The sequence below is a fragment of the Aeromonas veronii bv. veronii genome (assembly GCF_000820225.1).
Lineage (GTDB): Bacteria > Pseudomonadota > Gammaproteobacteria > Enterobacterales > Aeromonadaceae > Aeromonas > Aeromonas veronii.
This window is the reverse complement of sequence record NZ_CDDK01000023.1, coordinates 1-57079: the sequence shown is the minus strand read 5'-3', so window position 1 is coordinate 57079 and position 57079 is coordinate 1. Positions and strand designations below refer to the sequence as shown.

Genomic DNA, 57079 nt, shown 5'->3' with positions numbered 1-57079 from the left:
GATGGCGCAGACCCTGCAGCAGGATCTGGATCGTCTGGAAGCGCTCAAGGCGGTCAACCCGAACGTGCGCGACAGCGAACTGGATTATCTGCGCAATCTGCAGGCAGAATTGCACCACCTGATCGATCAGACCCAACTCAAGCTGGATGCCATCCGCTTTATCGTGGTCACCCATAACTGACAAGGTACCGACCGACAGCGGCCAGACCCAGCTCAAACTGGATACCCAAGGCCGCTTTGTCGTGGTTACCCATAACTGATGGGGGCTTGCCCCCACCTTCTGATGCGAGACATTTATGTTTGAATACTCACCGCCTCTGGAACCCTGGCTCGATATCCTGTTCAAGGACAAGGACATCATGGTGGTCAACAAGCCCACTGGCCTGCTAAGCGTCCCCGGGCGCGGCCCCGAGAATGAAGACAGCGTCCTGCATCGGGTGAAACAGCAGCACCCCAAGGCGGCGGCAGCTCATCGCCTCGACATGTCCACCACTGGCGTCATTGTCATTCCCCTCAATCCCAACTCTCATCGGGAGCTGAGCCGACAATTTCGCGAGCGGGAGACCGAGAAGCACTACCTCGCCTGGGTGTGGGGTGAACCGGAGCTGGATGCGGGCGAAGTAGATCTGCCGCTCTGCGTCGACTGGCCCAACCGGCCGAAACAGAAAGTTGACCACGAAGAGGGGCGTCACGCCCTGACCCTGTGGCAGAAACTGAAGGTGGAGAACGGCAACAGCCTGATCAAGCTGACTCCCATCACAGGTCGCTCGCACCAGCTGCGCGTCCATATGCTGGAGCTGGGGCACCCGATCCTGGGTGACAACCTCTACGCCCATCCGGATGCGCTGGCAGCGGCGCCCCATCTCTACCTGCATGCGGCCATGCTGACCATCAGCCACCCCCGCAGCGGGGAACGTATGACCTTCGAGGCGCCGGCTCCTTTCCCGGTCTGATCCCGCAAATCGCAGAGATAAAAAAGCCCCCATCGTGAGATGGGGGCTTTTTCATTAGGGTCAGACGCGAATATCGATCTTGCTTCCCAAAGAAGCGCTGGCCGATGTCGGTGCAACCGGCGCTGATTGCGCTGCGGTTTGCAGCAATTTCAGTGCGGATTCGCCCTCTTGGGTCTGCTGTTTTTTGGCCAGACTGGCCGCCATCAACGCAGAACCGAACGACGCATTTGCAGAGCTGGATATGTCCATAGGTTACCTCCTGCATCAAAGAGTATCGGCCGCCCTCAGCCAGACATGAGCAATCAATGGACAATAATCAGAACCGGAGCCTGTTTTCATGTCGATCGGACGAACGCTGCGGAAGGGGTAAATCGCCCCTAAACCGCACCAGCTGGGCGCTGTGAGGGGTTATCAGCCATTCGATAAGCAAATGATGGAAGCTATATAATTTGAAAAATAAATGATAAAAAGCGCCACCAAGCCCCTCGAAAATGCCTATTCGAGGCCCGCAAGCTCCTCCGCCGTCATCGCCCGCAATACCCGACAGGGGTTGCCAACCGCCACCACATTGGCGGGCACATCTTTGGTCACCACCGAACCGGCGCCGATGACGCTGTTGTCACCGATAGTAACGCCGGGGCAGATGACGACGCAGCCGCCGATCCAGACGTTGTGACCGATCCGCACCGGCTTGCCGAACTCGACACCCTTGATACGTGGCGCCACCGCCACCGGGTGAGCGGCGGTGTAGATCTGCACCCCGGGCGCCAGCAGCACGTTGTCGCCGATGTGTACCTCGCAGACGTCGAGGATGGTGCAATTGACGTTGGCGTAGAAGTTCTCGCCGACAAAGATATTGGCGCCATAGTCGCAGAAGAACGGCGGGTTGATGGCGCACTCATGGCCGCGGCCACCGAGCAGCTCGTGAAGCAAAGCATCCCGCGCCGGTTTCTCCTGCCAGCAGGTGTTGAAGGTGTGATAGAGCCTGCGGCAGCGCTCACGTGCCGCTTTCAGCTCAGGATCGCCCGCATCATAGGGCTCCCCCGCCACCATCTTCTGCCACTCGGTACCGCACACCACCTTCTCCATTACCTACTCCATCAGCCAGATCAGGGATTCATAAGGGCGCAGCATACCCGATTGCGGTTGGGCCGGGCTATCGGGGTAGTTGCCGAGCAGCAGCCGACCTTGTCCGCTTTGCAGCTCGGCAGGCAAGGCAAACTCAGCCGGCTCGCCGTAGAAGTTGCTCACCACCAGCAGGGTCTGACCGTTGGCGCGACGGGCATAGGCCCAGATCTGCGGGTGCCCCGTCAGCAGATCCTGATAATCCCCCTGAGTGAAGATGGGGTAATCCTTACGCAGGCGAATCAAATCCCGATAGTGCCAGAACACCGAGTGCTGGTCAGCCAGCGCCGCCTCGGCATTGATCTCGGAATAGTTGGCGGCAGGCTTGAGCCAGGGCGTTCCTTGGGTGAAACCTGCATTGGCCGCAGCGCTCCACTGCATCGGGGTACGCGAGTTGTCACGGGACTTGGCACCCAGAATCGCGAGGATCTCGGCCTCGCTCATCCCTTCCGCCTGCTTGATGGCGAAGATGTTGCGGCTCTCTACATCCTGATAGTCATCGATGCGCTGATAACCGGGGTTGGTCATGCCGATCTCCTCCCCCTGATAGATGTAAGGGGTGCCTTGCAGACCGTGCAGCGTGCTGGCCAGCATCTTGGCGGCCACTACCCTATGCTCACCCTCGTCACCGAAACGGGAGACGATGCGCGGCTGATCGTGGTTGCACCAGAACAGCGCCGACCACCCCTTGCCGTGCATGCCGCTCTGCCAGTGGTTGAAGATGCGCTTGAGTTCGAGGAAATCGAACGGTGCTTTCGTCCACTTGTCGCCGTTGGGGTAATCCACCTTGAGGTGGTGGAAGTTGAACACCATGGAGAGCTCTGAGCCGTCCAGCGCGCCGTAGCGCTGGCAGTGCTCCAGCGAAGTAGAGGACATCTCCCCCACCGTCATGGCACCCACCGGGGCAAACACGTCGCGGCTCACATCCTGCAGGAATTCGTGGATACGCGGCCCGTCGGTGTAGAAGCGGCGGCCATCGCCAATCTCGTCGTTCGGGAACGCCTGATCCTTGGAGATAAGGTTGATGACATCGAGACGGAAACCATCCACCCCCTTGTTCGCCCAGAAGTGGATGATCTTTTTCACCTCAGCGCGCACTGCAGGATTTTCCCAGTTGAGATCCGCCTGCTCGCGGGCAAACAGGTGCAGGTAGTACTGACCGGTTGCTGAGTCCAGCTCCCAGGCGCTGCCGCCAAACTTGGATTGCCAGTTGTTGGGCACACATCCATCCACCGGATCGCGCCAGATGTAGTAGTCGCGGTAGGGGCTGTTTTTATCCCCCAGCGCCGACTTGAACCAGGCGTGCTCGGTGGAGGTGTGGTTGACCACGATATCCATCACGATGCGGATGTCGCGCGCGTGGGCGGCGGCCAGCAGCGCCTCGAAATCGGCCATAGTGCCGTAGGCGGGATCGATGGCAAGGTAGTCGGCGATGTCGTAACCGTTGTCCACCTGCGGCGAGACGTAGACCGGGGTCAGCCAGAGGGCATCGACCCCCAGCGTCTTGAGGTAATCGAGGCGGGCCATGATCCCCTTAAGATCACCGGTGCCACGGGCGCCGGAATCCTGAAAGCTCTTGGGATAGATCTGGTAAATCACGGCGCTCTGCCACCAGGGTGTTTGGCTCATGGCTCTTTCTCTTGTCACAAATTGAAAAGGGAGAGGGCGACCCGCAAGGTCGCCCTGACAATCAGATTCAGGCACTGGCTTGGGTCAACTTGCCAGCGGCTTGCTGGCGCTTGTAGACCAGCAGGGTCAGCACCACCGGCACCACGATGGCGACCAGCATGGCGATGGCAAACACCGCCCAGTATTGCGGCTGGATGGAGAGGATGCCGGGCAGGCCGCCTACCCCGATGCCGTTGGCCATCACCCCGGCGAAACCGCAGATGAGGGCGGCAAGGCTGGAACCCACCATGGCACACAGCATGGGGAACTTGTACTTGAGGTTGATACCGTACATGGCCGGCTCGGTCACCCCGAGGTAGGCGGAAATGGCGGCAGGCACGGAAATCTCCCGCTCGTTCTCCTTGCGGCTAATCAGAATGATGCCGACGACCGCAGACGCCTGGGCGATGTTGGAGAGGGCGATCAGCGGCCAAATCGGGGTGCCCCCCATGCTCTGCATCAGTTGCAGATCCACGGCGTTGGTGGTGTGGTGGATACCGGTGATGACCAGCGGTGCGTAGAGGAAACCGAACAGGGCTGCGCCGATGGGAGCAAAGGAGCCGGTCATGGCGGCCTTGGCAGCGAAACCAACGCCATCACCAATCCAGCGACCGAACGGGCCGATAAAGGCGTGAGCCACGATCACTGCCAGCAGCAGCGAGACAAACGGCACAATCACCAGATAGAGATAGGCCGGAATGATCCGCTTGAGGTTGGTCTCCACCCAGGCGAGGAACACACCCGCCAGCAGCGCCGGAATGACCTGGGCCTGATAACCCACCTTCTGGATCACGAACAGACCGAAGTCCCACACCTCGGGGGTCTGCTGACCAATGCCATAGGCGTTCATCAACTGCGGTGACACCAGCGTCACCCCCAGCACGATACCCAGGATCTCGGAGCCGCCCATCTTCTTCACCGCAGACCAGCAGACACCGACCGGCAGGAAGTGGAAGATCGCCTCGCCCAGCAGCCAGAGGAAGGCGTGTACCTGAGCCCAGAACTGGCTGATCTCGGTGAGGGTGTGAGTACCATCGTCGAACATCTTGATGTCGCCGATGACGTTGCGAAAGCCCAGGATCAGACCGCCGGTGATAATGGCGGGCAGCAGCGGCACGAAGATCTCCGCCAGATGGGAGATGCCCCGCTCCAGCGGGTTCATGTTCTGGCGCGCCGCCTGCTTGGCGGTCTCCTTGCTGCCGCCGCTGACGCCGAGCTGCTCGGTCAGCGCCTTGTACCACTGCTCTACCTCGTTGCCAATCACCACCTGGAACTGACCGCCCTGGGTGAAGCTTCCCTTCACCGCCGGGATGGTTTCGATGGCCTTGCTGTCGGCCTTGGCCGGATCGTTCAGGACGAAGCGCAACCGGGTCAGGCAGTGGCTGACGGTGGCGATGTTCTCCTTGCCGCCGATCTTGTCGATCAGGGTGGCAAGCTGCTGTGCGTTGATCTTGGACATGGGTCTTCCCTCTGTGACGCCATTGAATAGTGGTCTGTATCGCCCTTTTGAGCCAGTCTGTCGGCCGGAGCGTTTTTGGTATCGTTCCCATTTAGCATGCCGACAATCTGGCCAGATCGAAATGGGAACGTTCCCAATTCGTGGCCAACGTCACAAAAAGCACACTTTTCGTTCAGTCGGAAGTGATGGGGCTCACAGGGTTCGACAGGGGGCGATAGTCACCAGCGGAGGCTGATCCTGCTCAATCTGACCGAGCAGCTGACGTGCCGCCTGCTCCCCTGCCCCCTTGTAGCCCAGATCGAGACTGAGGGCGTTGGGGAAGAGGAAACTGAGCATGGGATTGTTGCCAAGTCCGGTCACCAGCACCTCGCTACGCCCTTGTTCTTGCAGGTATTTTGCCGCACCGATGGCGAGGGTGTCGCTGGCGCAGACCAGTGCCTGGGTGGAGGGGGTAAGCAGCTCGGCCGCCAGCCGGTAGCCGCTCTGCAGGCTGAGGTCACCGAGGGCGCTGCGCGGGTGCACCCCTTGCTCTGCGCAGTAAGCGAGATAGGCGTCGAGGCGGCGTTGGCCGGTGGTGAGATCCGAGGCATCCACCCCCAGATAGGCGATATCGCGGGCGCCACGGCTTGCCAGCTGCGCCAGCATGGTGCGCACCGCACCGGCGTCGTCGAAGCAGACCGAGGAGAAACCGGGATATTCACGAGCGACCAGCACCAGCTTCTCTTTCAGCGGCGCCATAGCGGCATAGTCCAAGTTATTGAAGGCGAACAGGATAATGCCATCCACCCCGCGCCGCTCCAGCACCGCCAGATGCTCCTGTACCTTGGCGGGGGAGAACTTGCTCTCCATCAGCACGGCATCGTAGCCACGCTGGTAGAGGGTCTCCAGCATGCCGCGCACCGCCTGGTTTTCCGAGCTGGAGTCGAGCCGCGAGACGATGATCCCCACCACCTGCTGGCTCTGGCTGCGCATGGCCCGCGCCGACTTGCTCGGCACGAAGCCATGCTCGGCGATGACCTGCTCCACCCGCTCGCGGGTCTCCTGCTTCACCTTGGGATCCTGATTGAGCACCCGGGAGACGGTCGACTTGCCGACGCCACTCAGTCTGGCGATATCGAGGATGGTCAGTTTCTTGTCCATGAATTGGCTCACAGGAGGCTAGGCGGTGGAATTGCCCACATTGTTGTGATTAACCCCTGTGAATACAAGCCCATGGCGTTAGAATGCCCTTTTTGCCCCGCCGTCAGGGTGTGTGGGCACAGCACAGGATGCCCATCATGGATCTGCTGGCCAGTCTGCTCTTCTCCCTCTCCATCACAGGCCCCATCTGCGTGGTGCTGCTGCTCGGCATCTTGCTCAAGCGGTTGGGGCTGCTGCCGGATCCCTTTACCGAATCCGCCTCGCGACTGGTGTTTCAGGTCACCCTGCCCGCTCTGCTCTTTCTCAGTATTCTGGGTACCAACTTCGCCACCATGCCGAGCCTCTGGTTTATCGGCTATGGCCTGCTCGCCACCGTTATCAGCTATCTGGTTCTGGAGCTGCTGGCCGGGCGTTTTATCGAGGAGCAGCGGCTGCGCGGCATCTTCGTGCAGGGGAGCTTTCGCGGCAACAGCGCCATTATCGGGCTCGCCTATGTGCAGAACGCCTACGGCCACGAGGGGTTGGGGGCGGCGGCCTTCTATGTCGGTGCGGTGACCGTGCTCTACAACATTCTCGCGGTGATCACCCTCACCCGCAGTCTCGGCGGCGCCACCGGTATCCGCCCCATTCTGCTCGGCATCATCAAGAATCCGCTGATCATCGCCATTGTGGCGGCGCTGCCCTTTACCCTGCTCGGTATCAAGATGCCGCAACTGCTGCTCACCACCGGCAGCTACTTCGCCAACATGACGTTGCCGCTGGCGCTGCTCTGCACCGGTGCCTCTCTCAGCCTCGATGCTCTGCGCGGTGGTGCAGCCATTGCGGGCTGGGCCAGCATCATGCGGCTCTGTCTCATTCCGGCTGCGTTCACTCTTGGGGCTGCCCTGCTCGGCTTCAGCCATCTGGAGCTGGGTATTCTGTTTCTCATCAGCGCTACCCCGACTGCCGCCGCCAGCTATGTGATGACCCGCGCCATGGGGGGCGACAGCGTGCTGGCCGCAAACATCATCGCTACCACCACCCTCGGCTCACTGCTCACCACTAGTCTGGGAGCAACTCTGATGAACTATCTGGGTCTTATGTACTGACGGCTTGACCTTGCCGGAGGCGGCAGCTTTAGGCTGGCGCTCATCAACAAAGGAGATATCCCATGACCATCGAACTCACAGTGTCCGGCATGTCCTGTGGTGGCTGCGCCGCCAGTCTGCAAAAAGCGCTGCTGGCCCAGCCTGCGGTCACCACCGCAACCGTCGATTTCGCCAGCAGCAAGGCCGTCATTGAGAGCGAGCTGAGCAAGGCCGAGCTGATCGCCCTGATCGAAGCCAAGGGTTTCTCTGCGAGTTAAATTATCTCCATAGAGGTATAAAACAGGTTAAAAATCTGTACTCACCTGTCTTTTGGTGAGTTTTATCACAGACCCGGGTTATTAAACGGGCAAACTTGCTGCGATTATTCCAACCACAAGGATTTGCAGCATGACCCTACCGATCCGCAAGACCCTGCTCGCCGCCGTCGTCGGCCTGACCCTCTCCCCCATGGCAATGGCCCTGCCCAACGTCCATATTCTGGCAACCGGCGGCACCATTGCCGGAGCTGGCCAGTCCGCTACCCAGTCCAACTACGAGGCTGGCAAGGTGGCCATCGAAACCCTGATCGCCGCCGTGCCCGAGATGAAGAACGTGGCCGATGTGCAGGGTGAGCAGGTGGTGAAGATCGGCTCCCAGGACATGAACGACGAGGTGTGGCTCAAGCTGGCCAAACGGGTCAACGAGCTGCTGGCCAAGGATGACGTGGATGGCATCGTCATCACCCACGGCACCGACACCATGGAAGAGACCGCCTACTTCCTCAATCTGACCGTCAAGAGCGACAAGCCGGTGGTACTGGTCGGCGCCATGCGCCCCTCCACCGCCATGAGTGCCGATGGCCCGCTCAACCTCTACAACGCCGTGGTGACCGCCTCCGACCCCGCCTCCAAGGGCCGTGGCGTCATGGTGGCGATGAACGACACAGTGCTGGATGCCCGCGACGTCACCAAGACCAACACCACCGGGGTGCAGACCTTCGCTTCCCCCAACTTTGGCCCGCTGGGTTACATCCACAACGGCAAGATCGACTATCAGCGCAGCCCGGCCCGTCTGCACACCAGCAAGACGCCGTTTGACGTGAGCAAGCTCGACAAGCTGCCGCAAGTGGGCATCGTCTACAGCTACGCCAACGCCACCGACTTGCCGGCCAAAGCGATGGTGGATGCCAAGTTCGACGGCATCGTCAGCGCCGGGGTGGGTAACGGCAACCTCTACCACACCCTGTTCGATACCCTGGCCAAGGCGAGCAAAGACGGCATCCGGGTAGTGCGCTCCGCCCGCGTGCCGACCGGCGCCACCACCCTGGATGCCGAGATCGATGATGCCAAGTACGGCTTCGTGGCCTCCGGCACTCTCAACCCGCAGAAGGCGCGGGTGCTGCTGATGCTCTCCCTGACCCAGAGCAAGGACCCGGCCCAGATCCAGCGCTGGTTCCAGCAGTTCTGATAACGGTTGTCTGACAAGTGACAAGCAAGGGCGGGACTTCCCGCCCTTTTCCATCCTGCATGCAATGCCACTTCGCCAAGCACCCGCCTCACCCATTACGTAGTTTGGCGAGGTCATCCTTCCCTTTTCCGGCCATCTTTTTCGGTCACCGCAGAGCGCTGTCATCAAATTAGCGAGCCGGATCACCCGCTTTCACAAGCGCATCGCCGCCAAATTCATTACACTGCCAGCGATCTTATCCACTCAAGGAGTGCTGTTGCTGTATGGAAATATTGATCCTGCTGGGATTGATTTTGCTTAATGGCGTCTTCGCCATGTCAGAAATCGCCATCGTCACCGCACGCAAGGCTCGCCTCGGCAAGCTTGCTTCTGAAGGCAACCGCTCCGCCGCCATTGCCCTCAAACTGGGCGAAGACTCGACCCATTTTCTCTCTGCCGTCCAGATCGGCATTACCAGCATAGGTCTGCTCAACGGTATCTACGGGGAATCCCTGCTGGCCCAGCCCTTCTCCCTCTGGTTGCAGGAGTGGGGACTCCCGGCCAAAAGCAGCAGCCTGATCGCCACAATCATAGTGGTGGTGGTGGTTACTTACCTCTCCATCGTGGTAGGGGAGCTGGTGCCCAAGCGCCTCGGCCAGCTCAATGCCGAGCGTATCGCCTGTCTGGTGGCCCGCCCCATGCACTGGCTCGCCACCCTGACCCGCCCCTTCGTCTGGCTGCTGTCGGCCTCCACCAATGCCAGCCTGCGGCTGCTGCGGGTCAACCAGAACGGCAGCGCCAACGTCACCGAGGAGGAGATCCACGCCATGCTGGTGGAAGGATCGGAAGCCGGGGTGATCGAGGATCATGAACACACCATGCTGCGCAACGTCTTCCGTCTCGACGAGCGCAGCCTCTCCTCCCTGATGGTGCCGCGCAGCGATATCCGCTATCTGGATCTGGCGCTGCCGCTGGAGACCAACCTGCAGCGACTGGTGGAGTATCGCCACAGCTATTTTCCGGTCTGCGACGGCAACCTGTCAGAATTGGTGGGTATCATCAATGTCAGCAAGGTGCTGCACGCCTATATCAAGGGGGAGCCCATCGATCTGGCTGCCCTGACCCAGGAGGGCAGCCTGCTGCCCGAGACCCTCAACGGCGTCGAGCTGCTCAACCACTTCCGCACCCACAGCGAACAGATGGCGCTGGTGGTGGACGAATATGGCGAGTTGCAGGGACTGGTCACCCAGCAGGATCTGCTGGAGGCGCTGGCGGGGGATTTCCAGCAGGAGGATGGCGAGGACAACTGGGCATTCCGGCGCGCCGACGGCAGCTGGCTGCTCGATGGCCTGATCCCGCTGCCGGAGTTGAAGGACTGTCTGGAGTTGGTTCGTCTGCCAGAAGAAGAAAAACATCACTATCACACCCTCGGAGGGCTTATCATGCTGCTCCTTGGTCGTGTTCCACAAACCGGAGACCTGGTGACACTGGAACAGTGGCAACTGGAAATTGTTGACATGGATGGCCTGCGCATCGACAAGGTGCTCGCCATGCCCTTGACCGATCAACCCAGCTAACCTGCGGAGTTTGCAAGTATGGAGCAGTTTTACCAACTGGCTCACGCCTTTATGAACCACGATCTGAACACACTTTCCGATCCCAAGATGGCCTTCATGATCTGTGGTGTGATTCTGACGTTTCTGGTACTGGAAAACGGATTCATCCCTACCGCCTTTCTACCCGGTGACAGCCTGCTGATCCTCACCGGCGTACTCATCTATCAGGATGTGTTGTCTCTCGGGGTGATCCCGCTGTTGATCATGGCCACCTTTGTCGGCACCTGGCTCGGTTACATGCAGGGGCGCTTCCTTGGCCACACCCAGCTCTACCATCGGCTGATGTCCCATGTGGAAGAGCGACACCAGCAGAAGGTCTACCACCTGCTGGACAAGTACGGGATCATCACCCTGATCACCGCGCGCTATATCGCCTTCGTGCGCACCGCCTACCCCTACATCGTCGGTGCCACCGAACTGCCCCAGGGGCGCTTTCTCATCGTCAATCTGATCAGCTCCATCATGTGGATCTGCCCGCTGGTCGGGTTTGGCTACTACCTGAGCCACACCAAGCTGGCCGCCGAATACCAGACCCAGTTCTTCAACATCATCATCTATCTGCCGGTGGCCCTGCTGGTGGGTGGCATGGTGGCGCTGGTCTGGCGCTGGATCAGCAAACGCAGGGCCGCGCAGCCGCGGGATTGACCCCTCGCCCAACGCCCGACCCAAAAGCCCTCGCCAGAGGGCTTTTTTGATCGCCAATTTTGCGCAAATAGCAGAAATAGTCCCGCTCGGCCCTTGTAAAGCCGGGGTAAAAATGAGTGAATCTAGCGCCTTTTTTTGGATGGGAATGGAGTCGGTTGTATGTGGTGTCGGATTCGCGCAGCAGCGCTGGTTGTCGGGTTGATGGGAATGCTGGGATTGCCTGCGGTCAGCGCGGCACCCAACCCTGCCAAACTGGAAGTACGCTCAAGCAGCGCCCTGGTCGTGGATGTAAAAACGGGCAAGACGCTCTACCAGAAGAATGCCACCAAGGTACGTCCTATCGCCTCCCTCACCAAGCTGATGACAGCGCTGGTGGTGCTGGATGCCAAACAGAATCTCAACCAGACCATTACGGTCGACAAGAACGATCTGGATCGGGTCAAACACACTCATTCCCGCATCCGCATGGGCACCAAGGTGACCCGCCGCGACGCCCTGCATCTGGCGCTGATGTCCTCCGAAAACCGGATGGCCTCGGCACTGGCGCGTCACTATCCGGGCGGTCGCAGCGCCTTCGTGCGAGCCATGAACAACAAGGCCAGACAGCTGGGTATGCGTAATACCCACTTCTACGACTCCACCGGCCTCTCCACCCGCAACGTTTCCACCGCCCAGGATCTGGGCAAGCTGGCCGCCGCCGCCTATCGCCAGCCGCTGATCCGTCAGTTCACTCAGGATGAGAACCGGGAGATGCGCTTCAGCGCCCCCGCCTACAGCCTGATGTTCAACAACACCAACCCGCTGGTAAAAAACCCGGATTGGGACGTGCGCCTCTCCAAGACCGGCTTCACTGACGAAGCGGGTCGCTGTCTGGTGATGCGCGCCAAACCGGACAGCCGCGAGCTCGCAATCGTGCTGCTCAACTCGGTGGGCAAACGCACCCCCATCGGCGATGCCAACCGCATTCGCAAATGGCTGAAAAGCTGAGTAAATCTCTCAACACAAAAGGATGCTGCGGCATCCTTTTTTATTGCCTGCAGAACGCCTCAGCAGGCCTTGCAGGATGTTGATGAGCGAACCTTGAGTGATGATCTGCGCGGCATCTGCCGTTGCAACAGCTGGCATACAGCGCGCCTATAGATGAGGCAAAGGGTGGTGAGGCGGTGCAACGATGAGAAGAACTGTGTGCAATCACAGAAAGGGGAAGAAATGAGGACAAGAACAGCCAGGTAAACGGGCGATCTACCCGCAACAGCGCACGTGGATCCGCACCAAAAAGCTAAATATCGCCCATATAAAAACAGCCCCGACCGAAGTCGAGGCTGTCTGTATGGTGCGCCCGAGAGGATTCGAACCTCTGACCACCTGGTTCGTAGCCAGGTACTCTATCCAGCTGAGCTACGGGCGCTCATAAACTTTTGGTACTGCTTGAAATATGGTGCGCCCGAGAGGATTCGAACCTCTGACCACCTGGTTCGTAGCCAGGTACTCTATCCAGCTGAGCTACGGGCGCTCACAAACTTTTGTGTACTGCTTGAAAAATGGTGCGCCCGAGAGGATTCGAACCTCTGACCACCTGGTTCGTAGCCAGGTACTCTATCCAGCTGAGCTACGGGCGCTCATAAATAGCTGTGTCGTTTTAAATGGTGCGCCCGAGAGGATTCGAACCTCTGACCACCTGGTTCGTAGCCAGGTACTCTATCCAGCTGAGCTACGGGCGCCCTGTTTTAAAACGATAAAAAAAGCTTACTTATCAGTAAGCCTTTTCCAAAGTGTCGACTTGCTGATGGCCAACACATGACTCTTGCTTGAGTCGTAATATGGTGCGCCCGAGAGGATTCGAACCTCTGACCACCTGGTTCGTAGCCAGGTACTCTATCCAGCTGAGCTACGGGCGCAAATGGCGGAGAAGGGGGGATTCGAACCCCCGATGCGGGTATAAGCCGCATACTCCCTTAGCAGGGGAGCGCCTTCAGCCTCTCGGCCACCTCTCCGTTTGCGGGGCTGATAATACTTCACAGGGATTTTTAGTCAAACACTTTTTTGGAGAAAAAAGTGCGTTCGCTCAGCATTTGGTCAAAGCGTGGAATATTCAAACAATATCGGCACTTATCCCGCAGTTTCGCGCCCTGCAGGGCGATTTCAGGGGGCCGGAAAAACAAAAGGCGACACATGAGGTGTCGCCTTGTCACAGCCATGAAAGTGGCTTAGAAGCCCGGTTGGCCCGGAACTTTCTCGGCCTGGATGCGCTGGTAGATCTCTTCGCGGTGTACGGAGACCTCTTTCGGCGCGTTAACACCGATACGAACCTGGTTGCCTTTAACGCCCAGTACGGTGACAGTCACTTCATCACCAATCATCAGGGTTTCCCCAACACGACGAGTCAAAATAAGCATTCGCTTGCTCCTGTATCCTGTTTTGTTTTTATATCGATATGCGACATTATCTAACAAAGATACCGATATGGTAAATGGTTGAAACTAAATCAATCAGAGATTGTTAGCCCAAGGGCTGCTCTTGCGGTGCCTGATCCAACCCGAAAGCCGCGTGCAGGGCTCGCACCGCCAGCTCCAGATACTTCTCGTCAATCACCACAGAGATTTTGATTTCAGAGGTCGAGATCAACTGCATGTTGATCCCCTCCTCGCCCAATACCTTGAACATGGTGCGCGCAACACCGGGATGGTTCCACATGCCGACACCGACAATGGAGACCTTGGCAATCTCGCCATTTCCCTGCACGCAAGAGGCGCCAAGTTCGGTGGCGGTCTCCTCCAACAGAGCCCGGGCACGGCGATAGTCGTCACGATTCACCGTGAAGGTGAAGTCGGCGGTGCCATCTCCCAGGGTGTTCTGCACAATCATGTCGACATCAATGTTGGCGTCGCTGATCGGATTCAGGATCTGCGCGGCAACGGTTGGTCTGTCTGGCACGCCCAGAATGGTCAGGCTGGCCTCGTTGCGGTTAAAAGCGATCCCGGATACCAGGGGAGCTTCCATCCTATCACCTCCATATGTGATTAAGGTTCCCTCTCCATCGATAAAGCTCGACAGCACCCGCAGCGGGACGCGGTACTTGCCCGCAAACTCCACCGAGCGGATCTGCAGCACCTTGGCGCCGAGACTGGCCATCTCCAGCATCTCCTCGAAGGTGATGGTGTCGAGACGACGCGCCTTGGGCTCGATGCGCGGATCCGTGGTGTATACCCCATCCACATCGGTAAAGATCTGGCACTCATCGGCCTTGATGGCCGCCGCCACGGCAACCGCCGTGGTATCCGAACCGCCGCGGCCCAGCGTCGTGATCGCGTTATGCTCGTCACGGCCCTGGAAACCGGCGATCACCACCACCTTGCCCGCAGCCAGTTCGGCATGAACCAGCTCGGTGTCGATGTGGGTGATGCGCGCCTTGCCATAGGCGGAATCGGTGTGAATCCGTACCTGATCACCGGTCATTGAGACCGCAGGACAACCGCGTTTGTTCAACGCGATCGCCAGCAGCGCTATGGTGACCTGCTCACCGGTGGAGACCAGTACATCCATCTCCCGCCGGTTGGCATCAGGATCCAGCTGCTGGGCCATGCCCAGCAGCCGGTTGGTTTCGCCCGACATGGCGGAGACAACCACCACCACGTCGTGTCCCTGGGCGCGGGTCTGCTCGACCCGCTCAGCTACCGCCTCGATCCGCTCCAGTGTGCCGACCGAGGTGCCGCCGTACTTCTGTACATAGAGTGCCACAGATCACCTCGCCCGATTACAGGCGCTCTTCCAGCCAGGAGTGAACGGATTGCAGCGCTGCCGGCACCGCCTCAGGCTGGGTACCACCCGCCTGTGCCATGTCCGGACGGCCACCGCCCTTGCCACCCACCTGCTGGGCAACCAGATTGACCAGTTCACCGGCCTTGACCTTGCCGGTCAGGTCGTTGGTGACGCCGGCGATCAGGTTGACCTTGCCATCGGCACAGGTGGCCAGCAGCACGACACCGGACTTCATCTGGTTCTTCAGCTCGTCCAGCATGCCGCGCAGGGATTTCGGATCGGCCCCTTCCAGCGCTGCAACCAGCACCTTCTGACCGTTGATCTCGATTACCTGGCCCAGCAGGTCGTTACCGGCCTGAGCGGCCAGCTTGGCCTTGAGCTGCTCCAGCTCGCGCTCCATCATCTTGGCCTTGTCCAGCATCTGGCGAACCTTGTCGGCGATGCAGAACTGGTCACCTTTCACCAGTGCAGCAGCCTCTTCGATCTGCTCGCCAACCTGATGCATGAAGTCGATGGCCGCTTTGCCGGTCACCGCTTCGATACGGCGCACGCCAGCAGCGATACCGCTCTCGGCGATGATCTTGAAGAAGCCGATATCACCAGTGCGCTTGGCGTGAGTACCGCCGCACAGTTCGGTGGAGTAGTCGCCCATGCGCACCACACGCACGTCGTCTTCATATTTCTCACCAAACAGCGCCATGGCACCTGCGGACTTGGCCGCTTCCAGATCCATCAGCTGGGTGGTGATTTCGTGGTTGGCGCGGATCTGGTTGTTGACCAGCTCCTCGACCCGGCGAATGGTCGCCATGGTCAGCCCCTCGAAGTGGGAGAAGTCGAAACGCATGCGCTCGGCCCCAACCAGAGAACCTTTCTGGGTGACATGCTCGCCCAGTGCCTGACGCAGGGCAGCGTGCAGCAGGTGAGTCACGGAGTGGTTCAGGGCGATGGCCTGACGACGATCGCCATCAACCACGGCTTCCACTTCGGCGCCCTTCTCCAGAGTGCCCAGCTCCATGTAGCCCTTGTGGATGATCGCCTTGCCCGCTTTCAGGGTGTCGGTCACGGCAAAGATGCCGTCGTCCACTTTCAGGGTACCGCTGTCGCCGATCTGGCCGCCGGATTCGGCATAGAAGGGGGTCTCTTCCAGCACGATGACCGCTTCGTCACCGGCGATAAGACCGCTCACCTCTTCCACACCCTTGTAGATACCGACCACGCGGGTACGCTCGGTCAGGGTCTTGTAACCGGTGAAGGGGGTCTCGAAGTCGAGCTTGAGCATCTCGTTGTAGTTCACGCCGAAGCTGGAGGCCTCCTTGGCGCGAGCACGCTGCTTCTCCATCTCGGCCTTGAAGCCCTCTTCGTCGATGCCGATCTCGCGCTCGCGCACCACGTCGGCAGTCAGGTCGGCCGGGAAGCCGTAAGTGTCATACAGCTTGAACACCACCTCGCCCGGAATAACCTTGGCATCACCCAGGTTGGCCAGAGCGTCTTCCAGCAGCAGCAGACCGCGATCCAAGGTGCGGACAAACTGCTCCTCTTCGATGCGCAGCACGCGCTCGACCAGCGGCAGCTGGGCGATCAGCTCGGCAGCGACATCCTTCATCTGCACCGCCAGCTCGGCAGCCAGTTTGTAGAAGAAGACATCGGTCGCACCCAGCTTGCGACCGTGACGCACGGCGCGGCGGATGATGCGACGCAGCACATAGCCACGACCTTCGTTGGACGGCATCACGCCATCTGCCACCAGGAAGGCGCAGGAGCGGATGTGGTCAGCGATGACGCGCAGAGACTGGTTGCTCAGGTCGGTGGTACCGACAATCTCGGCCGCTTTCTTGATCAGTGCCTGGAAGATGTCGATTTCGTAGTTGGAGTGCACACCCTGCATGATGGCGGAGATACGCTCCAGACCCATGCCAGTATCCACGGACGGACGGGGCAGCGGCTCCATGGTGCCGTCAGCCTGACGGTTGAACTGCATGAAGACCACGTTCCAGATCTCGATGAAACGGTCACCATCCTCTTCCGGTGAGCCGGGACGGCCACCCCAGATGTGATCGCCGTGGTCATAGAAGATCTCGGTGCAGGGACCGCACGGGCCGGTATCGCCCATCGCCCAGAAGTTGTCGGAAGCGTAAGGGGCCCCCTTGTTGTCACCGATGCGCACGATGCGATCGGCCGGGACACCGACCTCTTTTTCCCAGATATCGAAAGCTTCATCGTCAGTCGCGTAGACGGTCACCAGCAGGCGATCTTTCGGTAGCTGCAGCACCTCGGTCAGGAAGCCCCATGCAAACTTGATGGCATCCTGTTTGAAGTAGTCGCCGAAGCTGAAGTTGCCCAGCATTTCGAAGAAGGTGTGGTGACGAGCGGTATAGCCGACGTTTTCCAGATCGTTGTGCTTACCACCGGCACGCACGCAACGCTGGGAAGTCGTCGCGCGATTGTAGGCACGCTTGTCTGCGCCAAGGAACACGTCCTTGAACTGGTTCATACCCGCGTTGGTAAACAACAGGGTCGGGTCGTTATGCGGTACCAGCGAGCTGGAGGAGACAACCTGGTGCCCCTGGGAACGGAAATACTCGAGAAACGCAGCGCGAATCTCTGACGTGGACATATACATGGAAAATCCTGCTTGATTCGAATACGGACTTTTAACCGCATTAATGTAAGTTTTCTGCGGGGTAAAGTAAAACGGACAGGGCCGCCACGGGCGAAAAAGCGCACATAAACGGGCCAGATAAGAGCGCCGCTGCCCACAGTGGCTTTTTCCACTGTCGAGAGGCAAAAAAGCAGCGCATAAAGAGGGATGAGATGAACAAAAGGCCGCTTTTTCGGGATTGTGCGCGCAAGCTACTGAACGGGCAGGAAAAACCTGCCATAAGGATAGGTGAAACGACGTTTGCCACGCAGTGGCGTTACTCCTCCCGCTCCTGCAGGGCAGAGATAGCGTAACGTGCCTGATCCTGGGTAAAGCCGCGCCCCAGCAGATACTTGAGCCACTTCATCCGCAGCTTGAAATCGGCCAGATCGGCCACCCGGGCGCGCCGTTCGAGCAGGGCAAACGCCAGTTCGAACCAGTCCAGCTCCGGCTGATCGAATGCGGCATCAATCTGCATATCGTCGAGCCCCTTGCGGCGCAGATCGAAGCGGATCTTGATGGGGCCATGTCCCTTGGCTGCACCGGCCCGCACTGCCATACCACCGTAACGTTCATCATTGACCCAGTTGTAACCGCGGCAGTAGTCGACCACCGCCTCGATCACCTCTTCATTGAAACCCTGCTGGCGCAGCCGGTTGGCCAGCTCCGACTCGGCACTCTCGCGGCGGGCCAGACTGCGCATGGCATAAGCACGGGCAGCGGCCAGCTGCTCTGCAAAGGTCGGTTCAACAGACTCGACCGGTTCGGTAACGGATTCATCAACCATCATAAATAACAAGGCCGGGTATCTACCCGGCCTTCCTTTGTTCCTTATTCGAACTCTTGTTCGCTTTCGGCATCGAACTCGTCTGCCTCAACCGGTGCAGCCTTGTCATCGACTGGCACGGCACCGGAGAGCAGCAGCTCGCGCAGGCGGGCTTCCACTTCGCCAGCCATCACCTTGTTCTCGGCGAACAGCTTCATGACGTTGGCCTTGCCCTGACCGATCTTCTCGCCGTTGTAGCTGTACCAGGCACCGGCCTTGTCGATCAGCTTGTGCTTGACACCGAGATCCACCAGCTCGCCCTCTTTGGAGATACCGGCGCCGTAGAAGATCTGGAATTCAGCCTGCTTGAAGGGCGGGGCCACCTTGTTCTTGACCACTTTGACGCGGGTCTCGTTACCGACCACTTCGTCGCCTTCCTTGATGGCGCCGATACGACGGATATCCAGACGCACGGAGGCGTAGAACTTGAGCGCGTTACCACCTGTGGTGGTCTCCGGGCTACCGAACATGACGCCGATCTTCATCCGGATCTGGTTGATGAAGATGCACAGGCAGTTGGCGTTCTTGATGTTGGCGGTCAGCTTGCGCAGTGCCTGGGACATCAGACGGGCCTGCAGACCAACGTGGGAGTCACCCATCTCACCTTCGATTTCCGCTTTCGGGGTCAGAGCCGCCACGGAGTCGACGATGATGACGTCAACGGCGTTGGAGCGAACCAGCATGTCGCAGATTTCCAGCGCCTGTTCGCCGGTATCCGGCTGGGAGATGAGCAGGTCGTCGACGTTGACGCCCAGCTTGGCAGCGTAGATAGGGTCGAGAGCGTGTTCCGCATCGACGAAGGCACAGGTTTTGCCTTTCTTCTGGGCTTCCGCGATCACCTGCAGGGTGAGGGTTGTTTTACCGGAAGATTCCGGGCCGTAGATTTCGACGATACGGCCACACGGCAGACCGCCAATGCCCAGCGCCACGTCCAGCGAGAGGGAACCGGTAGAGATGGCTTCGATATCCATGGTCTTGCTGTCGCCCAGACGCATGATGGAACCTTTGCCGAACTGCTTTTCAATCTGACCCAGCGCAGCCGCCAGTGCCTTCTGTTTGTTCTGATCCATGCCAATCTCCGCTGGAAATCGTGAGTAAGAAGTGAAGTTGGGCTAAGTATACTGTCTATTCATACAGTATCAAGCCCAATTTATCTGAGCAGGGCCAACAGACCCGACAAGGCCTGTCTCACCGCCTGCTGGCGCACCTGTCGGCGATCCCCGTCGAAGCGGGCGAGCAGGGAGTGGTGACGGCCATTGCGGTCGGCCCAGGCGAACCAGACGGTGCCGACCGGCTTGCCCTCGGTGGCGCCGCCGGGGCCGGCGATGCCACTGATGGCAACGCTGATGGAGGCAGACGAGTGGGCCAGCGCGCCGCGGGCCATCTCCAGCACCACGGCTTCGCTCACCGCACCGTGCTGCTCAAGGCTCTCGCTGCTCACCCCCAACATCTGCTGCTTGGCCTCGTTGGTATAGGTGACAAATCCGCGATCGAACCAGCCGGAGCTGCCCGCGATGTCGGTAATAGCCGTAGCCACCCCGCCGCCGGTGCAGGATTCGGCGGTCGCAGCCAGCCAGCCCCGCTGACCGAGGGCCCGTCCCAGCTCGATGGCAAGGTGCTCTATCTCTGCATCCAGTTTCATCACGACTCCTTCTGATCCGCTCAAGAGGCACATTATGCGATCCCGCTAGCGCCGCCCGCAACCACGGCAGACCGCCCTTGCCTGCCGCAATGTGAGGTGCCGCACCTGTGTCATGCCTTCAATAGTGCAGAACAACCGCGCCCGGAACACCCGCTCCCCCGCCGCGGCGCTTATGTGTAGAATGGCGCCATCAAGCTCAAGGCTCATCACCGCAGACACTGGCCCGCAGAGGCCCCTTCTGGAACAGAACATGACCGCACAACACCAAGCCAGCGGCGCCACAAGCTCCGCTCCCGGCGCCAATCTGAGCGCCCACACGCCCATGATGCAGCAGTACCTCGGCCTCAAGGCCGAGAACCCGGAGATCCTGCTGTTCTACCGGATGGGCGACTTCTACGAGCTGTTCTATGACGATGCCCGCAAGGCCTCCCAGCTGCTCGATATCTCCCTGACCAAACGTGGCCAGTCGGCGGGTAGCCCCATCCCGATGGCGGGGGTGCCCTATCACGCCATCGAGGGCTATCTGGCCAAGCTGGTGCAGCTCGGCGAATCGGCCGCTATCTGCGAACAGGTAGGGGATCCCGCCACCAGCAAGGGGCCGGTGGAGCGCAAGGTGATCCGCATCATCACCCCGGGTACCGTCTCCGACGAGGCGCTGCTCAGCGAGCGGCAGGACAACCTGATCGCCGCCGTTTACCACGATGGCCGCCGCTTCGGCTATGGCACCATGGATATCGGCTCTGGTCGCTTCTTCATCAACCAGTTCGAGAAGGAAGAGACCCTGCTGGCGGAGCTGCAACGCACCAATCCTGCCGAGCTGCTCTATCCCGAATCGTTCGAATTCCTGCACCATATCGAGGGTCGCCGCGGCCTGCGCCGCCGCCCGGAGTGGGAGTTTGAGCTGGGCACCGCCCGCAAGCTGCTCTGCCAGCAGTTCGGCACCCAGGATCTGGTGGGATTTGGCGTAGACAAGAGCGAGACCGCCCTGTGCGCTGCCGGTTGTCTGATGCAGTACGTCAAAGATACCCAGCGCACCGCCCTGCCCCACATCCGCAACGTACGCCTCGAGCAGCCAGATCATGCGGTCATCATGGATGCCGCTACCCGCCGCAATCTGGAGCTGACCCAGAATCTGGCCGGTGGCTATGAAAATACCCTGGCCGAGGTGCTGGATCGCACCGCCACTCCCATGGGCAGCCGCCTGCTCAAGCGCTGGATCCACCAGCCGATCCGCGATCGGGTGATCCTGAAAGGTCGCCAGAGCACCATCAAGGAGCTCATTGAGCAGAACCTCTACGACGAGTTGGGCAACCTGCTGCGTCAGGTGGGGGATGTGGAGCGGGTGCTGGCCCGTCTCGCCCTGCGCTCGGCCCGCCCGCGCGACCTCACCCGCCTGCGTCAGGCCTTCGCCCAGTTACCCGAGTTGCAGCGCCTGCTGGCGGACAACGAGCACGAAGCGGTGCAACAACTGGCCGAGCGGGCCAGCACCTTCCCCGAGCTGCTCGACCTGCTGGAGCGCGCAGTGATGGAAGTGCCGCCGGTGCTGATCCGCGATGGTGGCGTCATCCGTGACGGCTTCAATCAGGAGCTGGACGAGCTGCGGGATCTCGCCAACGGCGCCACCGCCAGCCTCGCCCGCATCGAGGAGCGGGAAAAACTGCTGACCGGCATCAACACCCTCAAGGTGGGTTACAACAAGGTGCACGGCTTCTATATAGAGGTGAGCCGGGCCAACAGCCATCTGGTGCCGGCCCACTACATCCGCCGCCAGACCCTCAAGAACAACGAACGCTACATCATCGATGAGCTGAAAAAGTACGAGGACAAGGTACTCACCGCCCAGTCCCAGGCGCTGGCACTGGAGAAACGGCTCTACGAAGAGCTGCTCGATGCCCTGCTGCCCCACCTCGGCGATCTGCAGGATTCCGCCGCCGCGCTGGCGGAGCTGGACGTGCTGGCCAACCTGGCCGAGCGGGCCGAGACCCTCGACTATCGCTGCCCGACCCTCATCGATGAGGATCAGATCCTGATCGAGGCGGGCCGCCATCCGGTGGTTGAGCAGGTAATGACAGATCCCTTTATCGCCAACCCTATCCGGCTGGAGCGTGAGCGGCGGATGCTGATCATCACAGGCCCCAACATGGGCGGTAAATCGACCTATATGCGCCAGACCGCGCTGATCGTGCTGCTGGCCCATATCGGCGCCTTCGTGCCCGCCGACAGCGCCCGCATCGGCCCCATCGACCGCATCTTCACCCGCATCGGAGCGTCAGACGATCTCGCCTCCGGCCGCTCCACCTTTATGGTGGAGATGACCGAGACCGCCAATATCCTCAACAACGCCACCGCCCGCAGTCTGGTGCTGATGGACGAGATTGGCCGCGGCACCAGCACCTACGACGGCCTCTCGCTGGCGTGGGCCTGTGCCGAACAGCTGGCGAGCAAGATTGGCGCCTACACCCTGTTCGCCACCCACTACTTCGAGCTGACCCGCTTGCCGGAGCTGATGAGTGGGCTGGCCAACGTCCACCTCGATGCGGTGGAGCACGGCGACACCATCGCCTTTATGCACGCGGTGCAGGAAGGGGCGGCCAGCCGCTCCTACGGCCTGCAAGTAGCGGCACTGGCGGGGGTACCCAAATCGGTGATCCAGCAGGCCCGTCACAAACTGCATGAGCTGGAGAGTGCCACCCCGGTGGCCGCCGGTGAAACCCGCCCGGCCCCGGTGGCCATAGCGCCCCAGAGCCATCCGGTAGTCGATGAACTGGAAGCGGTGCGCCCGGACGAGCTCACCCCGCGGCAGGCGCTGGATCTGGTCTATCGCCTCAAGCAGATGCTGTAACCTGCAACTGCCGATCAAAAAGATAAAAGGGGAACCGCGAGGTTCCCCTTTTTATTGCCGCAATGCCGATTCGGACTGTTGTACTGCTAGGCAGCCTGCGCCTCTCCACGGGCCCGCAGCAGGCTCTGGCGCCCCTGCCAGTAGCCCTGCAGATAACCGGACTCCAGCTTGACCGGGTCCTGGGTAAAACGGGAGACCATGAAATCGGTCGGTGGCGCGATCACCTCGATGTCGCAATCGGCAGGGGGATTGGCAATGAAATCGAGAGCTTGGTTGTAGACGCGATCCCGCTCCAGCATGGCTTGCGCCAGCGCAGGCTGGGTTTTCAGCAAGGCTTTGACCATCCAGCAGAAACGGGCCGGCTTCTTGCGATAGCCCCGGGGCTCCGACAGCACCACCGTCATCCGCCGCGCCCCTCGCCGATAGGCCTCTATCACCGGAATGGAGTCGCTGATCCCGCCATCGGCCATGGGGCGACCATCGACGCAGGGGGTATCGTGCTGCACCACCGGCAGGGCGCAGGTGGCGGTCAGCACCTCATCCATATTGTCGGGCCGCACTGGCAGATAGATGGCCTTGCCGCTCGCCACATCGGTCGCCACCGCGTAGAAGGGAATGTCGCGGGCGCAGAAGGTCTCGAGATCGAGCGGGAAGCGATGGCGACTGGCCTGCCATAGCCAGCCGATGTCCACCAGATCGCCCCCTTTGACGAAACGCAGGGGATCGAGAAAACGGGAGCTGCAAGCCAGCTCGGTGATGATGTGGTGGCTGCGGCGCGGCTGCTCGCTCAGATAAGAGACCAGATTGGTGGCACCGGCCGAGACGCCCATGACGAAATCGAACGGGTAGTGGTGACTTTCGACAAACGCATCGAGCACGCCGCTGGCAAAGATGCCGCGCATCGCGCCCCCTTCGACAATCAGGGCGCAAGGGTGGGGATTAAACATAACAAGGCTCCGTCAGCTGTAATACCTGCCGGGATCGATCCCGGCCCAGTGATGGACGCCTTCATGCAGAACATCAAGACGCCGCAGCAGGACGATTCAAGCCACTCGCGCAAGCCAGAAGCAGTGCAAGGGCAAACCTGAACCGTGAAGCGACCACCAGTATATGCAGCGCAACAACCTTCAAAAAATGAATTTAAATAATAAAAAACATGCCTTTTTGGCATACTTAAGCGCATCGGCAGATCCGGCCCTTTATCCGGGAACAGCACCATCAGGATCAAGGCAGCCCGGGCCCGAACGTCCCGTCGACGGGGTTGTAGTGGTACGCCCGATAGTCAAAATCCACCTTATCAAGGCGCGGATTGGCCAACTCGAACAACAGGCGCTTGGGGAGCTGCGCCTGCTCGAGGGAAGGTTTGAAGTGGCGCAGCCAGAGCTGTTGCAACGAGCCATCCCGCCACGCCAGCTTGAGCCCTACCGAAAGGCGGCGGATGGCGGTCTGATTATCCTTGTGGGTGTAGAAGAGGTGGAGGAAGGGATAGTGCAGCGCCACTCGCCGATCCACGGTGAGGCCGGGCAGATCACTGTGCTGCTCCTGCTCGATAAAGAGCTCGTTGGCCCCGCGGCAAAACAGATCGATGCGACCGCGCGCCACCAATTTGAATAGCCGCTCGTAACCGTCGATCTCCTGCACCTTGAATCCCCCATGACGCAGGATCTCCGCATCCTGCCAGCCACGCCCCTGCCCGTGCAGAAATTGCTGCAGCTCGGTCAGGGTATTGACCCTTGCCACCGCATCGGCCTGCTGCGGGCTGACAAAGCAGATGCGATAACCGAGGATGCCCAGCTCCACCGGAAAACGAACGTAATCCAGCGCTTCGCTCTCCGCGGCCGGACGCAGACTGTCGGCCACAAACAGATTGGGGTATTGCTGAGTCTGCACAATCTGTCGCATCCGGATACGGTTCATCGGCGGCGCGGTTCGCAGCTCGTAGTCACCGAAGCTATCGCGGGTCTTCTCCAGCGCCAGCTGCAACAGATCGCGAAAATAGAGGGTACGCAAGTCCCGATCGCTCTCGGGGCTGATATGAGTGATGACGTCGCTCGCCCTTAGGGGAGTGGCAAGGAGGGAAAGACTGCACAGCAGCAAGCAGGAAGCGAGGCGATGAAAGGTCATACTGCTCATCCCGGAAATACAGGCTCACTAGAGTGTAGCGCCGGGGCGAGCAGCCTTCTAAAGGGAAGCCAGGCCTACCAGAACATCCGGCCCAGCAGGGGCGCCAGCAGCACGGTCACCATACCGGCGATCATCATCACCATACTGGAGACCACCCCCTCTTCATTACCCATCTGATAAGCCCTGGCAGTACCGGCACCGTGGGCCGAGGCGCCAAACCCCGCCCCCTTGCCGAGGCGACTGCGAATGGCCAGCACGGTGAGCACGCTCTCCCCCACCGCCATACCGATGACGCCGGTCAGCACCACAAACAGCGCGGTGAGGTCGCTCTGACCGCCGATGGCGCGGGTCGCCTCCACCGCAAACGGCGTGGTGATGGAACGCATCGCCAGACTGCGCTGCAACATGTCGGAGAGATCCAGCCAGCGGGCCAGCAGCACGGTACTCCCCACCGCCATGATGACTGAGGCGACCACCCCCACCGACAGCGACAACCAGTGGCGACGAATGAGCTGGCGGTTCTCGTAGACCGGCACCGCGAAGGCGACGGTGGCGGGGCCCAGCAGCCAGAGCAGCCAGTGGGATTCCGCCATGTAATCCTGATAGGGGATGTGGAACAGCAGCACCACCGCCACCAGCAGGGTCGGCGCCAGTAGCAGCGGCATCAAGGGCAGGATGCGCTTTTTGCCATAGAGCCATTTGCTGGCGTAGTAGAAGAGCAGGGTGAGGGCGAAACAGATCAGCCCGAGCAGGGTATCAGACATGACGGCGACTCCGGCGGGCCAGTTTCAGTTCGAGGCGGTAAACCCGATCCACCACCAGCGCCGTGGTGCCGAGCACTAGCGTGGTGCTCACCAGCAGCACCACCATGATGCGCCACCCCTCCTGCAACAGCAGCTCCTGATAGTTGACCACCGCCACCACGGCGGGCACGAAGAAGAGCAGCATCTCGGCCAGCAGCCAGCGAGCACCCGCGCTGAACCACTCGGCCTTAACCACCCCGAGCAGGATGCAGGCCAGCAGCAACAGCATGCCGGTGAGGTTGGCGGGCAGCGGCAGATGGAGGGTACGCACCGCGGTATCGGCCAGCAGCCAGATGGCTGCCAGCAACACAATCTGGAAGGGAGTCTGTAACCAGCGCAAGCAGAGGGCTTTCATGATCATCGTCTTTCTGTGAACCGGCTCACAGTATAGAGTTGAGCAAAACCTGCCAGAAATGAATTAAAATTATCGAATTCATGCCACATAGGCATACTTCATCCCGCACCCGCCAACACGAGTCGAGAGAGTCCATGGATATTCGCGCCCTGCGCTATTTTGTCGAACTGGTGCGGGAGAAAAGCTTCACCCGCGCCTCTGAAAAGCTGTTCGTCACCCAGCCCACCATCAGCAAGATGATCCGCAATATAGAGGAGGAGCTGGGCCAACCCCTGCTCAACCGGGAAGGACGCCGCTTTACCCTGACCGACAGCGGCCAAGTGCTGTTCAACCGGGCCCAGACCATCTTGGCGGAGATGCAGCAGCTGGAGGCCGAACTGGCGGATCTGCAGAGCCTGCAACACGGTCGCCTCACCCTCGGCATTCCCCCCATGGTGGGTCACGTCTATGCGGATCTGATCCGCGCCTACCGCACCCGCTATCCGAAGGTTGAGCTGACCCTGGTGGAGTACGGCGGTCGCCGCATCGAACAGGCGGTGCTGGAGGGGGAGCTGGATCTCGCCATCACCATGCTGCCGACCAAAGAGGGGGGCGCCCTCAGCGCGCTGGAGCTGGATCAATACCCGATCCAGGTGGTGTTGCCTGATCAACTCCGCTGGCATGGCGATGCACCACTGCGGCTGGAGTCCCTGCAGGAGGAGCCCTTCCTGCTCTATACCCAGGCGTTTACCCTGAGCGAGCGGTTGGAGCAGGCGTGTCAGGAAGCGGGCTTTGTGCCACAGGTGGCGGCGCGCAGCAGCCAGTGGGATTTTCTCACCGCCATGGTACGCAGCGGCATGGGGGTCGCCTTCTTGCCGGAGCCGGTCTGCAACCGGCTGACCCCGGATGGTCTGGTGCTGCGACCGCTGGAGCCCGAATTGAGCTGGCGACTCGGGGTGATCTGGCCGAGCGAGCGCTATCTGTCGCGCACCGCCGAGGCCTGGCTGGCCCTCTGCCGCCAGCGGCAGGCACCTCAATAATCGCCGAAGCGATCGGTCTGCGGATTGTAGAAGTAGGGACGGTAATCGAAGCTGATCCCGTCGAGGAAGGGATTATCCAGCCGCAACAGTCGGCGCTGGGAGAGCTTGGCAAAAGCGATGGCCGTGCCAAAGCTCTTGCGCCACAGCGCCTGTAGCGAGCCATCCTGCCACGCCAGCTGCAACCCCCGCTCGACCCGTTGCAGTGCCTCGCGATTGTTGGGATTGGTGTAGAAGACCCGGGGCAGCGGGTAGTAGATCAACAGCGCGTCATCCACCAGCAGATCCGTCATCTCCTTGTGGGTCAGTTGCTCGCTGCGCAGCTCGCTCACCCCGCGGCAGAAGAGATCGAAGCGGCCCCGCGCCACCATTTTGAACAGCTTTTCGTACCCCTCCACCTCCACTACCTCCATCCCGGCGTAGCGCAGGATATCCACATCCAGCCACCCCTTGCCCTGACCGAAGGTGAACTGGCGCAGCCCCTTGAGGTCGGTCACTTTGCTTACCGCCACCTTTTGCTGCGGGCTGACAAAACAGATGCGGTAGCTGACGATCCCCAGATGGATGGGAAAACGGACATAGGCGAGCCCCAGATCCTCGCGGGTGCTGCTGTAGCTGTCCATTACAAAGAGGTTGGGATAGCTGTCGAGCTGCATGCTGACCCGTTCGCGCGCCTTGGTCATGGGCGGCGCAGGCTCCAGCAGATAGTCGCCAAACTGGTCGCGGGTCTTGTCGAGGGCGAGCCGCAGCAGCTCCCGATCATAGGTGGTACGCGGGTCCCGCTCGCTCTCCGGGCTGATATGGGTAAACCGGGTGGCCGCCTGTCCGGTCAGCGACAACACGCAGAACAGAGCGGCAGCCAGCAGATGCAGGGGTGACATAAACCGCGCCTTGGCTGAAAGGGTACTTTCAGTGTAGCCCCTGAGCGTGGGCGCTCGGCCCTGCCACCACCCCACGCTCCCCTCCCCTTTTCGGCCAGTCGCATCCCATCAGCCTACTCCCCCACCGGAGGTGCACTTCTGAGCGATGTGGCATAACGCTGATAGGCAGCAGAGTCGCGCACCTGCTCGATAGCATCCCACACCTGCCGGCTTTGTCGAGGATGGGCCTGATAGAAGCGGTGAGAGAAGACCAGATAGTAGGGCTTCTCCACTAGCACCGGCGACAGCCGCTCGATGCGAGTCTGCAACGCGGGATGGGCCGCCAGAATGCTGTCGGCCACCTCGGTCTGGATGGCGGTCGCCTGCGCCCGATCCATCACCAGCTTTTTAAACATGATCAGCGGGTCACGGCTGGAGTCATCCACCTCGGCTCCCGCAGCCTGCAACAAGTCGACGATGGAAAATCCTGACTGGGCCGCAACCACGCCATTGACCCTGAGGGTAGTGCCATCCCACTGGCTCTTACCCCCCTTGAGCTGGTAGAGACTGTAACTCTCGGTCAGCAGCCGCTTGGCAGGGTCGGGTTTGCCCTCACGCATGGGATAGACCCCCACTGTGGTCGCCCGCTCGACGCTGTAGCTCATCTTGATGGCCGCATCCATCTGGCCACGGCTCACCCGAGAGAGGCAGCGCTTCCACGGTAGCGGCGTCAGCACGATCTCGGCATCAAGAGTGGTAGCAACCGCCTTGAGGTGATATTGCACAACCCCCTCCCCCGATTGCAGCAGCCAGGGGTAGGAGTCACTGTTTTCAAAGCAGGTACGCAGCGTAAAGGCAGGGGTCGCACTGCCGGTGGCGGGCAGCAACAACGCGATGAAGAACAGGAAGCGGGCAGATGCGCGCATGGGCCATATCCTTGGCGGCAATGATCTCTCCCTTACTCTATCAGAGCCTGCGCACCTGATAACTCGGCTCAGGGCAGTGAACCGAAATCATTCGCCAGCGGGTTGTAAAGGTAGGGACGATAGTCAAAACCGCCCTTGGGTAACTGCGGATTGCCGAGCCGGACAATCTGGCGAGCCCCCAGATTGGCAAACACCAGCGAGGGTTGGAAGTGATGGCGCCAGAGCCGCTTGAGCGAACCATCCTGCCAGGCTAGTTGCAGACCGCGCTCAAGGCGCTCGCGCTCCTGAACGTAGCGGGCATTACTGTAGAACACGTGGATCAACGGATAGAAAAGGGCCAGATGGCGATCGACCGTCAAACCGGCCACCTTGCCCTGATGAGATTGCCACTCCGGCAGGATCTCGTTGGCCCCACGACAGAAGAGATCGATGCGCCCTCGTGCCACCATACGAAACAGCGACTCGTAGTTATCCACCTCATGCACCGTCAGCCCGCCGTGGCGCAGGATCGCCGCATCCTGCCAGCCGGTGCCCACCCCTTGAGTGAAGTGGCGCAACTGATCCAGGGTGTTCACCCGCGCCAGCTCGGCAGCACGATCCGAGCCGACAAAACAGACCCGATAGCCGAGGATCCCCATATCGATCGGGAACGGGATCGATGCCACCTGATCCGCCACCGCCTCCCCCTGATAAGGCCAGCTGTCGACAATAAAGAGGGCGTTTTTACCCTGCTCCTGCACCTCGATCCGCATCCGCGCCTTGTTCATCGGCAGGGAGTCCAGCAACTCGTAGTCGCCATATTCGGGGCGAGTTTTCTCTAGCGCCAGCTGCATCACCTCACGGTAATAACGCATCCGCATATCCTGACTGTTTTCAGGGCTGAGCAGGGTAAAACGGGTGGCTGCCAGCAAGGCAGAGGGGAGGGATAAACAGAGGCAAAGCAACAGAAGTCGGTACATCATGGCTGAACTCATACAACGGGGTTCACCCATTATAGACTGGCACGCACCCCGTTGAGCACAGGGCACGCGCCCGCTCACAGGTGGGGCTATCCGGGCCACCACAGGCCCGGATAGCAGGTTCACACCTTGCCCGGCACTACTCTTCGCCGATGGGAGCAGCGATCCACTTCATCAGCGTCAGCATATCCTGCGGCGCCACGCCGACCGAGAGACCACGCTTGCCGCCGCTCACCAGGATTTCGTCAAACTGCAGTGCCGACTCGTCGAGCACGGTGGGCAGCAGTTTCTTCTGGGCCAGCGGGCTGATGCCACCCACCTTGTAACCGGTCAGCTTCTCCGCTTCCGCCGGTTTCATCATCTCCACCTTCTTGAGACCGGTCGCCTTGGCCAGCTGTTTCAGACTGCACATGCCGGATGAGGGAACGATGGCCACCACCGCCTGCTTGTCGTGATGGGCAACCAGAGTCTTGAACACCTGCGCCTCCGGCAACCCGAGCTGGGTCGCGGCATGCTTGCCGAAATCGTCGTGGGCTTCGCACTCGTAGGGGTAGAGCTTGTGGGGGATTTTGAGCTTCTTCAGCAGGTTGATGGCAGGAGTCATGATGGGTGCCTTGAATCGAATCGCATAAAAACGAGGCCAAACAGTCTGCGCCTCACTCTGGGGTGATGCAAGGGGGGATGGAAGTTGCAAGGGCCATTGACTGGCCGCCATGCCATGCACGCTGGTGGCGAGCGACCAGAACACTTGACCAAACAGAGTCCAAACGGGTATTGCTTTAACCCTTTGACGCCGCCACAACCCATACCGCAGGAGCCCATATGCAACTAACCCTACCCCAACCGCCGCAAGAGGATGAGTTCGCTGCCCTGCGCAATGGACTGAACGGTTTCAACGAGGCCGCTGCCGGCCACCACTATCGCGAGCGGATCGCCAGCTTTATCAAGGATGCCGAAGGGGGTGTGCGAGGCGGTATTCTGGGGGAGATAAAATGGGGCTGGCTCCATATCGAGGGTCTTTGGGTCGATGATGCCATCCGCCAAGCTGGCTGGGGCGGCCGCCTGCTCGGCGCCATGGAGCAGTACGCCCAAAGCAAGGGCATCAGCAACTACCACTTGGAAACCACCAGTTTTCAGGCCCTCCCCTTCTACCAGAAGCAGGGCTACGAGGTCTTTGGCCAGCTGCCCGATATGCCGCCGGGGCATATCAGTTACTTTCTGAAAAAGCAGTCATAAGCCGATGAGCAGTTGCAACAGCCCTGCAAGAGACAAGGCGCCGGATAGCAGGAATCTCTCCTTCTACAGGCGCCTTGCCTTGCTCTTTGCGCTGCTTGCAACCAGCTCCAGCGTCCTAGCCCTGTCACTACACGATCTGGATCCGGCCTTTGAGCGGTGCGAAGCGATCAAGTCACAACACAGCGCCACACTGCCCACGAAAAGCGACCTCTTCTGGTCACTGGAGAAAGCACAGCAAGCGACTGTTCTGATCTATTTGCATGAGAAAAGCATGGAGCGCTGCACGGCAGCAGAAGTGGATGCACTGGCGATCAAGGCGTTCCATCAGGCGGTTGAGGGAGACCGCAGTTTTCTCGACACCCTGATCAAGGCGAGAGCAACAACGCTCACTCCCGCCCAACAAGCTCAGTTGCAGCAAGTCGGCCAAGCAGAGTTGGATAGATTGGCCGGTATGAAGGAATTTGCTCTGCCTTTCTCGCTAACCAAGTACCTCAAGCAGCTGTGAGTTGGAAAAGATAACCTACGTACTTTGGATATAGGAATATCTGGCAACAGGGACTAGTAATCCTTTTCATCTCTAAAATAAAAACTTCAAGCTCTACTATTTAATTGGCAGAAAGAAATTAACACTAAGTCAGATTATTACACCGGATAAGCAAAATACTATTATCTAGAGTGATAGGTTCACTCTGATTTATAAAAATCGTTACACATTTTTTAGATTTAGAGTAGATATTTTTCACAAAGACTATAAGAAATTATTTTTAAATAAATCACGTACTGTATGTAATGGCCCCTATAGGGGCCATCGATAATAGTCAGAAGTTGAAAGGAACAACTACATCGTCAAATTCAATCTCATCAACTTCTTCATAGTGAACACCACAGATATCTGCTAACAGTCTTGCATGTACTCCAAGCTTTTTAGCAAGCATATCAAATGATATTCCTAATTCATTCTTAAGTAACGAAATACTCTCCTGTAAAACATGTGGCTCTTCCATAGCCAGTTCATCATCTAATCTTTCTTTCCTTGTTTGCCGTGTCTGACTAAACCAAACATTGGCACCTCTATATTGCTGCGCGTTAATAAAACCCAAAAAATGGGCGCGATATATTATTGCCTTTGCACTAACCTTCCATCTAATCTTGAGATCGTATACTTTTTTCCAATTAATAATGCCATCTCTTCCCAAGCAAGATGGAAACTCTCTTGCAAAAGAGCTTCGAGGAAAAAGAAAGGCACTAGCAAAGGCATCCGCTTCACGTTCAGTTTGCTTGCAACCAGTTTCAATCCCATCATGCATAACTAGATGCCCACACTCATGGGCTAGATCAAAACGCATTCTGCATACACTTTCTTTGGCGGAGTTTCGAATTATTATTGGATATTTTCTATTAACTGATAAAGCATCAACCTTTTCAGAAACACCATCAAAGCAAGTAACAATTGCGCCCTGATTTTCAACAACATTGATCATATTATCGATGGGTGCATCTAGCGATAGCCCCCATCGTTCTCTTGCTCCTTCCGCAATCTTTTCAATTATCGGCGAAGTTAATACATCTATTTTACTGTTGTCGATAAGATTAAATTTATTCTCAGGCATATCCAAATGCTCATGCAACTCTGTCACTAATTGCTCAAGGATTGTACTGTATGCCTGAACTCGTTCTTTCACACCCACAGGGGTGGTCTGTCTCTTTCTAAAATGGCATTGTTCTGGTTTCACATCACCAGAAAGAGGTCTTTCAAAAAAATCTGGCTGTACTCTTAGATACTCAGCAAGAGCATTCGTGACATCAGATGCAGGAGCACGAATATCACTTTCATACTGATGTATGCTTTGCCTAGATACAGATACAGCTTCACCCAACTCTTGCAGGGTAAAGCCATTTAATATGCGAGCCAGACGAAGTCGCTCACCATAGAAAGTCATGGACATAATCTACTAACCATTGTCACTATCCTCCACTTTTTTGATTTTTCTCTTGATGGAGATAGATGCTTTATCAGTTTTAATAGGCTCAGGAAGGTCTTCGTTAATAAGACCCAAAGCTGTTACACGCTCATCAAGTGCAATTTCCCAACAGGAAACTTGAACACTATTCTGAAAACCAGCAAACGTGACTCGTTCTACATAGCGAAACTCATCTACTTCAATGGCAAAAAACCAAAGCACAGTTGCGGCATCCCCAATCTCTGGGGGCAATAGCGACATTTGTTTCATCGCTTCAACAGAAGGAATTAATCTGCGTTCCTCTGGGCAAGAGGGTCTCCCACGATATAGCCGAACGGGAACAGAACTAACAGAGAAGGTAAATTTTCCATCTGGTTTGACAATTCCAAGCCATGGCCATCCCGCATTATCTGCAGCCGCACGAATAATTCTGTTACGCGAGCACTCATACGCTCTCATACCTGTCGCACGGGCAGTATCACCAAGTTCATCATCATGCCTGTCAATAACATCATCTCTGACATCTCGGATAAGAGATGCAAGTCGTTTTAGTCGCTCTTGTGATAATGCCGGATTTAATTCCCACGGTTTTTGCATACTTAGAGATCCTCTAAAAAGGAGTTGGTGTAGCCCAGAAGGGTGCTCGGTGAAATGTCCTTGCATGATCTTGCGTTTTCGTTGATTTGTCAAGCCATCCAGAAAATGTCATCTCGTTTTTGATTGTTCAACCTCGATGGCCTACAGAGGAACTGGAAGCCCTTTTATGTTCCTAAACCCAGCTCAAAATCGGACATAGGGTGGATAAGGCAACCCCTCGCACAGAGTTCCATTCACCCACAGCTATTTTTACGCCAGCGAAACAATGCCAACGACAATCGTTACACCAGAGAGACAATCCTGCTGGAGCAAACAAAGCAAAGCGGCAAGCAATGGCGGGGACCTGCCCCTCCGATCTGCTTGCCGCTGTCTGTTACCACAGGTGTAAACGTCGTTAACGACCCAAAAACGGTTCCCAGTCCTTGAACACCGGCTGCAAACCCGCCTGCCGCACGGCGGCGGCCACTTCCCCCACCGGGCGGTCGTCGTGGATGGCGAACTGCTCCAGCTCCTCTGTATCCCCCTCGGCATAGCCACCCGGCTGGGTGCGCGACTCGGCCGACATCTGGGTGATGCCAAGGCGCACCGCGCCGTTGCGAAACGTAGCCGACTCGCGGGTGGAGAGGGACAAGTCCAGCGTGGGCGAGAAGAGGCGCCAGGCGCAGATAAGCTGGGCCAATTGGCGATCCGACATGACTACGGCAGGCTCCAGCCCACCGGTGCAGGGGCGCAGGCGCGGGAAGGAGAGCGAATAGCGGCTCTGCCAGTAGTGGCGCTCAAGCCAGCTCAGATGCTCGGCGACAAAGTAGCTGTCGGCGCGCCAGTCCGAGGAGAGGCCGATCAGCGCCCCCAGCCCTATCTTGTCGATACCGGCGCGACCGAGCCGATCCGGTGTGGCGAGGCGCCACGCGATGTCCCGCTTGTTGCCGCGCAGGTGATGGCGGGCGTAGGTGGGGGCGTGGTAGGTCTCCTGATAGACCATGACGGCGTCGAGGCCGAGGCTCTTCAGCTCGGCATAGTCGGCCTGCGAGAGGGGCTGCACCTCCATCCCTACCGTGCTGAAGTGGCGGCGGATGATGGGCATCACCTCGCGAAAATAGGCGAGCCCCACCTTGTGCTCGTGCTCGCCGGTCACCAGCAGCACGCTGTCAAAACCGCGCGCCTTGATGGCCAGACACTCACGCTCAATCTCCTCTGCATTCAGGGTCTTGCGCTTGAGGCGGTTGCTCATGGAGAAGCCGCAGTAGGTGCAGTCGTTGGCACAGAGGTTCGACAGATAGAGCGGCACATAGAAGCCGATGGTGTTGCCAAAACGCTGGCGGGTCAGTCGCTCGGCCTCGGCTGCCATCTGCGGCAGATAGGCTTCGGCGGCTGGGGAGATCAGCGCCATAAAATCGGCCAAGGTACGGCGGGGTGAACCCAGCGCCCGCTCTACATCGGCGGCGGTCTTGGCGCGGATCTGCATGCCGATATCGTCCCAATCAAGCTCCTGCCAGCGGTCGATAAAGGATGGCGCATCAGCCCTCACCCCCAGCCCCTCTCCCAGAGGGAGAGGGGGGCGCAGTGCCGCAGGAGCGGGGGACGTGGCGACAGAGGACATGGCCATTGGCTCTTGCTCCGAGCCAGCATCATGACTCATAACGCCCCCAGAAAATCGGTGAGCGGGCTGGAGGCTTGAGCCTGCAGGGCGCGGGCGCCAAGGCCCGCCTCATAGGCGCTGCGACCGGCGGTGCAGGCCAGCGCAAAGGCGCGGCCCATGGCGACCGGGTCACCACTCACCGCGATGGCGGTGTTGACCAGCACGGCATCGGCCCCCAGTTCAAAGGCGGCGGCAGCGTGGCTCGGTGCACCTATGCCCGCATCCACCACCACCGGCACATTGGCCTGCTCGACGATGATGGCGAGAAACTCCCGGGTCACCAGCCCCTGATTCGAACCGATGGGCGCGCCGAGCGGCATCACGGCGGCGCAGCCCACCTCTTCGAGCCGTTTGCAGAGCACGGGATCGGCCCCGCAGTAGGGCAGCACCACGAAGCCTTCTTTCACCAGCTGCTCGGCGGCTTTCAGCGTCTCGATGGGATCGGGCAGCAGATAGCGCGGATCGGGGTGGATCTCCAGCTTCAGCCAGTTCGTCCCCAGCGCCTCGCGGGCGAGGTGGGCGGCAAATACCGCCTCGGCGGCGGTCTTGGCGCCGGAGGTGTTGGGCAGCAGCTTGACCCCGAGTTGCAGCAAGGGACTCAGGATATCGTCATGGACCTTGCCCGGTTCAAGCCGCTTGATGGCCATGGTGACCAGCTGGGAGCCACTCGCCTCGATGGCGGCGGCCATCAGTTCCGGGCGGGCAAACTTGCCGGTGCCGGTAAAGAGGCGCGATGAGAAGGAGTGATCGGCAATGGTCAGCATGTCAGCCTCCCGCAATGGCGGTGAATAGATGAAGTTCGTCCCCGTCATTGAGACGGGTCTCGGCCCAGCGGCCACGGGGCAACACGGCGCCGTTGAGGGCTACCGCCACCCCCTGTGGATTAACTTCATGCGCCGCCAACAGGTCGGCCACGCTCTGCCCTGCCATCAGCGGCTGGGCCTTATCGTTGAGTCGAATGGTCAAGGTCATGGGGTGATCTCCTTATCGTGTGTCGGGCATCGGCACTGCCCGCAAACCGGGCAATCGGGGTCGGGAGCCAGAGTGAGGGTCTGCCACTGATGGGTTAGCGCATCGAAGCGGCGCAGGGTGCCGGCGACCGGGCTTGGCATCCCGAGCAGCAGTTTCAATGCCTCCAGCGCCTGCAAAGAGCCCATCACCCCGACCAGCGGGCCGGTGACGCCGCTGGTCTCGCAGCTCTGGGAGAGCTTGGTATCCAGCGGGTAGAGGCAGGCGTAGCAGGCGTGCTCACTGCTGGTACGCGCCATCAGCTGCCCCTGCCAACCCACCGCTGCGGCGGAGATCCAGGGCTTGCCCTGAGCCACGCAGGCGGCGTTGATGGCCTGGCGGGTGGCGAGGTTGTCGCAGCAGTCGATCACCAGATCTACCTCGGCCACAAACTCCGGCAGGCTGTCGGCATCGAGCCGCTGGTTGATGGCAATCAGCTCCACCAGCGGGTTGTGGGCAGCCAACCGCTCGCGGGCCAGCTCCGCCTTGGAGTGGTTGACTGCCTCGCTATCGAACAGGATCTGACGCGGCAAGTTGCTGGAATCGACCGTATCGCCATCGGCCAGCCACAAGGTGCCCACACCGGCCCCGGCGAGATAGAGGGCGAGCGGCGAGCCAAGCCCGCCCAAGCCCACGAGCAGCACGGACTTATCTTTCAGCCGCGCCTGCCCCGCCTCCCCCACTTCCGCCAGCATCAGCTGGCGGCCGTAGCGCAAATACTCGGCATCAGAGAGCATGTTCTGCCTCCCGTATAACGGTGGCCGAGCGTGGCTCATCCCCCGCTCCCACGGCCGCGAGCAGCCGCTCGGTCGCCCCCTGCCAGTCGTCGCTGGCCGTGATGGCCGAGACCAGCGCAATACTTCCGACCCCGCTTGCCTTGACCGCCGCCACCCGATCCTCGCTGATGCCGCCGATAGCCACCGTCGGCCAGTCGCACATCAGGGCACGGTAGCGGTGCAGCCGCACCAGCCCCTGCGGGCGCGAAGGCATCGCCTTGGTGTTGGTCGGGAAGATATGACCCAGCGCCATATAGGAGGGGGCCAGCTCGCGGGCTCGCATCAGCTCGAAGTAGCCGTGGGTGGAGATGCCAAGGCGCAGCCCGGCCCCCTGAATGGCGGCGAGATCGGCGGTCTCCATATCCTCCTGCCCCAGATGCACGCCCCAGGCGCCCGCCTCGATGGCCTGCTGCCAGTAGTCGTTGATAAAGAGCCGCGCCCCATGACGGCGACCAAGCGCTACCGCATCGCGAATGGCCGGTGCCACCTCTGCGGCAGGCAGATTCTTGATCCGCAGCTGGATGGTCTTGACCCCCTGCCCCAGCAGGCGGCGCAGCCACTTGACCGAGTCCACCACCGGATAGAGGCCCAGATGCTGTTCAGTTGCGGCAAAAGGGCCCTCCGGCAGGCGGGCACTGCTCGGTTCATAAAGTCCGAAGCGGCGATCGAGGGTTGATCCCGCCAGCACGGCGCGGGGGAAGTGGGCAAGATCTGCAGGCCAGCCAAGATGGGCGATGGGGCCGGGGCCAGCCCCAACTCCTTGCGCCGCCGCCAGCCCCTGTTGCAGGTAGGCTCGCGCCAGGGTGATGGCATCCTCCACCGGATAATCCTGCGCCACCACGGCGGCGATGGCGCTGGCGTAGCAGCAACCGGTGCCGTGGCCGTGGCGCGTATTCAGGCGCGGCGCCGCCAACCAGAATTCGCGGGTCTCATCCTGGTAGTAGTCCAGACACAGCTCCCCGCTCCACGCAAGATGACCCCCCTTGACCAGCACGGCGCGGGCGCCGAGTTCGCGCAGCCGCTGGGCGGCGAAGCGCACCAACACAGGGCTGGTCGCAGGAATGCCGGTCAGGGCCTCCAGCTCGGGGCCGTTGGGGGTGATGAGCGACAGACGTTGCAACAGCTGCTCACGCACCGCTTCCAGCATATTAGGCTCCGCCATCGGGGTGCCGGTGCTGGCGATGGCCACCGGGTCGTAGACCACGAAAGGGGCCTCGATGGCCGCCAGTCGGCGGGCCAGTACCTCCACATGGAGCCGGGTCGGCAGCAGGCCGATCTTGATGGCTGCGGGCGGCAGATCGACGCCGAGGGCGTCGATCTGGGCGGTGAAGGTCTGCATCAGCACAGGGTCAACCATCTTCACCGCAACCGAGTTCTGGGCGGTGATGGCGGAGATGACGGAGCAGCCGTGCACACCGAGGTCGTGCAATGTGTGCAAGTCGGCCTGAATGCCGGCGCCACCGCCGGAGTCGGAACCGGCGATGGTCCAGACAACCGGGCGAGAGTCGGTCACGGGCGACAGATCGGCGGGGCTGACAGCCCCGCTTGCGCTGCTCACGCCTCCTCCCCTGCGGCCTGTTTCAGTGCCGCCGCCTGATGGTAGATCTCGCCGCCGGTCTCCTTGAAAGTTTCAGCCATGCGAGCCATGCCGCTCTCCACCTGAGCCACCACCTGCTCCTGCTGGCCATCCATGCCGACCAGCTTGATCTCAACGGCCTCCAGCTTTGCTGCGTAGTCGCGCACGTCCTGAGTGATCTTCATGGAGCAGAACTTGGGCCCGCACATGGAGCAGAAGTGAGCCACCTTGCCGGACTCCTGCGGCAGGGTCTCGTCGTGATAGGCGCGAGCGGTGTCGGGGTCGAGGGCCAGATTGAACTGATCCTCCCAGCGGAACTCGAAGCGCGCCTTGGACATGGCGTTGTCGCGGATCTGGGCGCCCGGGTGCCCCTTGGCCAGATCGGCGGCGTGGGCGGCGATCTTGTAGGTAATCAGCCCCTGCTTCACATCCTCCTTGTTGGGCAGCCCCAGATGCTCCTTGGGGGTGACGTAGCAGAGCATGGCGCAGCCGTACCAGCCGATGAGCGCGGCGCCGATGCCGGAGGTGAAGTGATCGTAACCGGGCGCGATATCGGTGGTGAGCGGGCCGAGGGTGTAGAACGGCGCCTCGTGGCAGTGCTCCAGCTGCTCGGTCATGTTGCGCTCGATCATGTGCATGGGCACGTGGCCGGGGCCCTCGATCATCACCTGAACGTCATACTCCCACGCAATTTTGGTCAGCTCACCCAGGGTGCGCAGCTCGGCAAACTGGGCCTCGTCGTTGGCGTCATAGACGGAGCCCGGACGCAGACCGTCGCCCAGCGACAGGGCCACGTCATAGGCGGCGCACAGCTCGCAGATTTCGCGGAAGTGCTGGTAAAGGAAGTTCTCCTTGTGGTGGGAGAGGCACCACTTGGCCATGATGCTGCCGCCGCGCGACACGATGCCGGTGAGGCGTTTGGCGGTCATGGGCACAAAGCGCAGCAGGACGCCAGCGTGGATGGTGAAGTAGTCCACCCCCTGCTCGGCCTGCTCCAGCAGGGTATCGCGGAACAGCTCCCAGGTGAGGTCTTCGGCGATGCCGTTGGTCTTCTCCAGCGCCTGATAGATTGGCACTGTACCGATGGGCACCGGGCTGTTGCGCAGGATCCACTCGCGGGTCTCGTGGATGTAGCGGCCGGTGGAGAGGTCCATGACGGTGTCGGCACCCCAGCGGGTGGACCAGACCAGCTTCTCCACCTCCTCCTCGATGCTGGAGGTGACCGCCGAATTGCCGATGTTGGCGTTGATCTTCACCAGAAAATTGCGGCCGATGATCATCGGCTCCGCTTCCGGGTGGTTGATGTTGCTGGGGATGATGGCGCGGCCGGCGGCCACCTCATCGCGCACGAATTCGGGGGTGATGTTCTGGGGCAAACGGGCACCGAAATCGCGGCCCGGATGCTGGGTGCGCAGGAGCTCGGAGCGCACCCGCTCGCGACCCATGTTCTCGCGAATGGCGATAAATTCCATCTCGGGGGTGACGATGCCGGCACGGGCGTAGTGGAGCTGGGTGACCCGGCGGCCCGGCTTGGCGCGGCGCGGTTTCGGCAGATGCTCGAAGCGCAGGTGGTCGAGCCCCTCGTCGGCCAGACGCTCCTGAGTGAAGGTGGAGCTGAGCCCCGGCAGTTCGTCGGTGTCATCCCGCTCCAGCACCCAGTTTTCCCGCAGGCGCGGCAGGCCGAGGCGCACGTCGATGGCGACCCCCTCCTCCCCGTAACGGCCCGAGGTGTCATAGACCGGGATCGGTTCGTTGGGTTCGAACTTGGGATCTTCTTTGGTGCCACCGACGAAGGTATCGGCCAGCTGGATCTCCCGCAGGGGCACCCGGATATCGGCGCGGGAGCCTTCGATAAAGATGCGGCGGGAGTTGGGATGAGCCATCCCTTTGAGGCTGTCGATAAAGGCCTGAGCGCTGGAGCGCTGCTCGCGGCGGCTGGATTTGGCGGTATCAGATACAGAAGTAGACATAGCAAAACTCACATTAACTGGTTGAAGTTATGGGTATTTGCTTGTCTGGAGTTCGAGGAGAAGATGAACTTGCGGCGGGGTGTTTATCTCGGGAGGGAGTGCGCGCGGGATGGATCTCCGCGCTGCTGTTCTGCCGCTTCCCGCTCTCTGCATGCTTTGGGCAAGGCGCCCCACGTGCTGGACAACCGGACGGGACAGACTCCCTCCTGTGCGCCCTGACCCATCAAGGGTGATCCCTTCGATGAGCGGAAGAGGCTTGTCCCTCCTCCGGCGCGGTAACCCGCAAGTTACCCTTGTTCCCTTCGCAGGTTTTAACCTGATCAGGTTCCACGGATCCCGAATTAACGGTCTCAGCTTCGCGTCGTTCGACGGTCAGCACTCCGACAAGATGGCGCCAGTATAAGGGGGAAAATTTAAAGCACAAGCCGTTAACAATCTGGCCAACACGCCTCTTTCAACAAATGAGTGAACGATGCCTCGCTCACGGGGCCACCCCAAGCACAGGTCAAACCTGCGTTGGCATCAACTTGGCACGCCACAGGTTCCCGCTGTGATCATGCAGGGAGAAGAGGAGAAAAAGAGGGAAAGTCGAGGGACACAGAGCAAGAGCAGCGTCTTGCGCAGAACAGAAACAGGCCCCTATGAAAGGGGCCTGTGAGGGAGGTTATTGAACCGGAACTATGGTCAGGGATACGTTGCCAAACCCTTCGTTGGCAAGGGCCTCGCTGTCCAGATCCACACCGGTAAGCGCCACCTCATCGGCAGAGGCACTGCGCAGCTGGGCAGCCTTCGCGGAACGAGTCTGGGGCTGACCAATCTCGATATCGCCGGCAAACTGGCTCTCGGCATAGAAGTCACCAGTCACTGCCGAACGGATCGGGCGCAGCACACGACCCAGGTTATTCTGCATGGTCGACAAACCATACTCGCTGATGGTCCAGTTCCAGTCCCACCACTTCACTTCACCCGGGATATAACGCTTGTCCCACTGGTAGCGGATGCTGCTCGCCTTGTCGCGGAACGGGCCGACGGCAAAGGTGTGCTCCCAGGTGGGGCGATTCTCCGGATGGGTATACCAGGCATTGCCGCCCCAACGCAGGAAGCCCTTCATGGTCAGGTCATAATTGACCTCGGCCTTGAACTCGTAGGGGTAGGAGATGTTGGACTTGTAGAGGGCAACCCGCACCGGCAGGCTGGAGTGAGGCGGCACCGTGGGGCGCGCTTCAACCGAGACGGTCTCGGTCGTCGAGCCCCCTTTCTGGGAAGCCCAGCTCTGACTCGCAGCGATCTCGATGGCCAGTTCGGTTTCACCTACCAACGGCCATTGAAACTTGTTCTTGGTGGTCACCTTCTCGCTCAGGCTGTAGGTGTCGGTCTTCGACCAGTTGGTGGCCTTGTCGTACTTCAGGGTCACCACCACCTGCTGAGGCAGATCCGTGTAGTTGGTCGCATTGGCCGTGATGGTCTTCACCAGCTGCTTGCCGCTCTCGGTGACCTGGCCGTGACTAAAGGAGTCGGGTTCCAGGGTATATGAGAAGTTGCTTACCTTGATGGAGCTCTTCTCCCCGCAACGATATCCGGAGCAGCCGCCGTCATTATTTCCCTTTATCAACCAGCCATCGCCAACCCGGGTAACATCCATATCTTCCCCGACATAGGGGCTATGATTTCCACCCACCCAGGCGTATCCCAAATAATGGGCGAGATAACTGACTGGCTTGATAAAATAATCATTGTCGTGGACAAGCCTCCATTGCACATCGACCTCATCACCTGCCGGAATATTCCAGTCAGAGAGTGTTGGTATTTCTCCGGAAACCGGTGAATTTGGATAGCACCAGGTTTCTCCGGCAGTGCCCTGTTTGATTTCGCCATTATATCCCGACCCCATAATCACCCAGCGATCAGCCAGCCCGGTGATCTGCCACTGCCCCATGCGGCTGACCAGATTACCCTTGATACTCATGGCTTCATCACGGGTCAGAGGACGGTAACCACTGGCACAGACGCCCGTGCCAAGACCCGCCCACTTGACCTGATCAGGGTAGACAGGTTCAGCCGCCTGCACCTGAGCGAGCATCAATGAAGACGCCAAAAACGCCAGATTGGCGGTAATTATTCTATTCATCATTTATCCCTCTTTCAGACATACGATAATTGTTATTGTGTAGAAATATCCTTTTTCATTTGACAGGTATGGACTCCGACAAAACCTGACACAAATAAAATAAACCACCAAAAAACATCCATGACAAACAAAATAATGGTGATACAGGAAAATAATTAGAGCGATGACTTTATTGAGGAATAAATCATAAATATTGTGACAGTCATTATTTAATGGCTGCCACAATATGGTGAAGTTATATTAAATAAGAAGATGCTGAATTACTCTTCCGGATTGATCACTTCAATTCCCTGCAATATTCCATCCGCCGAACGGATCAATACCAGCTCGCTCCCGGCATGCAGATCGGCGGCCGAGCCGTTGACCCAGCGCACCTGCGGATTGAGTGGCACAGTGTCCAGGGTGGCCAACGTGAGCTGCCGGTCATCGAAGGATTGCAGGCGATCTTGCGCCCGCTGCCAGGGCTGATTGGCCAGCGGGGCTCTGGCGGCCAGCAGCTCAATCCGGGTGGCAACGCCATCGGCCACCAGCAGAGCGAGCTGGTCGCCGGGTTTGAGTGGCTGCGGCCAAATCTCCCCCTGCCGCCAGATGGCGGCACTGCCCTGCTCCACCTCGGCCCCCTGAAATTGCAGGCGGATGCCGTCGCTGTGCTCCAGCTCCACCAGCCACAATTCGTCGGCTCCCGCCTGCGCCGCCCAGAGCGGCACCCCCAGCATCCATGCACACCACTTTCTCGATTGTTCCATCTTCGTTCGTCCCTGAACAAAAAGCCCATGCAGGACAAGCATGGGCTTCATTCGGGAGCATTTCTAATCGGAACGCAGAGATCGGATCAGTCATCCTCGCGACAGCGGCTCAGGCGCATGCCGTCAAACTTGCACTCCAGCTCGAGCCAACGCCCTTCGAACGGCGCCAGACTGTTGTCCGAGGTGGTGTAGCCCCAGATCCGCCCCCCTTCGACCGGCCCTTCCAGATCCATCTCGTCCTTGTCATCTTCGTCGAGGGCTTCGACCTTGCGTACATAGCGCACGCCGTTCTCCACCACCCCTTTCATCTCGACCCAGGTACCGCCGAGATCATCCTCGTTGAGCCAATCCTTGAAGCGGGTCTGGTCATCGATCACGAACGGCATGCCGTTGACCATCAACTGGCCAAGCTGCCAGGTGGTGCGGCCGGTCAGTTTGAATTCGGTCGCCTGTGCAGTGCCAAGTGGCAACAAGATCAACAGCAGGAGGGCGCAGAGAGACTTCTTCATCAGGGATCCTCGGGGTTACACTGGCAAACAGGATGCCGAATCCGGTGTGAAAAGAGCGTGAAACGCTCACCAACCAGGAGAGCAAAGCATGAAGATTTTGGTAGTGGAAGACAATCCTCAGGTGGCGGAAACCATCATGGATTATCTGGAGCTGGCCGGTCACCGCCTCGATTGTGCCTATCACGGTCAGGCGGCGCTGCAACTGCTGGAGGAGCAGCGTTTCGACGTCATCATCATGGATGTGATGATGCCGCGCCTCGATGGCTTCAGCACGGTAGCGCGCCTGCGCGAGCAGGGGATTGCCACTCCCGTGCTGTTTCTCACCGCCCGCGACAGCCTGGAAGACAAGCTGGCGGGCTTCAAGGCGGGAGGGGATGACTATCTGGTCAAGCCGTTCGCCATGGAGGAGCTGGAGGTGCGGCTGCAAGCCCTCAGTCTGCGCGGCCCGCGCGGCGATGTGGGGGCCATCAGCTTTGGCGATCTGACGGTCGATGTCGCCAGCGGCCGCGCCACCCGCGCCGGTGAGCCCCTCAAGCTCGGCAAGATCCCGTTCCAAATCCTCGCGCTGCTGGCCCGCCGCGCCCCCGCCATCGTCAGCCGTCAGGAGGTGCTCGACACCGTCTGGGGGGATGAGGAGCCCGACTCCGATGCCCTGCGCAGCCATATCTACGCCCTGCGCAACGCGCTGGACAAACCCTTCCCCACACCCATGCTGGAGACCTTGCACGGTCAGGGCTACCGACTGGTGAGCGCATGAGCCTGCCGAGCCTGCGCCGCCGCCTGATCATGGCGCTCGGCGGCGCCGGGGTGGTGCTGCTGATCCTGCTCTCCGGCCTGATGCTGGTGGCCGAGGACAAGATGGAGGAGCTGAGCCTGCGCCACTGGCTGGAAGCCGAAGTGACCCGCTACAGCGATGACTGGCTGCGACTCGGCCCGGCCGCCGCCGCCCCAAGCCCCAGACAGTTCTCCAGCTACTGGACCGAGTCGGGCCGCCTGCCGAAATGGCTGAAGCCCTACCAGACCCCCGGCTTTTTCGAGCACCAACTGGGCAAGGAGGACAAACACTTTCTGGTGGCCCGCCACCCCTCCGGCGAGGGACTGCTCTATCTGGTCTTCAACGACGACGCTGACGACTACCTCGACCCCTACGAAGACAAGCTGCATCTGGCGACCCGACTGATCGGGGTGACCCTGCTGCTGGGCTGCCTCGGCTTCGGCATCTGGCTGGTGCGCCATATCACGGGGCCGCTGCAACGGCTGCAACAGAGGGTTGCCCACCTCACCCCGGATCAGGCGGATTTCGAGCCCGACGCCCCCTGGCAGGAGCTGCGGGATATCGAGCTGGCGCTGCTGGCCGGCAAGCAGGAGGTGAGCGCAGTGTTTGCTCGCGAGCAGGAGTTCAGCCGCTTCGCCAGCCACGAGCTGCGCACCCCCAACATGGTGATCCAGGGCTCGGCGGCCCTGCTCGGCAAGGTGACGGACTTGCCCGCACCGGCCGCCCGCGCCACCACCCGCATCCGCGCCGCCGCCGACGAGATGGCGCTGCTCACCGAGACCTTCCTGCTGCTGGGCCGCAAGGAGGCGGTGGAGCGGCCACTGCAGCAGGTCACCCCGCTGATCCTTCAGGAGCTGGCCCGCCTCGCCCCGCTGTTGCAGCGGGAGGCGCTCGATATCCGGCTTAATCTGGACGAGAGCAGCGAAGTAAACGCCCCCCTCTCCCTGCTCGCCATTGCCCTCGGCAACCTGCTGAAAAATGCCCTGAGCTATGCCGAAGGACATATCGACATCGAGCTGTGCGGCCCGGTGCTCACCATCAGCAACCCGACGGCGGCGGCTCCGGATCAGATCCTCGGCTATGGCTGTGGCCTCACCATCATCCAACGCATCTGCGAGAAGCTGGGCTGGCAGATCGACACCCGGCTCGAGGATGGCGTATTCAGCGCCCGGCTGGCGATGATCGCCGCCGGAGAGTTTTCTCTCCCTTTGGGAGAGGGCTAGGGTGAGGAAACTGCCGCACCAGCCAGATAGCAACAAGGCGCCCGAGGGCGCCCTGTTTCTATCTGACAGATGCAAGCCTGAGGCTCACTCCGCCGGTTTGTTCTTGCGGCTCGCCTTGAGTTCGAGGAACTCGATGATCTTGCCGGCCACATCCTTGCCGGAGGCGGCTTCCACCCCTTGCAGGCCGGGGGAGGAGTTGACCTCCAGCACCAGCGGGCCACGGGCGCTGCGCAGGATATCGACCCCCGCCACATCCAGCCCCATGATCTTGGCGGCCTGCACCGCGGTAGCGCGCTCTTCCGGAGTGATCTTGATCGCCTCGGCGGTGCCGCCACGGTGCAGGTTGGAGCGAAACTCCCCCGGCTGGGCCTGACGGCGCATGGCGGCAACTACCTTGCCGTTGACCACCAGACAGCGGATGTCGGCGCCATTGGCCTCGCGGATATACTCCTGCACCAGAATGTTGTTGTTGGTCTGGATAAAGGCCTCGATCACGCTCTCGGCGGCTTTCTGAGTCTCGCAGAGCACCACGCCAATCCCCTGGGTTCCCTCCAGCAGCTTCACCACCAGCGGCGCCCCGCCCACCATGGTGATGAGGTCGGGTACGTCGTGGGTGCTGTGGGCATAGCCGGTGATGGGCAGGCCGATGCCATGTCGGGAGAGCAGTTGCATCGCCCGCAACTTGTCGCGGGAACGGCTGATGGCCACCGAGCTGTTGAGGGCCATGGTGTTCATCATCTCGAACTGGCGCAGCACGGCGGTGCCGTAGGCGGTAATGCTGGCCCCGATCCGGGGGATCACGGCGTCATAACTTCCCAGCTCCCCACCCTCGTAGTGAATGGAGGGGTTGTGGGAAGCGATGTTCATATAGCAACGCAGGGTGTCGAGCACCTCTACCTGATGACCGCGCGCCTGTGCCACCTCGACCAGACGGCGGGTGGAGTAGTTTTTCGGCTCACGGGATAAAATGGCGATCTTCATGACAATTCCGCTAGAAGGCTATGCCTGGGCAGGATGGGGCGGGAGAGTATAAGGTGCCACAGCGCCAAGACAACGCCAATTGTTTATCCTGACAACAAGACAAACCACACCAAACCGCACGCTACCACATCACTGTGACCAACAGGTTAAACGGCGGCTCTGCGCAGGTTGTTCAACCCGAGCAAGGATGCCGCCGTTTCTCGTTAAAGATCAACCGATGTCACGCGGGAGTCAGTTCAGGTTTGGCCCCAACCAGCGCTCGGCCTCTGCCAGCGTCATCCCCTTGCGAACAGCGTAATCTTCCACCTGATCTTGCTGGATCTGCGCCACCGCGAAGTATTTGCTCTCGGGATGGGAGAAGTACCAGCCCGACACCGCCGCCCCCGGCCACATGGCGTAGGATTCGGTGAGCTGCATGCCGATAGCCTGCTCCACCTCCAGCAGCTCCCAGATGCTCCCCTTCTCGGTGTGCTCCGGGCAGGCCGGATAACCGGGCGCCGGACGGATGCCCTGATAGTTTTCGCGGATCAGCTCCTCGTTGCTGAGGGCCTCGTCCGGGGCATAACCCCAGTGCACCTTGCGCACCTGTTCGTGCAGGTACTCGGCAAAGGCCTCAGCCAGACGGTCGCACACCGCCTGAATAAGGATGGCGTTGTAGTCATCGTGCTGTGCCTTGTAGGCCTTGGCGATGGCCTCCTCACCGATGCCACCGGTCACCGCGAAGGCGCCGATCCAGTCGGGCTTGCCGCTCTCTTTCGGTGCCACATAGTCCGCCAGACAGTAGTTGGGGAAGCCCTGCTTCTCGCTCTGCTGGCGCAGGTGGTGCAGCACCTTGATGACCTCGGTGCGGGACTCGTCGCTGTAGACCTCGATGCTGTCCCCTACCGCGTTGGCCGGGAACAGGCCGACCACCCCGGCGCAGCGCACGCTCTGATCTTTTTCCAGCTGGTCCAGCATGGCGTTGGCGTCGGCAAACAGCTTGGTCGCCTCCTCGCCGATGATCTCGTCCTCGAGGATGCGCGGGAATTTGCCCGCCAGCTCCCAGCTGAGGAAGAACGGTGTCCAGTCGATGTAGGGGCGCAACACCGAAATGGGCACATCTTCGAACTTCTGCACCCCGAGCTCGCGGGGCTTGGGTGGCTGGTAGCCAACCCAATCCAGCTGATGCCGGTTGGCGCGGGCATGGGCCAGACTGACCGGGCGGGAGCGCGGCTGCTTGCGGGCATGCTGATCCCGGGCGATCTCGTACTCCTTGTCGATGCGGGCGACAAACGCCTCCTTGAGATCCGGACTAAGCAGGCTCTGGGCCACCCCGACCGCACGGGAGGCGTTGGAGACATAGACCACGGGCTCCGAGTAGTTCTGTTCGATCTTCACCGCAGTGTGCGCCTTGGAGGTGGTAGCACCGCCGATCAGCAGCGGCAGCTTGAAGCCCTGACGCTCCATCTCCTTGGCCACGTGCACCATCTCGTCCAGCGACGGGGTGATGAGACCCGACAACCCGATGATATCAGCGCCGACCTCCCGCGCAGTCTTGAGAATGGTCTCGCAGGAGACCATGACCCCGAGGTCGACAATCTCGAAGTTGTTGCACTGCAGCACCACCCCGACGATGTTCTTGCCGATGTCGTGCACGTCCCCCTTCACGGTGGCCAGCACGATTTTGCCGTTGCTGGAGCCGCCCGACTTTTCCGCCTCGATATAGGGCTGCAGATAGGCCACCGCCCGCTTCATCACCCGCGCCGATTTCACCACCTGCGGCAGGAACATCTTGCCCGCTCCGAACAGGTCGCCCACCACGTTCATGCCATCCATCAGCGGCCCTTCGATGACGTGCAGCGGCTTCTCCGCGCCAGCGCGTGCCTCTTCGGTATCCTCTTCGATAAAGTCGGTGATCCCCTTGACCAGTGCGTGCTCCAGCCGCTTGCCCACCGGCCAGCTGCGCCACTCCTGATCCCGCGGATCCTCCGCCTGGGCACCGGCACCGCGATACTTCTCGGCGATGGCCAGCAGCTCCTCGGTGGCGTTGTCATTGAGGTTGAGCACCACCGCCTCAACCTTCTCTTTCAGCTCCGCCGGAATGTCTTCATAGATGGCGAGCTGACCGGCGTTGACGATCCCCATATCCATACCGTTCTTGATGGCGTGGTAGAGGAAGACGGCGTGAATGGCTTCCCGCACCGGCTCGTTGCCGCGAAACGAAAACGAGACGTTGGAGACGCCGCCGGAGATCATGGCGTGGGGCAGGTGCGTTTTGATGTCCTTCACCGCCTCGATGAAGTCCACCGCGTAGTTGTTGTGCTCGTCGATGCCGGTCGCTACCGCGAAGATATTGGGGTCGAAGATGATGTCTTCCGGCGGGAAACCGACCTGATCCACCAGGATCCGGTAGGCACGCTGGCAGATCTCGAACTTGCGGGCACGGGTATCGGCCTGCCCCGCTTCATCGAACGCCATCACGATGACGGCGGCGCCGTAGCGGCGCAGCAATCTGGCCTGCTGGATAAACTTCTCCTCCCCCTCTTTCATGGAGATGGAGTTGACCACCGGCTTACCCTGCACGCACTTGAGGCCCGCCTCCAGCACCTCCCACTTGGAGGAGTCGATCATCACAGGCACCCGGGCGATATCCGGCTCACCAGCGATGAGATTGAGGAAGCGCACCATGGCCGCTTCGGCGTCCAGCATCCCCTCGTCCATGTTGATGTCGATGATCTGGGCGCCGTTCTCCACCTGCTGCTTGGCAACATCGAGCGCCTCGTCGTAGAGCCCCTCCTTGATCAGCCGCTTGAACTTGGCCGAACCGGTAACGTTGGTGCGCTCCCCCACGTTCACGAACATGGACTCGGGGGTGATGATCAGCGGCTCGAGACCCGACAGGCGGCAGGCCACCGGCAGCTCGGGCAGCACGCGCGGCTTGATGCCCGCCACGGCGTCGGCCATGGCGCGGATATGGGTCGGGGTGGTGCCGCAGCAGCCACCGACCAGGTTGAGAAAGCCGCTTTGGGCCCACTCGCGGATATGCTCCGCCATCTCACCCGCATCGAGGTCGTACTCGCCGAACGCATTGGGCAGACCGGCGTTGGGGTGGGCGCTGACGCAGGATTCGCTGATGCGCGACAGCTCCTCCATGTACTGGCGCAGCTCATCCGGCCCCAGCGCGCAGTTGAGACCGAAGGAGACCGGTTTGACGTGGCGCAGCGAATGGTAGAAGGCTTCGGTGGTCTGGCCGGAGAGGGTTCGGCCGGAGGCATCGGTAATGGTGCCGGAGATCATCACCGGCAGGCTGTAGCCCAGCGCCTCGAACACCCCTTCCACCGCGAAGGCGGCGGCCTTGGCGTTGAGGGTATCGAAGATGGTCTCGATCAGGATGATGTCGGCGCCGCCCTCGATCAGGGCGTGGGTCGATTCGGTGTAGGCGGCCACCAGCTGGTCATAGGTGACGTTGCGCTTGCCGGGATCGTTCACATCCGGCGAGATGGAGGCGGTACGATTGGTGGGGCCCAACACCCCTGCGACGAAACGCGGCTTGGCGGGATCTTTTGCCGTCCACTCGTCGGCCACGGCGCGGGCCAGACGGGCGGCTTCCCGGTTGATCTCGGCAGAAAACTCTTCCATCTCGTAATCGGCCATGGCGATGCGAGTGGCGTTGAAGGTGTTGGTCTCGAGAATGTCGGCCCCGGCAGCGCAATACTGCTCGTGGATCTCGCGGATCACAGCCGGACGGGTCAGCACCAGCAGATCGTTGTTGCCCTTGATGTCGGTATGCCAGTCGGCAAACCGCTCACCCCGATAATCCGCCTCCCCCAGCTTGTAGCCCTGGATCATGGTGCCCATGGCCCCGTCGATGATCAGGATCCGCTCCCTGAGGCAGGCTTCCAGCTTCTTTGTTATGTCCGACTGCTTGCTCGGCTCTCTGCTCGACATTACGTTCGACACCGCGTGTTCCTCTTACATCCATGCAACTGCGTAAACAGCATCCTAACAGCAAACAAATAAAATGGAAATCTAGCCGTCTATCAGTCCAAATTCGCCACTATATACTCATTTATGGGTAATGAGTAACATAGGGCCCGAGAGTAACCTATGCCCGTCCTGCATAGGGATACGTGCTTGCTGTCTACCAACGAGAAAAAAATAACTATGAGCGTCTACTACACACTCTGTTTTCTGGCAGCGTTGGCGATTTTTATCGCCTTTGCCAACCAGTATGTTGTGAAGATCCAGACCACCATCGCCATTACTGCGGGCTCCATGCTGATCTCCGCACTGCTGGTGCTGTTTGGCAAACTGGGTTGGTTCAATCTGGAACCTCTTGCCGTCAAAACCATGGAGAGCATCGACTTCCAGAACTTCCTGCTGAAGGGGATTCTGGGCTTCCTGCTGTTCGCCGGTGGCCTTGGCATCAACCTCAAGGCGCTGCGTAGCCAGAAGTGGGAGATCACCATTCTGGCCATCATTGCCACCCTGCTCTCCACCTTCCTCATCGGCTACGGCTTCTGGTTTATCGCCAAGCTGCTGGGCTGGGAGTTGCCGCTGGTCTACTGCATGCTGTTCGGCGCGCTGATCTCCCCCACTGACCCGATTGCCGTACTGGCCATCGTCAAGAAGATGAAAGCGCCACCCCAGATCGCCATCCAGATCGAAGGGGAATCCCTGTTCAACGACGGTGTTGGCCTCGTCATCTTCGCTACCGTGTTTGCCGTCGCCTTTGGCGGTGTCGAGCCCACCTTCGGTAGCGTGGCCGGTCTGTTCCTGCACGAAGCCCTCGGTGGCATCCTGTTCGGCGCCGTGCTGGGCCTCATCGCCCACGTGATGATCAGCGCCACCGACGACGGTTCATTGGAGCTGCTGCTGACCCTCTGCATCCCGACCGCCGGCTTCGCCTTTGCCAACATGATCGGCGTCTCCGGCGCACTGGCCATGGTGGTCACCGGCATCATGATCGGCAACTGGACCCGTCACTCCGGCTTCTCAGAGCAGAGCAGCCATCACCTGGATCACTTCTGGGAGTTGATGGACCAGTTCCTCAACGCCCTGCTGTTCCTGCTGATCGGTCTGGCGCTGGTACTGCTGGATCTCGCCTGGCGTGACTGGATCCTGCTGGTCATTGCGGTGCCGCTCTGCCTGGGTGCCCGCTTTATCAGCGTGTCGCTGCCCTATGTGGCTTTCCGCCGATTCCGCAATTACAACACCTTCTCGGTGCGGATCCTCACCTGGGGTGGCCTGCGCGGTGGTCTGGCGATGGCGATGGCACTGGCACTCCCCTCCGGCGTCATGATGATCCCGGAACATGGCGTCGATCTGCGTCAGGTCATCCTGGTGATGACCTACTCGGTGGTGATGTTCTCCATCGTGGTGCAAGGCATGACCATCACCCCGATGATCACGGCTGCCAAGAAGGCCTGTGGCGACTACTGAGTCGGCCCACTGTGCTGATTGCAGAATGAGAGAGGGCTCCCGTCGGGAGCCCTCTTTTTATGGCGGATAGTTGCGAATATTTGCTGCTGATAGCACCTTGATTACACAGAGGAAAAGCGTACTGGCTTCAACATCGGCAAATTATTGTTTGCTTTTTATTCATTTCGAGGAGAGAATGCGCGTCGGCTAGTTAATCAGCCCTGTTTATGTTTACCCTGCAATGTTTCACCTCACGATGAATCCTGCCAGTACCCGCATAACCTTCTTCTGATTTACTCGCCTTGAGAACCGTCAGGCTGTCTGCCTGCGTTGCCCGGCTCTCACGGTGCAGACCCGATCTGCCCACCCAATTTGATTTATGCATCAGCATATTCCTTGAAAGTGCAGACGCCCCTTAACCGGGCTGGGTATTCCTGCGCGCTTGTCGTTCACCCAATCGACCGCGCCCATTGACCTGACATTTGCCAATACAAGGAGCAAACACCTAATTTATATAGAGAAATACCATGATGAAAGCAGTACAAACACACAAGCCCCTGCGTCGCAGCAAGCCCATCAACCTGCCTGTGCAAGAGCACGACAATGATGCGTTTCTGATCCAGTTCAGCACCCGCTTCAGCGGCGGTTTCGCCATCTCCTGTGATGGTATCGCTGGCGAGTTCTCCATCGAAGACCTCAACTGATCCTGCCTGCCCTCCGGCAGCGCCCGATGCAGACAGGCCGCAACTCACGGCGGCCTCTTTGCTTCTTCCCCAACTATCATTTCATGATTGAAAAGTCAGCCTCGCCGCAGTTCCCCTCTCTGTCGCTTGTCCGACTGATAAACCATACATAACGCCACTTCGCTCACAGATCCCAGTAAAGAAAACCAGCGGAGATAGCTGACACAACAAGTTGTCGCTATAAGGAAGCTCCTTATCTACCGCGCACCAAAAGGCAATCAGATGGCCACGATCAAACAGGTCGCAGCACTAGCCAGAGTCTCGACAGCGACCGTCTCACGGGTGCTTAACAACTCCGCCTACGTTGAACCTGCAACCCGCGAACGGGTTGAGAAGGCGATGCGGACACTCAACTATCGTCGGGATATGGCTGCGGTCGCGCTGGCCAAGCGGAGCGGCAATATGCTTGGTTTGCTAACAGGCAATCTCGCCGATCCCTTCTTTGCCAGATTGGCTCGCGGAGTGGAAGCCATCAGCCGGCAGCACGGCTTTCGCTTGATGGTGTGCAGCGGCTCCCATCAGAGCGAGCTGGAACAATATGGACTCGAGTTCCTGATCAATCAGGGCTGCGAGGCGATCGTTGCCCACACAACTCGCCTCTCTGACGAGCAACTGCTCCGTTACGCCTCCCATATGCCAGCGCTGATCCCCATCAATCGCTATCTGCCCGAGCTGGCTCACCGCTGCGTCTGGCTGGACAACCGGGCAGGCACCAGAGCGGCCGTCGACCATCTGGTAGCTCAAGGCCATCGCCAGATCGGCTTCATCACCTGTGACCTGCCCATCGCCGATCGACAGTCGCGCCTGGAGGGATATCAGCAAGGAATGTCTTACTACCATCTGGAGATCAAACCAAGCTGGGTTATCAGCCAGCCCTTTACCGAGGAGGGAGGAGAGCAGGCCGCTGCACATATGCTGGCTGAGTGTCCGGAAGTCACCGCCGTGCTCACCTTCAACGATGTGATGGCTGCAGGCATAATGGCGCACCTGAGAAAATGCGGACGACGACTCCCCGAGGATCTGTCGATTATCGGGTTTGATGACATTCTGCTGGCTCGCTACCTCTATCCGCCTCTCACTACCCTTCACTACCCCATAGAGACGATGGCCAAACGGGCTGCCGAGCTGGCCATCGCCCGCCTGCAACAGCAGGAGCCGGGCCCAGGCCGCCATGAATTCAGCCCTTCACTGGTTATTCGAGAGTCTGTTTCACCACTGATTCAAGCCCCAATCTTGCTATCATGATCACGTTTTATGACGCCATGTAACCGGTTACATGACCACCATGCAAGGCTCACATTTTCACCAACCTGTTCACCACACAATGGCGACATGTTCTGAAGCGATGGATCCACAGTGATGAAACAAGAGAGAAAAAACCTGACCCTGGGGCTGGCCACATTACCCATTCTGGTGATGCTGGTGCTCCTGATCGTTGGCTATGTTCTGATGGGACTGCGCATCGAGCCACTGCTCCTGCTGTCCGCCGTCTTCACCGCGCTGCTGGCCTGCTGGCAAGGCTACAGCTGGGACGAAATCATCCAGTCCATCGTCCAGAAGCTGGCCAAGGCGATGCCTGTCATCCTTATTCTGGTCTGTGTCGGCGGGCTGATTGGCAGCTGGATGTTCAGCGGCACCATTCCCTACATGGTCTATTGGGGGCTCAAGCTGATCAGCCCGCAGTACATTCTTATCGCAGCTTTCTTCATCACCAGTCTGGTCTCGGTCTGTACCGGTACATCCTGGGGTTCGGCAGGCACGGTCGGGGTAGCCCTGATGGGGGTTGCTCACGGACTGGATGTCTCTCTGGCTGCCGCAGCCGGTGCCGTGGTATCCGGCGCCTATTTCGGTGACAAGATCTCACCTCTCTCCGATTCGACCAACTTCGCAGCCATTGTGGCCGATACCACGCTCTACGCTCATATCCAGCATCTGCTCTGGACGACGCTACCCAGCTTTTTGCTGGCTGCCTGCGTCTTCTTTTTCGCCGGTTTTTCTGCCATCGGGGAAGAGGTGGCCACACCGGAGAAGGTACTTACCATACTGTCCACGCTGGAGCAGCTTTACCACTTCAACCCTCTCCTGCTGCTGCCCCCGCTGATTGTACTGTGGGGTGCGATCGCCAAGAAGCCCACCATCCCCTTGATGTTGCTGGCCAGCGCCATCGCTATCGGTCTCGGGATCACCATGCAGGGATTGCCACTCCAGTCCGGTTTCAATGCCCTGATCGACGGCTTCAACCTCACCATGTTTACCCCGCTGGGTCATGACATCAGCCAGCTTATCCCCGATATTCCCCGCTTGCTCAATCGCGGCGGCATGTTCTCTATGATGAGCACCATTCTGCTGGTCTTCTGCGCCTTCTCCTTCGCAGGGGTACTGACGCTGACGGGCGCACTCGACCTCATCATCAATCGCCTGCTGACGCTCATTCACTCCACTGGCCAATTGATCGCCTCAACCATCGCCACCACCCTGCTGGTCACCGGAGCCACCAGCGATGGCAAGCTGGCACTGCTTATCCCGGGCGAGCTGTTTCAGGATGCCTACCGCCGCATGGGGCTGGATACCAAGAACCTCTCCCGCACCATTGAAGATGCGGGCACAGTGATTGAACCCCTGATCCCGTGGACTGCCGCTGGTGTCTATATGGCGGGCACCCTTGGTGTCTCGACGCTTGATTACCTGCCCTGGGCCATTCAATGCTATGCCGCCATCTTCTTCGCTCTTGCCTACGGCTTTACCGGCATCGGCATTGCGCGTACAGGCCAGCAAGAGTTGAGCAGGGAGCCGCTGACCATGACTGTGGCCAAGGAGCAATAAGATGTCAGACCATAACTTCGACAGCGTGATTGATCGCCACAATACCAACTCCATCAAGTGGGACTGCATGCCCCAATACCTCGGCATTGATGGCAGCGACCTGCTGCCGATGTGGGTATCCGATTTCGACTTTGCCTGCCCGCCAGCCGTGCAGCAGGCACTGCAACAGCGGGTGGCCCACGGCGTCTTTGGTTACAGCGAACGGCGGGATGACTACTTCACCGCCATGCAACAGTGGTTTGCCCGGCGCCATCAGCTCACCATCGAACGGGAGTGGATCCACTCTATTGAGGGGGTGATCCCCGGTATTTCACTGCTGTTGCAGATGCTGACACGACCAGGAGAAGGGGTGGTTATCCAGGGCCCCTGCTATGGATCCTTTGCCAAGATCATCGGCCTGAATGAACGACGCCTGCTCGACAATCCGCTGCAACGCACAGGGAACAGCTACCAGATGGATCTGCCGCAGCTGGCTCACCTCTTCAAGGTGGAACGCCCCGCCATGATGATCCTCTGCAATCCCCACAACCCGACCGGCAGAAGCTGGACCTTCACCGAGCTCAATGAACTGGCGACGCTGTGCCAACAACACGGCGTGACGCTGGTATCAGACGAGATCTGGGCAGACCTGCAGCTGGATGGACACCGACATACCTCGGTGCTCTCCCTGCCTGCCCATCTGTTGCCAAACATGGTGGTGGCGACCTCCGCCAGCAAGAGCTTCGGTCTCTCCTCGTTGCGCATCTCCAACTTCATCATCCCGGCCCCTGCGCTGCGCCAGCGCTTTAAACAGCGTCTCGACGCCCATGGTCTGGATGTGTTCAATGCGCTCTCCATGGAGGCGGCTACCGCGGCCTATCAACACGGCGAGTCATGGCTAAACGGCTTGCTCGCCTATTTGACGGAAAATCGCCGCTGGTTCGCCACGCAGCTGGCAACCCGGTTGCCGGGTCTGCAACTGATGGACGCCGATGCCACCTATCTGGCCTGGATCGATTGCCGCCAACTGGGGCTGCCGGACGATGAGCTGAAACAACTGCTCATCGAAGAGGCAAGCATAGTCCCGTCGATGGGGGTTGGCTTCGGGGAGGGGGGGCAGGGCTTTATTCGCCTCAATCT

Annotated in this window: 52 protein-coding genes, 6 tRNA genes and 1 riboswitch (1 of these 59 cut by a window edge); of the genes, 19 read left to right on the top strand and 39 right to left on the bottom strand. The window is 59.9% G+C overall.

The window, feature by feature from the left end; translation table 11 throughout:
• Both rapA and rluA read left to right on the top strand, forming a co-directional pair.
• On the top strand, window positions 1-181 hold the end of the coding sequence (gene rapA / locus BN1139_RS09775; protein WP_005348765.1) for an RNA polymerase-associated protein RapA. Its footprint begins 2687 nt before the window's first position; only the last 181 of its 2868 coding nucleotides appear in the window; its start codon lies off the left edge, out of view; the stop codon is at window positions 179-181.
• Window positions 182-296: 115 nt separating this feature from the next.
• Complete coding sequence (gene rluA, locus BN1139_RS09770) at window positions 297-953, top strand: bifunctional tRNA pseudouridine(32) synthase/23S rRNA pseudouridine(746) synthase RluA (protein ID WP_005348764.1); 657 nt, start codon at window positions 297-299, stop codon at window positions 951-953.
• A 60-nt stretch (window positions 954-1013) separates the two neighbouring features.
• On the opposite strand, the gene BN1139_RS09765 is transcribed toward rluA, so the two are convergent.
• The 5 genes from BN1139_RS09765 to treR all read right to left on the bottom strand — a co-directional run bounded on the left by BN1139_RS09765 (window position 1014) and on the right by treR (window position 6345).
• Window positions 1014-1202 carry a hypothetical protein gene (locus BN1139_RS09765; RefSeq protein WP_005348763.1) on the bottom strand — a complete coding sequence of 63 codons (189 nt, stop codon included), beginning with the start codon at window positions 1200-1202 and terminating at the stop codon, window positions 1014-1016.
• 246 nt (window positions 1203-1448) lie between these two features.
• Entirely contained in the window at window positions 1449-2042 is a 594-nt protein-coding gene (locus tag BN1139_RS09760; protein WP_005348761.1) for a sugar O-acetyltransferase, read from the bottom strand.
• 3 nt (window positions 2043-2045) lie between these two features.
• Window positions 2046-3707: an alpha,alpha-phosphotrehalase gene (gene treC / locus BN1139_RS09755; protein ID WP_005348759.1), complete on the bottom strand. Its 1662-nt coding sequence runs from the start codon at window positions 3705-3707 to the stop codon at window positions 2046-2048.
• 67 nt (window positions 3708-3774) lie between these two features.
• Window positions 3775-5205, bottom strand: coding sequence for a PTS trehalose transporter subunit IIBC (treB, locus tag BN1139_RS09750; protein ID WP_005348758.1), 1431 nt, complete (start codon window positions 5203-5205; stop codon window positions 3775-3777).
• Window positions 5206-5397: 192 nt separating this feature from the next.
• Complete coding sequence (gene treR, locus BN1139_RS09745; protein ID WP_005348757.1) at window positions 5398-6345, bottom strand: trehalose operon repressor TreR; 948 nt, start codon at window positions 6343-6345, stop codon at window positions 5398-5400.
• Window positions 6346-6482: 137 nt separating this feature from the next.
• Between treR and BN1139_RS09740 the strand changes: the two genes are divergently transcribed.
• The 6 genes from BN1139_RS09740 to pbpG all read left to right on the top strand — a co-directional run bounded on the left by BN1139_RS09740 (window position 6483) and on the right by pbpG (window position 12106).
• Complete coding sequence (locus tag BN1139_RS09740) at window positions 6483-7433, top strand: AEC family transporter (protein ID WP_005357812.1); 951 nt, start codon at window positions 6483-6485, stop codon at window positions 7431-7433.
• A gap of 62 nt (window positions 7434-7495) precedes the next feature.
• The gene (locus tag BN1139_RS09735) at window positions 7496-7690 is read left to right on the top strand and encodes a heavy-metal-associated domain-containing protein (RefSeq protein ID WP_005357810.1); all 195 of its coding nucleotides are present in this window, start codon (window positions 7496-7498) and stop codon (window positions 7688-7690) included.
• Window positions 7691-7820: 130 nt separating this feature from the next.
• Window positions 7821-8879 carry an L-asparaginase 2 gene (ansB, locus tag BN1139_RS09730; protein ID WP_005348754.1) on the top strand — a complete coding sequence of 353 codons (1059 nt, stop codon included), beginning with the start codon at window positions 7821-7823 and terminating at the stop codon, window positions 8877-8879.
• A 263-nt stretch (window positions 8880-9142) separates the two neighbouring features.
• Window positions 9143-10435 (top strand): hemolysin family protein, encoded by a 1293-nt coding sequence (locus BN1139_RS09725; protein WP_013724147.1) that lies wholly within the window; start codon window positions 9143-9145, stop codon window positions 10433-10435.
• An 18-nt stretch (window positions 10436-10453) separates the two neighbouring features.
• A complete protein-coding gene (locus BN1139_RS09720) occupies window positions 10454-11119 on the top strand; it encodes a DedA family protein (RefSeq protein ID WP_005343012.1) in 666 nt (221 codons plus the stop codon).
• Between the two features lie 159 nt (window positions 11120-11278).
• Window positions 11279-12106, top strand: a complete 828-nt coding sequence (pbpG, locus tag BN1139_RS09715) for a D-alanyl-D-alanine endopeptidase (protein ID WP_005348750.1) — start codon at window positions 11279-11281, stop codon at window positions 12104-12106.
• A gap of 9 nt (window positions 12107-12115) precedes the next feature.
• Here pbpG and BN1139_RS21870 read toward each other — a convergent pair whose 3' ends face one another.
• The 13 genes from BN1139_RS21870 to pncC form a co-directional block, all read right to left on the bottom strand.
• A complete protein-coding gene (locus tag BN1139_RS21870) occupies window positions 12116-12244 on the bottom strand; it encodes a hypothetical protein (RefSeq protein WP_256689484.1) in 129 nt (42 codons plus the stop codon).
• A gap of 206 nt (window positions 12245-12450) precedes the next feature.
• Window positions 12451-12527, bottom strand: a tRNA-Arg gene (locus BN1139_RS09710).
• Between the two features lie 28 nt (window positions 12528-12555).
• Window positions 12556-12632, bottom strand: a tRNA-Arg gene (locus BN1139_RS09705).
• A 29-nt stretch (window positions 12633-12661) separates the two neighbouring features.
• A tRNA-Arg gene (locus BN1139_RS09700) sits at window positions 12662-12738 on the bottom strand.
• 25 nt (window positions 12739-12763) lie between these two features.
• A tRNA-Arg gene (locus tag BN1139_RS09695) sits at window positions 12764-12840 on the bottom strand.
• A gap of 100 nt (window positions 12841-12940) precedes the next feature.
• A tRNA-Arg gene (locus BN1139_RS09690) sits at window positions 12941-13017 on the bottom strand.
• A 3-nt stretch (window positions 13018-13020) separates the two neighbouring features.
• Window positions 13021-13113: transfer RNA gene (locus BN1139_RS09685), tRNA-Ser, on the bottom strand.
• Window positions 13114-13326: 213 nt separating this feature from the next.
• Entirely contained in the window at window positions 13327-13515 is a 189-nt protein-coding gene (gene csrA, locus BN1139_RS09680) for a carbon storage regulator CsrA (RefSeq protein ID WP_005336053.1), read from the bottom strand.
• Window positions 13516-13618: 103 nt separating this feature from the next.
• Entirely contained in the window at window positions 13619-14857 is a 1239-nt protein-coding gene (locus tag BN1139_RS09675) for an aspartate kinase (protein ID WP_005336054.1), read from the bottom strand.
• A 16-nt stretch (window positions 14858-14873) separates the two neighbouring features.
• Window positions 14874-17498: an alanine--tRNA ligase gene (alaS, locus tag BN1139_RS09670; protein WP_005343004.1), complete on the bottom strand. Its 2625-nt coding sequence runs from the start codon at window positions 17496-17498 to the stop codon at window positions 14874-14876.
• 295 nt (window positions 17499-17793) lie between these two features.
• A complete protein-coding gene (locus BN1139_RS09665) occupies window positions 17794-18303 on the bottom strand; it encodes a regulatory protein RecX (RefSeq protein ID WP_041915452.1) in 510 nt (169 codons plus the stop codon).
• A gap of 44 nt (window positions 18304-18347) precedes the next feature.
• Window positions 18348-19412 carry a recombinase RecA gene (recA, locus tag BN1139_RS09660; RefSeq protein WP_005348744.1) on the bottom strand — a complete coding sequence of 355 codons (1065 nt, stop codon included), beginning with the start codon at window positions 19410-19412 and terminating at the stop codon, window positions 18348-18350.
• 80 nt (window positions 19413-19492) lie between these two features.
• Window positions 19493-19984, bottom strand: coding sequence for a nicotinamide-nucleotide amidase (gene pncC / locus BN1139_RS09655; protein WP_005348742.1), 492 nt, complete (start codon window positions 19982-19984; stop codon window positions 19493-19495).
• Window positions 19985-20234: 250 nt separating this feature from the next.
• Between pncC and mutS the strand changes: the two genes are divergently transcribed.
• On the top strand, window positions 20235-22826 hold the full coding sequence (gene mutS / locus BN1139_RS09650) for a DNA mismatch repair protein MutS (protein WP_005348740.1): 2592 nt from the start codon (window positions 20235-20237) through the stop codon (window positions 22824-22826).
• Window positions 22827-22912: 86 nt separating this feature from the next.
• Here mutS and BN1139_RS09645 read toward each other — a convergent pair whose 3' ends face one another.
• The 4 genes from BN1139_RS09645 to BN1139_RS09630 all read right to left on the bottom strand — a co-directional run bounded on the left by BN1139_RS09645 (window position 22913) and on the right by BN1139_RS09630 (window position 26108).
• Complete coding sequence (locus BN1139_RS09645) at window positions 22913-23773, bottom strand: patatin-like phospholipase family protein (RefSeq protein ID WP_005348739.1); 861 nt, start codon at window positions 23771-23773, stop codon at window positions 22913-22915.
• Between the two features lie 277 nt (window positions 23774-24050).
• A complete protein-coding gene (locus tag BN1139_RS09640; RefSeq protein WP_005348738.1) occupies window positions 24051-24950 on the bottom strand; it encodes a hypothetical protein in 900 nt (299 codons plus the stop codon).
• Window positions 24951-25024: 74 nt separating this feature from the next.
• On the bottom strand, window positions 25025-25714 hold the full coding sequence (locus tag BN1139_RS09635) for an LrgB family protein (RefSeq protein WP_005341581.1): 690 nt from the start codon (window positions 25712-25714) through the stop codon (window positions 25025-25027).
• Window positions 25707-26108: a CidA/LrgA family protein gene (locus tag BN1139_RS09630; protein ID WP_041202734.1), complete on the bottom strand. Its 402-nt coding sequence runs from the start codon at window positions 26106-26108 to the stop codon at window positions 25707-25709. Before BN1139_RS09630 ends, BN1139_RS09635 begins: the two co-directional genes overlap by 8 nt.
• Window positions 26109-26242: 134 nt before the next feature.
• Between BN1139_RS09630 and BN1139_RS09625 the strand changes: the two genes are divergently transcribed.
• Entirely contained in the window at window positions 26243-27127 is an 885-nt protein-coding gene (locus BN1139_RS09625) for a LysR family transcriptional regulator (protein WP_005348733.1), read from the top strand.
• On the opposite strand, the gene BN1139_RS09620 is transcribed toward BN1139_RS09625, so the two are convergent.
• From BN1139_RS09620 to ybaK, 4 genes are all read right to left on the bottom strand, one after another.
• Window positions 27121-28005, bottom strand: coding sequence for a type 2 periplasmic-binding domain-containing protein (locus BN1139_RS09620; RefSeq protein WP_005348731.1), 885 nt, complete (start codon window positions 28003-28005; stop codon window positions 27121-27123). The two genes, BN1139_RS09625 and BN1139_RS09620, sit on opposite strands and share 7 nt — an antisense overlap.
• 113 nt (window positions 28006-28118) lie before the next feature.
• Window positions 28119-28910, bottom strand: a complete 792-nt coding sequence (locus BN1139_RS09615; RefSeq protein ID WP_013724151.1) for a periplasmic substrate-binding domain-containing protein — start codon at window positions 28908-28910, stop codon at window positions 28119-28121.
• A 68-nt stretch (window positions 28911-28978) separates the two neighbouring features.
• Window positions 28979-29872, bottom strand: a complete 894-nt coding sequence (locus tag BN1139_RS09610) for a type 2 periplasmic-binding domain-containing protein (RefSeq protein ID WP_005348726.1) — start codon at window positions 29870-29872, stop codon at window positions 28979-28981.
• 136 nt (window positions 29873-30008) lie between these two features.
• Window positions 30009-30473 carry a Cys-tRNA(Pro) deacylase gene (gene ybaK / locus BN1139_RS09605; protein WP_005336092.1) on the bottom strand — a complete coding sequence of 155 codons (465 nt, stop codon included), beginning with the start codon at window positions 30471-30473 and terminating at the stop codon, window positions 30009-30011.
• A gap of 218 nt (window positions 30474-30691) precedes the next feature.
• Between ybaK and BN1139_RS09600 the strand changes: the two genes are divergently transcribed.
• Together BN1139_RS09600 and BN1139_RS09595 are read left to right on the top strand one after the other, a co-directional pair.
• Window positions 30692-31105, top strand: a complete 414-nt coding sequence (locus tag BN1139_RS09600; RefSeq protein ID WP_005348724.1) for a GNAT family N-acetyltransferase — start codon at window positions 30692-30694, stop codon at window positions 31103-31105.
• 4 nt (window positions 31106-31109) lie between these two features.
• The gene (locus BN1139_RS09595) at window positions 31110-31610 is read left to right on the top strand and encodes a hypothetical protein (RefSeq protein ID WP_005348722.1); all 501 of its coding nucleotides are present in this window, start codon (window positions 31110-31112) and stop codon (window positions 31608-31610) included.
• 313 nt (window positions 31611-31923) lie between these two features.
• On the opposite strand, the gene BN1139_RS09590 is transcribed toward BN1139_RS09595, so the two are convergent.
• The 11 genes from BN1139_RS09590 to BN1139_RS09540 all read right to left on the bottom strand — a co-directional run bounded on the left by BN1139_RS09590 (window position 31924) and on the right by BN1139_RS09540 (window position 44015).
• Window positions 31924-33045, bottom strand: coding sequence for a helix-turn-helix domain-containing protein (locus tag BN1139_RS09590; protein WP_005348719.1), 1122 nt, complete (start codon window positions 33043-33045; stop codon window positions 31924-31926).
• Between the two features lie 12 nt (window positions 33046-33057).
• Window positions 33058-33663, bottom strand: a complete 606-nt coding sequence (locus BN1139_RS21660; protein WP_005348717.1) for a hypothetical protein — start codon at window positions 33661-33663, stop codon at window positions 33058-33060.
• A 394-nt stretch (window positions 33664-34057) separates the two neighbouring features.
• The gene (thiH, locus tag BN1139_RS09580) at window positions 34058-35263 is read right to left on the bottom strand and encodes a 2-iminoacetate synthase ThiH (protein ID WP_041202658.1); all 1206 of its coding nucleotides are present in this window, start codon (window positions 35261-35263) and stop codon (window positions 34058-34060) included.
• Between the two features lie 35 nt (window positions 35264-35298).
• Complete coding sequence (locus BN1139_RS09575; protein ID WP_005348712.1) at window positions 35299-36066, bottom strand: thiazole synthase; 768 nt, start codon at window positions 36064-36066, stop codon at window positions 35299-35301.
• Window position 36067: 1 nt separating this feature from the next.
• On the bottom strand, window positions 36068-36274 hold the full coding sequence (gene thiS / locus BN1139_RS09570) for a sulfur carrier protein ThiS (protein ID WP_005348709.1): 207 nt from the start codon (window positions 36272-36274) through the stop codon (window positions 36068-36070).
• Window positions 36271-37047, bottom strand: a complete 777-nt coding sequence (locus tag BN1139_RS09565; protein WP_005348707.1) for a HesA/MoeB/ThiF family protein — start codon at window positions 37045-37047, stop codon at window positions 36271-36273. The genes thiS and BN1139_RS09565 overlap by 4 nt, the downstream gene beginning before the upstream one ends.
• Entirely contained in the window at window positions 37037-38644 is a 1608-nt protein-coding gene (gene thiE, locus BN1139_RS09560; protein ID WP_005348706.1) for a thiamine phosphate synthase, read from the bottom strand. The genes BN1139_RS09565 and thiE overlap by 11 nt, the downstream gene beginning before the upstream one ends.
• Entirely contained in the window at window positions 38641-40632 is a 1992-nt protein-coding gene (gene thiC, locus BN1139_RS09555) for a phosphomethylpyrimidine synthase ThiC (RefSeq protein ID WP_005348704.1), read from the bottom strand. Before thiC ends, thiE begins: the two co-directional genes overlap by 4 nt.
• 280 nt (window positions 40633-40912) lie before the next feature.
• Window positions 40913-41025: riboswitch (TPP riboswitch) on the bottom strand.
• A 271-nt stretch (window positions 41026-41296) separates the two neighbouring features.
• Complete coding sequence (aerA, locus tag BN1139_RS09550; RefSeq protein WP_013724157.1) at window positions 41297-42760, bottom strand: aerolysin AerA; 1464 nt, start codon at window positions 42758-42760, stop codon at window positions 41297-41299.
• A gap of 260 nt (window positions 42761-43020) precedes the next feature.
• The gene (locus BN1139_RS09545) at window positions 43021-43506 is read right to left on the bottom strand and encodes a hypothetical protein (RefSeq protein WP_005348698.1); all 486 of its coding nucleotides are present in this window, start codon (window positions 43504-43506) and stop codon (window positions 43021-43023) included.
• An 86-nt stretch (window positions 43507-43592) separates the two neighbouring features.
• Window positions 43593-44015 (bottom strand): hypothetical protein, encoded by a 423-nt coding sequence (locus BN1139_RS09540; protein ID WP_005340092.1) that lies wholly within the window; start codon window positions 44013-44015, stop codon window positions 43593-43595.
• Window positions 44016-44103: 88 nt separating this feature from the next.
• Between BN1139_RS09540 and BN1139_RS09535 the strand changes: the two genes are divergently transcribed.
• Together BN1139_RS09535 and BN1139_RS09530 are read left to right on the top strand one after the other, a co-directional pair.
• Window positions 44104-44772, top strand: coding sequence for a response regulator transcription factor (locus BN1139_RS09535; protein WP_005348696.1), 669 nt, complete (start codon window positions 44104-44106; stop codon window positions 44770-44772).
• Window positions 44769-46013: a sensor histidine kinase gene (locus BN1139_RS09530; RefSeq protein WP_005348694.1), complete on the top strand. Its 1245-nt coding sequence runs from the start codon at window positions 44769-44771 to the stop codon at window positions 46011-46013. Before BN1139_RS09535 ends, BN1139_RS09530 begins: the two co-directional genes overlap by 4 nt.
• An 84-nt stretch (window positions 46014-46097) precedes the next feature.
• Here the strand turns inward: BN1139_RS09530 and rimK are convergent, their stop codons facing one another.
• Window positions 46098-46994: a 30S ribosomal protein S6--L-glutamate ligase gene (gene rimK / locus BN1139_RS09525; RefSeq protein ID WP_005340088.1), complete on the bottom strand. Its 897-nt coding sequence runs from the start codon at window positions 46992-46994 to the stop codon at window positions 46098-46100.
• A 231-nt stretch (window positions 46995-47225) separates the two neighbouring features.
• Complete coding sequence (gene metH / locus BN1139_RS09520; RefSeq protein WP_013724159.1) at window positions 47226-50921, bottom strand: methionine synthase; 3696 nt, start codon at window positions 50919-50921, stop codon at window positions 47226-47228.
• Between the two features lie 216 nt (window positions 50922-51137).
• On the opposite strand from metH, the gene BN1139_RS09515 reads away from it, so the two are divergent.
• From BN1139_RS09515 to BN1139_RS09500, 5 genes are all read left to right on the top strand, one after another.
• Complete coding sequence (locus tag BN1139_RS09515) at window positions 51138-52415, top strand: cation:proton antiporter (RefSeq protein ID WP_021231596.1); 1278 nt, start codon at window positions 51138-51140, stop codon at window positions 52413-52415.
• 506 nt (window positions 52416-52921) lie between these two features.
• Window positions 52922-53098 (top strand): hypothetical protein, encoded by a 177-nt coding sequence (locus BN1139_RS21655; protein ID WP_005340085.1) that lies wholly within the window; start codon window positions 52922-52924, stop codon window positions 53096-53098.
• 261 nt (window positions 53099-53359) lie between these two features.
• The gene (locus BN1139_RS09510) at window positions 53360-54382 is read left to right on the top strand and encodes a LacI family DNA-binding transcriptional regulator (RefSeq protein WP_005348688.1); all 1023 of its coding nucleotides are present in this window, start codon (window positions 53360-53362) and stop codon (window positions 54380-54382) included.
• A 114-nt stretch (window positions 54383-54496) separates the two neighbouring features.
• The gene (gene nhaC, locus BN1139_RS09505; protein WP_005348686.1) at window positions 54497-55960 is read left to right on the top strand and encodes a Na+/H+ antiporter NhaC; all 1464 of its coding nucleotides are present in this window, start codon (window positions 54497-54499) and stop codon (window positions 55958-55960) included.
• A gap of 1 nt (window position 55961) precedes the next feature.
• Window positions 55962-57079, top strand: a 1118-nt coding sequence (locus BN1139_RS09500) for a MalY/PatB family protein (RefSeq protein ID WP_041980431.1), incomplete at its 3' end; no start/stop codon positions are given.

Bases quoted from the DNA above. Each gene is read 5' to 3' on its own strand.
- rluA (WP_005348764.1), top strand. From the start codon at position 297: ATGTTTGAATACTCACCGCCTCTGGAACCCTGGCTCGATATCCTGTTC.
- BN1139_RS09765 (WP_005348763.1), bottom strand. From the start codon at position 1,202: ATGGACATATCCAGCTCTGCAAATGCGTCGTTCGGTTCTGCGTTGATG.
- BN1139_RS09760 (WP_005348761.1), bottom strand. From the start codon at position 2,042: ATGGAGAAGGTGGTGTGCGGTACCGAGTGGCAGAAGATGGTGGCGGGG.
- treC (WP_005348759.1), bottom strand. From the start codon at position 3,707: ATGAGCCAAACACCCTGGTGGCAGAGCGCCGTGATTTACCAGATCTAT.
- treB (WP_005348758.1), bottom strand. From the start codon at position 5,205: ATGTCCAAGATCAACGCACAGCAGCTTGCCACCCTGATCGACAAGATC.
- treR (WP_005348757.1), bottom strand. From the start codon at position 6,345: ATGGACAAGAAACTGACCATCCTCGATATCGCCAGACTGAGTGGCGTC.
- BN1139_RS09740 (WP_005357812.1), top strand. From the start codon at position 6,483: ATGGATCTGCTGGCCAGTCTGCTCTTCTCCCTCTCCATCACAGGCCCC.
- BN1139_RS09735 (WP_005357810.1), top strand. From the start codon at position 7,496: ATGACCATCGAACTCACAGTGTCCGGCATGTCCTGTGGTGGCTGCGCC.
- ansB (WP_005348754.1), top strand. From the start codon at position 7,821: ATGACCCTACCGATCCGCAAGACCCTGCTCGCCGCCGTCGTCGGCCTG.
- BN1139_RS09725 (WP_013724147.1), top strand. From the start codon at position 9,143: ATGGAAATATTGATCCTGCTGGGATTGATTTTGCTTAATGGCGTCTTC.
- BN1139_RS09720 (WP_005343012.1), top strand. From the start codon at position 10,454: ATGGAGCAGTTTTACCAACTGGCTCACGCCTTTATGAACCACGATCTG.
- pbpG (WP_005348750.1), top strand. From the start codon at position 11,279: ATGTGGTGTCGGATTCGCGCAGCAGCGCTGGTTGTCGGGTTGATGGGA.
- BN1139_RS21870 (WP_256689484.1), bottom strand. From the start codon at position 12,244: ATGCCAGCTGTTGCAACGGCAGATGCCGCGCAGATCATCACTCAAGGT.
- csrA (WP_005336053.1), bottom strand. From the start codon at position 13,515: ATGCTTATTTTGACTCGTCGTGTTGGGGAAACCCTGATGATTGGTGAT.
- alaS (WP_005343004.1), bottom strand. From the start codon at position 17,498: ATGTATATGTCCACGTCAGAGATTCGCGCTGCGTTTCTCGAGTATTTC.
- BN1139_RS09665 (WP_041915452.1), bottom strand. From the start codon at position 18,303: ATGGTTGATGAATCCGTTACCGAACCGGTCGAGTCTGTTGAACCGACC.
- recA (WP_005348744.1), bottom strand. From the start codon at position 19,412: ATGGATCAGAACAAACAGAAGGCACTGGCGGCTGCGCTGGGTCAGATT.
- pncC (WP_005348742.1), bottom strand. From the start codon at position 19,984: ATGAAACTGGATGCAGAGATAGAGCACCTTGCCATCGAGCTGGGACGG.
- mutS (WP_005348740.1), top strand. From the start codon at position 20,235: ATGACCGCACAACACCAAGCCAGCGGCGCCACAAGCTCCGCTCCCGGC.
- BN1139_RS09645 (WP_005348739.1), bottom strand. From the start codon at position 23,773: ATGTTTAATCCCCACCCTTGCGCCCTGATTGTCGAAGGGGGCGCGATG.
- BN1139_RS09640 (WP_005348738.1), bottom strand. From the start codon at position 24,950: ATGACCTTTCATCGCCTCGCTTCCTGCTTGCTGCTGTGCAGTCTTTCC.
- BN1139_RS09635 (WP_005341581.1), bottom strand. From the start codon at position 25,714: ATGTCTGATACCCTGCTCGGGCTGATCTGTTTCGCCCTCACCCTGCTC.
- BN1139_RS09630 (WP_041202734.1), bottom strand. From the start codon at position 26,108: ATGAAAGCCCTCTGCTTGCGCTGGTTACAGACTCCCTTCCAGATTGTG.
- BN1139_RS09625 (WP_005348733.1), top strand. From the start codon at position 26,243: ATGGATATTCGCGCCCTGCGCTATTTTGTCGAACTGGTGCGGGAGAAA.
- BN1139_RS09620 (WP_005348731.1), bottom strand. From the start codon at position 28,005: ATGTCACCCCTGCATCTGCTGGCTGCCGCTCTGTTCTGCGTGTTGTCG.
- BN1139_RS09615 (WP_013724151.1), bottom strand. From the start codon at position 28,910: ATGCGCGCATCTGCCCGCTTCCTGTTCTTCATCGCGTTGTTGCTGCCC.
- BN1139_RS09610 (WP_005348726.1), bottom strand. From the start codon at position 29,872: ATGATGTACCGACTTCTGTTGCTTTGCCTCTGTTTATCCCTCCCCTCT.
- ybaK (WP_005336092.1), bottom strand. From the start codon at position 30,473: ATGACTCCTGCCATCAACCTGCTGAAGAAGCTCAAAATCCCCCACAAG.
- BN1139_RS09600 (WP_005348724.1), top strand. From the start codon at position 30,692: ATGCAACTAACCCTACCCCAACCGCCGCAAGAGGATGAGTTCGCTGCC.
- BN1139_RS09595 (WP_005348722.1), top strand. From the start codon at position 31,110: ATGAGCAGTTGCAACAGCCCTGCAAGAGACAAGGCGCCGGATAGCAGG.
- BN1139_RS09590 (WP_005348719.1), bottom strand. From the start codon at position 33,045: ATGACTTTCTATGGTGAGCGACTTCGTCTGGCTCGCATATTAAATGGC.
- BN1139_RS21660 (WP_005348717.1), bottom strand. From the start codon at position 33,663: ATGCAAAAACCGTGGGAATTAAATCCGGCATTATCACAAGAGCGACTA.
- thiH (WP_041202658.1), bottom strand. From the start codon at position 35,263: ATGTCCTCTGTCGCCACGTCCCCCGCTCCTGCGGCACTGCGCCCCCCT.
- BN1139_RS09575 (WP_005348712.1), bottom strand. From the start codon at position 36,066: ATGCTGACCATTGCCGATCACTCCTTCTCATCGCGCCTCTTTACCGGC.
- thiS (WP_005348709.1), bottom strand. From the start codon at position 36,274: ATGACCTTGACCATTCGACTCAACGATAAGGCCCAGCCGCTGATGGCA.
- BN1139_RS09565 (WP_005348707.1), bottom strand. From the start codon at position 37,047: ATGCTCTCTGATGCCGAGTATTTGCGCTACGGCCGCCAGCTGATGCTG.
- thiC (WP_005348704.1), bottom strand. From the start codon at position 40,632: ATGTCTACTTCTGTATCTGATACCGCCAAATCCAGCCGCCGCGAGCAG.
- aerA (WP_013724157.1), bottom strand. From the start codon at position 42,760: ATGAATAGAATAATTACCGCCAATCTGGCGTTTTTGGCGTCTTCATTG.
- BN1139_RS09545 (WP_005348698.1), bottom strand. From the start codon at position 43,506: ATGGAACAATCGAGAAAGTGGTGTGCATGGATGCTGGGGGTGCCGCTC.
- BN1139_RS09540 (WP_005340092.1), bottom strand. From the start codon at position 44,015: ATGAAGAAGTCTCTCTGCGCCCTCCTGCTGTTGATCTTGTTGCCACTT.
- BN1139_RS09535 (WP_005348696.1), top strand. From the start codon at position 44,104: ATGAAGATTTTGGTAGTGGAAGACAATCCTCAGGTGGCGGAAACCATC.
- BN1139_RS09530 (WP_005348694.1), top strand. From the start codon at position 44,769: ATGAGCCTGCCGAGCCTGCGCCGCCGCCTGATCATGGCGCTCGGCGGC.
- rimK (WP_005340088.1), bottom strand. From the start codon at position 46,994: ATGAAGATCGCCATTTTATCCCGTGAGCCGAAAAACTACTCCACCCGC.
- metH (WP_013724159.1), bottom strand. From the start codon at position 50,921: ATGTCGAGCAGAGAGCCGAGCAAGCAGTCGGACATAACAAAGAAGCTG.
- BN1139_RS09515 (WP_021231596.1), top strand. From the start codon at position 51,138: ATGAGCGTCTACTACACACTCTGTTTTCTGGCAGCGTTGGCGATTTTT.
- BN1139_RS21655 (WP_005340085.1), top strand. From the start codon at position 52,922: ATGATGAAAGCAGTACAAACACACAAGCCCCTGCGTCGCAGCAAGCCC.
- BN1139_RS09510 (WP_005348688.1), top strand. From the start codon at position 53,360: ATGGCCACGATCAAACAGGTCGCAGCACTAGCCAGAGTCTCGACAGCG.
- nhaC (WP_005348686.1), top strand. From the start codon at position 54,497: ATGAAACAAGAGAGAAAAAACCTGACCCTGGGGCTGGCCACATTACCC.